Origin of the sequence: Streptomyces yangpuensis (genome assembly GCF_001005295.1) — a bacterium.
Classification (GTDB): Bacteria; Actinomycetota; Actinomycetes; order Streptomycetales; family Streptomycetaceae; genus Streptomyces; species Streptomyces yangpuensis.
On record NZ_LBMK01000005.1, the window covers coordinates 499,663 to 541,274 of the forward strand.

Annotated in this window: 44 protein-coding genes; 24 read left to right on the forward strand and 20 right to left on the reverse strand. The window is 71.9% G+C overall.

What is annotated here, in order from left to right:
- The first annotated feature begins 85 nt into the window (after positions 1-85).
- The 7 genes from AAT21_RS26160 (at position 86) to AAT21_RS26190 (ending at position 7,884) form a co-directional block, all read left to right on the forward strand.
- On the forward strand, positions 86-811 hold the full coding sequence (locus tag AAT21_RS26160; RefSeq protein ID WP_046779355.1) for a CIS tube protein: 726 nt from the start codon (positions 86-88) through the stop codon (positions 809-811).
- Complete coding sequence (locus tag AAT21_RS26165) at positions 808-2,625, forward strand: VgrG-related protein (RefSeq protein ID WP_046779356.1); 1,818 nt, start codon at positions 808-810, stop codon at positions 2,623-2,625. Before AAT21_RS26160 ends, AAT21_RS26165 begins: the two co-directional genes overlap by 4 nt.
- Before the next feature lie 73 nt (positions 2,626-2,698).
- Entirely contained in the window at positions 2,699-3,016 is a 318-nt protein-coding gene (locus AAT21_RS26170; protein WP_046779357.1) for a PAAR domain-containing protein, read from the forward strand.
- Entirely contained in the window at positions 3,016-3,438 is a 423-nt protein-coding gene (locus AAT21_RS26175) for a GPW/gp25 family protein (protein WP_030664125.1), read from the forward strand. The genes AAT21_RS26170 and AAT21_RS26175 overlap by 1 nt, the downstream gene beginning before the upstream one ends.
- Complete coding sequence (locus AAT21_RS26180) at positions 3,438-5,411, forward strand: putative baseplate assembly protein (RefSeq protein ID WP_046779358.1); 1,974 nt, start codon at positions 3,438-3,440, stop codon at positions 5,409-5,411. The genes AAT21_RS26175 and AAT21_RS26180 overlap by 1 nt, the downstream gene beginning before the upstream one ends.
- Positions 5,408-5,983, forward strand: coding sequence for a phage tail protein (locus AAT21_RS26185; RefSeq protein ID WP_046779359.1), 576 nt, complete (start codon positions 5,408-5,410; stop codon positions 5,981-5,983). The genes AAT21_RS26180 and AAT21_RS26185 overlap by 4 nt, the downstream gene beginning before the upstream one ends.
- 1,148 nt (positions 5,984-7,131) lie before the next feature.
- Positions 7,132-7,884 carry a zinc ribbon domain-containing protein gene (locus tag AAT21_RS26190; protein WP_235439226.1) on the forward strand — a complete coding sequence of 251 codons (753 nt, stop codon included), beginning with the start codon at positions 7,132-7,134 and terminating at the stop codon, positions 7,882-7,884.
- Between the two features lie 50 nt (positions 7,885-7,934).
- Here the strand turns inward: AAT21_RS26190 and AAT21_RS26195 are convergent, their stop codons facing one another.
- The 6 genes from AAT21_RS26195 to AAT21_RS26220 form a co-directional block, all read right to left on the reverse strand.
- Positions 7,935-9,215, reverse strand: coding sequence for an ABC transporter permease (locus AAT21_RS26195; RefSeq protein ID WP_157879790.1), 1,281 nt, complete (start codon positions 9,213-9,215; stop codon positions 7,935-7,937).
- The gene (locus tag AAT21_RS26200; protein ID WP_107081386.1) at positions 9,205-9,951 is read right to left on the reverse strand and encodes an ABC transporter ATP-binding protein; all 747 of its coding nucleotides are present in this window, start codon (positions 9,949-9,951) and stop codon (positions 9,205-9,207) included. The genes AAT21_RS26195 and AAT21_RS26200 overlap by 11 nt, the downstream gene beginning before the upstream one ends.
- The gene (locus tag AAT21_RS37080; RefSeq protein ID WP_052757991.1) at positions 9,944-11,464 is read right to left on the reverse strand and encodes a peptidoglycan-binding domain-containing protein; all 1,521 of its coding nucleotides are present in this window, start codon (positions 11,462-11,464) and stop codon (positions 9,944-9,946) included. Before AAT21_RS37080 ends, AAT21_RS26200 begins: the two co-directional genes overlap by 8 nt.
- Positions 11,465-11,471: 7 nt before the next feature.
- On the reverse strand, positions 11,472-12,416 hold the full coding sequence (locus AAT21_RS26210; RefSeq protein WP_046779361.1) for a hypothetical protein: 945 nt from the start codon (positions 12,414-12,416) through the stop codon (positions 11,472-11,474).
- Positions 12,417-12,489: 73 nt separating this feature from the next.
- Positions 12,490-12,873 (reverse strand): peptidase inhibitor family I36 protein, encoded by a 384-nt coding sequence (locus AAT21_RS26215; protein WP_143568903.1) that lies wholly within the window; start codon positions 12,871-12,873, stop codon positions 12,490-12,492.
- 513 nt (positions 12,874-13,386) lie between these two features.
- Entirely contained in the window at positions 13,387-14,283 is an 897-nt protein-coding gene (locus AAT21_RS26220) for an NADP-dependent oxidoreductase (protein ID WP_046779467.1), read from the reverse strand.
- A 149-nt stretch (positions 14,284-14,432) separates the two neighbouring features.
- On the opposite strand from AAT21_RS26220, the gene AAT21_RS26225 reads away from it, so the two are divergent.
- The 5 genes from AAT21_RS26225 (at position 14,433) to AAT21_RS26250 (ending at position 18,408) form a co-directional block, all read left to right on the forward strand.
- Positions 14,433-14,849 carry a winged helix-turn-helix transcriptional regulator gene (locus AAT21_RS26225; protein ID WP_046779363.1) on the forward strand — a complete coding sequence of 139 codons (417 nt, stop codon included), beginning with the start codon at positions 14,433-14,435 and terminating at the stop codon, positions 14,847-14,849.
- Between the two features lie 42 nt (positions 14,850-14,891).
- Positions 14,892-15,620, forward strand: a complete 729-nt coding sequence (locus tag AAT21_RS26230) for a Mut7-C RNAse domain-containing protein (RefSeq protein ID WP_046779364.1) — start codon at positions 14,892-14,894, stop codon at positions 15,618-15,620.
- 843 nt (positions 15,621-16,463) lie between these two features.
- Positions 16,464-16,799 carry a YnfA family protein gene (locus AAT21_RS26240; protein WP_046779366.1) on the forward strand — a complete coding sequence of 112 codons (336 nt, stop codon included), beginning with the start codon at positions 16,464-16,466 and terminating at the stop codon, positions 16,797-16,799.
- A 62-nt stretch (positions 16,800-16,861) separates the two neighbouring features.
- Positions 16,862-17,626 (forward strand): SDR family NAD(P)-dependent oxidoreductase, encoded by a 765-nt coding sequence (locus AAT21_RS26245; protein ID WP_046779367.1) that lies wholly within the window; start codon positions 16,862-16,864, stop codon positions 17,624-17,626.
- A 197-nt stretch (positions 17,627-17,823) separates the two neighbouring features.
- Positions 17,824-18,408 (forward strand): Uma2 family endonuclease, encoded by a 585-nt coding sequence (locus tag AAT21_RS26250; RefSeq protein ID WP_046779368.1) that lies wholly within the window; start codon positions 17,824-17,826, stop codon positions 18,406-18,408.
- Positions 18,409-18,519: 111 nt separating this feature from the next.
- Here AAT21_RS26250 and AAT21_RS26255 read toward each other — a convergent pair whose 3' ends face one another.
- On the reverse strand, positions 18,520-19,713 hold the full coding sequence (locus AAT21_RS26255; RefSeq protein ID WP_046779369.1) for an RtcB family protein: 1,194 nt from the start codon (positions 19,711-19,713) through the stop codon (positions 18,520-18,522).
- A 190-nt stretch (positions 19,714-19,903) separates the two neighbouring features.
- Between AAT21_RS26255 and AAT21_RS26260 the strand changes: the two genes are divergently transcribed.
- The 3 genes from AAT21_RS26260 (at position 19,904) to AAT21_RS26270 (ending at position 23,244) form a co-directional block, all read left to right on the forward strand.
- Positions 19,904-20,830: a hypothetical protein gene (locus AAT21_RS26260; protein WP_046779468.1), complete on the forward strand. Its 927-nt coding sequence runs from the start codon at positions 19,904-19,906 to the stop codon at positions 20,828-20,830.
- 113 nt (positions 20,831-20,943) lie between these two features.
- Complete coding sequence (locus tag AAT21_RS26265) at positions 20,944-21,705, forward strand: DUF3558 domain-containing protein (protein ID WP_046779370.1); 762 nt, start codon at positions 20,944-20,946, stop codon at positions 21,703-21,705.
- 162 nt (positions 21,706-21,867) lie between these two features.
- A complete protein-coding gene (locus tag AAT21_RS26270) occupies positions 21,868-23,244 on the forward strand; it encodes a DUF2637 domain-containing protein (RefSeq protein ID WP_046779371.1) in 1,377 nt (458 codons plus the stop codon).
- 99 nt (positions 23,245-23,343) lie between these two features.
- Here AAT21_RS26270 and lysS read toward each other — a convergent pair whose 3' ends face one another.
- The gene (lysS, locus tag AAT21_RS26275) at positions 23,344-25,083 is read right to left on the reverse strand and encodes a lysine--tRNA ligase (RefSeq protein WP_046779372.1); all 1,740 of its coding nucleotides are present in this window, start codon (positions 25,081-25,083) and stop codon (positions 23,344-23,346) included.
- A gap of 179 nt (positions 25,084-25,262) precedes the next feature.
- On the opposite strand from lysS, the gene argS reads away from it, so the two are divergent.
- Positions 25,263-27,032, forward strand: coding sequence for an arginine--tRNA ligase (argS, locus tag AAT21_RS26280; protein WP_046779373.1), 1,770 nt, complete (start codon positions 25,263-25,265; stop codon positions 27,030-27,032).
- 61 nt (positions 27,033-27,093) lie between these two features.
- Here the strand turns inward: argS and AAT21_RS26285 are convergent, their stop codons facing one another.
- Both AAT21_RS26285 and AAT21_RS26290 read right to left on the reverse strand, forming a co-directional pair.
- On the reverse strand, positions 27,094-27,498 hold the full coding sequence (locus AAT21_RS26285; RefSeq protein WP_046779374.1) for a PIN domain nuclease: 405 nt from the start codon (positions 27,496-27,498) through the stop codon (positions 27,094-27,096).
- The gene (locus AAT21_RS26290) at positions 27,495-27,743 is read right to left on the reverse strand and encodes a type II toxin-antitoxin system VapB family antitoxin (protein ID WP_046779375.1); all 249 of its coding nucleotides are present in this window, start codon (positions 27,741-27,743) and stop codon (positions 27,495-27,497) included. Before AAT21_RS26290 ends, AAT21_RS26285 begins: the two co-directional genes overlap by 4 nt.
- 176 nt (positions 27,744-27,919) lie before the next feature.
- Between AAT21_RS26290 and AAT21_RS26295 the strand changes: the two genes are divergently transcribed.
- Entirely contained in the window at positions 27,920-28,717 is a 798-nt protein-coding gene (locus AAT21_RS26295) for a VOC family protein (RefSeq protein ID WP_046779376.1), read from the forward strand.
- 139 nt (positions 28,718-28,856) lie between these two features.
- Here the strand turns inward: AAT21_RS26295 and AAT21_RS26300 are convergent, their stop codons facing one another.
- Positions 28,857-29,051: a hypothetical protein gene (locus tag AAT21_RS26300; RefSeq protein ID WP_046779377.1), complete on the reverse strand. Its 195-nt coding sequence runs from the start codon at positions 29,049-29,051 to the stop codon at positions 28,857-28,859.
- 235 nt (positions 29,052-29,286) lie between these two features.
- Positions 29,287-29,685: an ATP-binding protein gene (locus tag AAT21_RS26305; RefSeq protein ID WP_046779378.1), complete on the reverse strand. Its 399-nt coding sequence runs from the start codon at positions 29,683-29,685 to the stop codon at positions 29,287-29,289.
- A 113-nt stretch (positions 29,686-29,798) separates the two neighbouring features.
- Between AAT21_RS26305 and AAT21_RS26310 the strand changes: the two genes are divergently transcribed.
- Positions 29,799-30,623, forward strand: a complete 825-nt coding sequence (locus AAT21_RS26310) for a helix-turn-helix domain-containing protein (RefSeq protein ID WP_046779379.1) — start codon at positions 29,799-29,801, stop codon at positions 30,621-30,623.
- Positions 30,620-30,865, forward strand: a complete 246-nt coding sequence (locus AAT21_RS26315) for a DUF397 domain-containing protein (RefSeq protein WP_046779380.1) — start codon at positions 30,620-30,622, stop codon at positions 30,863-30,865. The genes AAT21_RS26310 and AAT21_RS26315 overlap by 4 nt, the downstream gene beginning before the upstream one ends.
- Positions 30,866-30,900: 35 nt before the next feature.
- Here the strand turns inward: AAT21_RS26315 and AAT21_RS26320 are convergent, their stop codons facing one another.
- Positions 30,901-31,527 carry a hypothetical protein gene (locus AAT21_RS26320; protein ID WP_157879791.1) on the reverse strand — a complete coding sequence of 209 codons (627 nt, stop codon included), beginning with the start codon at positions 31,525-31,527 and terminating at the stop codon, positions 30,901-30,903.
- Positions 31,521-33,035: a hypothetical protein gene (locus AAT21_RS34720; protein ID WP_052757993.1), complete on the reverse strand. Its 1,515-nt coding sequence runs from the start codon at positions 33,033-33,035 to the stop codon at positions 31,521-31,523. The genes AAT21_RS26320 and AAT21_RS34720 overlap by 7 nt, the downstream gene beginning before the upstream one ends.
- 251 nt (positions 33,036-33,286) lie before the next feature.
- On the opposite strand from AAT21_RS34720, the gene AAT21_RS26330 reads away from it, so the two are divergent.
- Positions 33,287-34,471 carry a hypothetical protein gene (locus AAT21_RS26330; RefSeq protein ID WP_046779382.1) on the forward strand — a complete coding sequence of 395 codons (1,185 nt, stop codon included), beginning with the start codon at positions 33,287-33,289 and terminating at the stop codon, positions 34,469-34,471.
- Positions 34,455-35,201 carry a hypothetical protein gene (locus tag AAT21_RS26335; protein WP_046779383.1) on the forward strand — a complete coding sequence of 249 codons (747 nt, stop codon included), beginning with the start codon at positions 34,455-34,457 and terminating at the stop codon, positions 35,199-35,201. The genes AAT21_RS26330 and AAT21_RS26335 overlap by 17 nt, the downstream gene beginning before the upstream one ends.
- Before the next feature lie 32 nt (positions 35,202-35,233).
- On the opposite strand, the gene AAT21_RS26340 is transcribed toward AAT21_RS26335, so the two are convergent.
- Entirely contained in the window at positions 35,234-36,034 is an 801-nt protein-coding gene (locus AAT21_RS26340; protein WP_046779384.1) for a TetR/AcrR family transcriptional regulator, read from the reverse strand.
- 104 nt (positions 36,035-36,138) lie between these two features.
- Here AAT21_RS26340 and AAT21_RS26345 point away from each other — a divergent pair, with 104 nt between their 5' ends.
- Together AAT21_RS26345 and AAT21_RS26350 are read left to right on the forward strand one after the other, a co-directional pair.
- A complete protein-coding gene (locus AAT21_RS26345) occupies positions 36,139-37,074 on the forward strand; it encodes an ABC transporter ATP-binding protein (RefSeq protein ID WP_046779385.1) in 936 nt (311 codons plus the stop codon).
- Between the two features lie 5 nt (positions 37,075-37,079).
- Complete coding sequence (locus AAT21_RS26350; protein WP_107081395.1) at positions 37,080-37,826, forward strand: ABC transporter permease; 747 nt, start codon at positions 37,080-37,082, stop codon at positions 37,824-37,826.
- Between the two features lie 47 nt (positions 37,827-37,873).
- Here the strand turns inward: AAT21_RS26350 and AAT21_RS26355 are convergent, their stop codons facing one another.
- The 4 genes from AAT21_RS26355 to AAT21_RS26370 form a co-directional block, all read right to left on the reverse strand.
- On the reverse strand, positions 37,874-38,146 hold the full coding sequence (locus tag AAT21_RS26355) for a DUF1876 domain-containing protein (protein ID WP_030851867.1): 273 nt from the start codon (positions 38,144-38,146) through the stop codon (positions 37,874-37,876).
- A 200-nt stretch (positions 38,147-38,346) separates the two neighbouring features.
- Positions 38,347-39,003 carry a contact-dependent growth inhibition system immunity protein gene (locus AAT21_RS26360; RefSeq protein WP_046779387.1) on the reverse strand — a complete coding sequence of 219 codons (657 nt, stop codon included), beginning with the start codon at positions 39,001-39,003 and terminating at the stop codon, positions 38,347-38,349.
- Between the two features lie 12 nt (positions 39,004-39,015).
- Complete coding sequence (locus AAT21_RS26365; RefSeq protein WP_030851862.1) at positions 39,016-39,315, reverse strand: RNase A-like domain-containing protein; 300 nt, start codon at positions 39,313-39,315, stop codon at positions 39,016-39,018.
- A gap of 70 nt (positions 39,316-39,385) precedes the next feature.
- Positions 39,386-39,991, reverse strand: a complete 606-nt coding sequence (locus AAT21_RS26370) for a hypothetical protein (RefSeq protein WP_046779388.1) — start codon at positions 39,989-39,991, stop codon at positions 39,386-39,388.
- Between the two features lie 124 nt (positions 39,992-40,115).
- Here AAT21_RS26370 and AAT21_RS26375 point away from each other — a divergent pair, with 124 nt between their 5' ends.
- The gene (locus tag AAT21_RS26375; protein WP_046779389.1) at positions 40,116-40,502 is read left to right on the forward strand and encodes a hypothetical protein; all 387 of its coding nucleotides are present in this window, start codon (positions 40,116-40,118) and stop codon (positions 40,500-40,502) included.
- 13 nt (positions 40,503-40,515) lie between these two features.
- Here the strand turns inward: AAT21_RS26375 and hemB are convergent, their stop codons facing one another.
- Positions 40,516-41,517 (reverse strand): porphobilinogen synthase, encoded by a 1,002-nt coding sequence (hemB, locus tag AAT21_RS38225; protein ID WP_046779390.1) that lies wholly within the window; start codon positions 41,515-41,517, stop codon positions 40,516-40,518.
- Positions 41,518-41,612: the final 95 nt, after the last annotated feature.

Consider the following 41,612-nt stretch of genomic DNA (forward strand, 5'->3'; position numbering starts at 1 on the left):
CCCTCCTGACCGGCCGTTCCCCTTCGTCCCTGACCCCGCCCCACCCCCGCCCCGCCCCGTCCCGCCCCGGAAGGAAGTCCACGGCATGGCCTCTTCGGCACGCGCCAGCCGCGCCCGGGCCCAGCTCACCCTCAAGGAGCCCCCGGCCTCGGTCGGGGCCAAGCCCGGCGGGACGATCGCCCGCCTCGACCTGCAGTTCAACCCCTCGACCCTGCAGCTGGGCAAGACCACCGAGTGGCGGCGGTCCCCGTCCCGGATGGCGGGCCAGTCGGCGCTGCCCGAGTTCGTGGGCAGCGGCCCGCGCACCCTCAGCCTGGAGGTGTTCCTGGACGCCACCGCCAAGCACGACAACTCCGTCGAGCAGGCGGTGGAGAAGCTGATGAAGGCGTGCGTGCCGACCCCGGCCAGCCTGGGCCGCAAGAAGCCCGCGAGCCCCTGGGTGCGCTTCGAGTGGGGCAGCGCGCGGACGACCTCCTTCGACGGGGTGCTGTCCAACCTGTCGGTGTCGTACACGCTCTTCGACGTGGACGGGAAGCCGCTGCGGGCCACCTGCTCCCTCTCCATCGAGGAGGCGAGCGTCGACCCGCCCGGCCAGAACCCGACCTCCGGCTCCCGCACCGCCCGCAGCACGCACACCCTGGTGGCGGGCGACAGCCTGGCCATGCTGGCCTGGCGCGAATACGGCGACGCGACGGCCTGGCGGGTCATCGCGGAGGCCAACGGCATAGACGACCCCATGGCACTCGTCCCCGGCACCGAGATCGTGGTGCCGGGCACGCGTGACCAGCACGGCGAGGAGGAACAGCGGTGAGCGGGTCCGAGCCCGGAGGCCGGTCGTTCGCGGCCGACCCCATCGTGGAAGCCCCCGGCGAACTGCCGCAGATCTGGGCGGCGCAGCTCGTCTCCTGCGTCGTCGACGAGAACGTGGGCCTGCCCGACACCGCGGTCCTCACCTACCGCGACCCCGACCACGAGTTCCTGCGCGCCACCGGCATCACCATCGGCACCCCGCTGCGGGTGTCGGTGGCGACCGTGAAGGGACAGGCCCGGGAACGGCTGTTCAACGGCGAGGTCACCGCCCTGGAGATCGACCGGGACCGCACCGGCTCGTTCACCGTCGTACGCGCCTACTCCAAGGCGCACCGGCTCCAGCGCGGCCGCAAGGTCGTCGCGTACCGGAACATGACGGCCGCCGCCATCGTCCGCAAGGTGGCCGCCGGAGCGGGGCTCGCCGTCGGGAAGGTGGAGGCCGCGCCGGTCACGTACAAGCAGCTGTCCCAGGCGAACGTCTCCGACTGGGACTTCCTGCAGTACCTCGCCGGCGAGAGCGGCGCACAGGTACGCGTCGACGACCAGGGCCTGCTGCAGTTCACCCGGCCCGTGAAGGCGTCCGGGGCGCCCGCCCCGTCGACGTCTGCGGTCCGCGACCCGATGGTCCTGGAGTACGGGCGCAACCTCCTCGCCCTGCGGGCCGCCCTGTCGGCCGCCGACGGCGCCTCCAAGGTGCAGGTCCGCGGCTGGGACGTGACCACGAAGCGGCCGCTGGTCGCCGAGCACCCGTCCGTCGTCAGCGACACCGTGGTGCCGGGCCTCGGCCCGCAGACCGCCGCACGCTTCGGGACGGCCGCCGTGTCCGTCACCGACACCCCTTACCGCACCCAGGCCGAGACCACGGCGGTCGCGAAGGCCACGGCCGCCCAGATCAGCTCCGGCTTCGGTGAACTGGAGGCCGTGGCCGAGGGCAACCCGCTGCTGCGGGCCGGCAAACCGGTCGCGCTCGGCAACGTCGGGCAGGCCTTCTCCGGCCGGTACACGGCGACAGCGGTGCAGCACGTCCTGGAACCGCACGGCGGCTTCCGCACGACCGTGTGGGTCAGCGCCAGCCCCGACCGCTCCCTGACCGGCCTGGTGACCGGCGCCAACGCACCCGGCCGGGGCCCCCGCATCCCCGGTCTGGCGATCGGCGTGGTGACGGACGTACGCGAACCGAACGGCTCCCAGCGCGGTGCGGTCCGGCTGAAGTTCCCCTGGCTGGACGACACCTACGTCACCGACTGGGTGCGCAGCGTCCAGTGGGGCGGCAAGGGCGGCGGCGGGGTGGTCAGCCCCGAGGTCAACGACGAGGTGCTGGTCGGGTTCGAGCAGGGCCTGCTCGACAGCCCGTACGTCATCGGCGGCCTCTACAACGGCGTCGACCAGCCCTCACCGCACGACGTTCCACTGATCGACAAGACCAGCGGCAAGGTCAACCGCCGCTCGATCGTGTCGCGTTCGGGCCACCGCGTGGAACTGCTCGACGCGGCGGCGCCCGGCCCCTCCGGGCTGCGGCTGGTGACCGGGGACGAGCGGCTCGAAGTACGCATGGACGACCGCCGGGACCGCATCGAGCTCACCGTGTACGCGGGCCGGGGCCGGCCGCTGACCTCCGTCTCCATGGACAAGAACGGCATCACGCTCGACGCCCGGCAGGGCACCGTGAAGGTGTCCGGCCGGCAGGTCGACATCGACGGCACCGCCGGGGTCAGCATCGGCGGCCGGTCGGTGAAGGTGAACGGCACCACGGACGTCACCGTCGACGGCGGCCTGCTCGCCGTCCTCAAGGCCCGCCTCATCCGCATCAACTGACCTTCCCCGCCGACCCCTTGCAGCACGACCGCCCACCCCTTGCAGCACGACCACCGTCCCCGAGGAGCATCCGATGCCAGCCGCGGCCCGTACCGGCGACCCCACCAACCACGGTGGCCGGCTCGCCACGCCACCGCCCGGCGCCGCCGCGCGGGTGGCCACGGTGCTGATCGGCGGCCGGCCCGCCGCCGTCGTGGGCAGCCTGCACGTCTGCGTGGTCCCGCCGCACGCCGCCCTCGGCCCCGCCAACGTGATCGTGCCGAACCCGGCCGCACTCACCGCGGGAACGGTCCTCATCGGCGGCCTCCCCGCCGCCCGCGCCCGCGACCAGACCGCCTGCGGCGCACAGATCCTCACCGGCGCCATGAACGTCCTGATCGGAGGCGTGTGATGAGCGAACGCTTCATCGGCCGCGGCTGGGCGTTCCCCCTGCGGGTCGGCCCGACCGGCGGGATCGCCATGGTCGAACGCGAACGCGAACTGGAGGAGGCCATCCGCCTCGTCCTGGGCACCGCCCCCGGCGAACGGCCCATGCGGCCCGAGTTCGGCTGCGGCATCCACGAGTACGTCTTCGCCCCCGGCGACGGCGACACCGCCGGCCGGGTCGCCCAGCAGGTACGCGAAGCCCTGGAACGGTGGGAGCCCCGGATCACCGTCGACGACGTCGTCGTCGCCTTCGACGCCGTCGAGGCGGGCACCCTCTACATCGATGTGCACTACACGGTGCGCACCACCAACGACCGGCGCAACCTGGTCTTCCCCTTCTACACGATCCCCTCCGAGGAGGGGGCCGAGGAAATGGTCGCGGACTGATGGCCCTGCCCTCCCCCAACCTGGACGACCGACGGTTCCAGCAGCTCGTCGACGAGGCGAAGCGGTACGTGCAGCAGCGCGCCCCCGAGTGGACCGACCACAACGTCTCCGACCCCGGCGTCACCCTCATCGAGACGTTCGCCTACCTCGTCGACCAGCTCCTGTACCGGCTCAACCGGGTCCCGGACAAGAACTACCTGGCGTTCCTGGACCTGCTGGGCATCCAGCTGTACCCGCCCTCGGCCGCCACCGCCGACGTCGACTTCTGGCTGTCGGCCCCCCAGCCCGACACCGTCACCCTGCCCGCCGGCACCGAGGTGACGACCGAGGTGACCACCGCAGCCGGCGACACCGAGGAAGCCGTGGTCTTCGCCACCACCGACGACCTGCGGATCCTGCCCAGCGAACTGACCGGACTGGTCACCGCGCCCCGCACCGGCGAGCCCGCCGACCGGACCGGCGCGCTCACCGAGGGACGCGACATCCCCTGCTTCCAGGCGACGCCCGAACCCGGCGACGCCCTGCTCTTCGGCCTGCCGACAGCGGTGCCGCGCTGCATCGTCGCCGTGCGCCTCGACAGCCGCGTCGAAGGCGTCGGCGTCGACCCGCGCCAGCCCCCGCTGGTCTGGGAGGCGTGGGACGGCGGCCGCTGGCAGCGCTGCGCCACCGACTCCGACAGCACCGGCGGCCTCAACCGGCCCGGCGAGATCATCGTGTACGTCCCCGCCGGACACACCGCGTCCGTCATCGGCGGGACCCGCGCCGGCTGGCTGCGCTGCCGGGTCACCGAACCCGAGCCCGGCCAGCCCTTCTACTCCGAGTCCCCGACCGTCCGCGAGGCCGCCGTCTTCACCGTCGGCGGCACCATGACCGTCGAGCACGCCGAACGCGTGAGCGACGTCCCCCTCGGCACCTCGGAGGGCGTCGCCGGGCAGAGCTTCCGCCTCGGCCGGCCGCCCGTACTCCTCGACGGGGAACCTCCGGTCGTGGAGGTGTCCTCCCCCGACGGCTGGCAGCGCTGGGAGATCGTCGAGCACTTCGGCCGCTCCGGACCCGACGACCGGCACGTCCGCGTGGACGCCACCACCGGCGAGTTCTCCTTCCCGCCCGTGCTGCGCGAGGCCGACGGCAGCCTGCGCCCCTGCGGCGCCGTACCCCCCAAGGGCGCGCAGATCCGGGTGGCCCGCCACCGCACCGGCGGCGGCCCCGCGGGCAACGTCTCGCGCGGCGCGATCTCCGTCCTGCGCAGCTCCGTCCCGTACGTCGCCCGGGTCACCAACCGGGAGGCGGCGCGCGGCGGTGTCGCCGGGGAGACCATCGACAACGCCAAGCTGCGCGCCCCCGAAGCCCTGCGCATGCAGGAACGCGCGGTGACGGCCGAGGACTTCGAGATCATCGCCCGCCGGGCGGCGCCCTCGGTCCGCCGGGTCCGCTGCCTGCCCGCCACCGACGGCGGGCGCGGCGCGGGCTCGGTACGGGTCCTGGTGGTGCCGGACGCGGTCGCCGACGAGGGCGACCGGCTCCGCTTCGAGCAGCTGATCCCCTCCGACCAGGTCCTCGCCGCGATCACCACGGCCCTCGACGAACGGCGCCTGATCGGCACCAGCCTCGTCGTGGAACCGCCCGTCTACCAGGGCGTCACCGTCGTCGCCCGGCTCTCGGCGCCCGCCGCCGACGCCGACCGGGTGCGCGACGCGGCGCTCGCCGCGCTGTTCCGGCACCTCAACCCGCTGCACGGCGGGCCCGACGGCACGGGCTGGCCGTTCGGCCGGCCCGTGCAGTACGGGGAGGTGTTCGGGGTACTGCAACGCGCCGTCGGGGACGTCCTGGTGGAGGAGATCCGGCTGTTCGCCGCCGACCCGATCACCGGGCGGCGCGGGGCCCCCGTCGACCGCATCGACGTCGGCGCGGGCACGCTCGTCTTCTCCTACCAGCACCAGGTCGTCGTCACCGAGCAGGAGGTGCACGGATGAGCCGGGCCGCCGTACCCGGCCTGCCCAGCCGGCACCCGATCGGCGGGCAACTGCCCGCGCTGTACGCCGACGACGACTTCGCCCAGCGGTTCACGGCGGGCCTGGACACCGTCCTGGCCCCGGTGTTCACGACCCTCGACAACCTGCCCTCGTACTTCGACCCCCGGCTGGCCCCGGCCGACTTCCTCGCCTGGCTGGCCTCCTGGGTCGGCGGTGCGGACGACCCGGACTGGCCGGCCGCGCTGCGGCGCGAGGCGGTGGCCCGCGCGGTGGAACTGCACCGGTGGCGCGGCACCCGGCGCGGGCTCGTCGAGGCCCTGCGGCTGGTCCTCGGCGTGTCCGCCGACGTCAGCGGTGACGGCGCGGCCGTCTGGTCCCGCACAAACGGCACCGAGCCGACCCCGGCGGCGGCCGGGGAGGTCCTCGTACGGGTGTGGCCGCGCGGCGGCCCGGGCGCCGCGCCCGAGGTGGACGCGGACCGGGTCCGCGCGCTGGTCCGCACCCTGTGCCCCGTCCACACGCTCTGCCGGGTGGAGATCCTGCCCGGCCCGCCCGCGACCGAAGGGAGCTGACCCCGATGCGCACATGCCCTGCCTGCGGATCGCCGACCGCCCCGACGGAAGACTTCTGCCCCAACTGCGGCGCCTACCTCAACTGGTCGCCCCCCACCCCCCGCAACGGTGCGGGCACGCCCGGGCAGAACGAACCCCGGAACGACCCACCCCGGAACGACACGACCGGAGCCGGCACCCCCCAGGAGCCCACCCCTCAGGCGGGCACGCCCCAGAAGGACACCCACCAGGGGGCCACCCCTGCGGCCGACGCACCCCGGCAGAGCACGGACCGGACCGGGACAGCCGGAAACGGCACCCACCAGGGGGCCACCCCTCGGGCCGACGCGCCGCAGACCGGCACCCCAAGGCAGGACACGGCCCAGGCAGACACTTCCCAGGAGGCCACCGCCCATAGGGCCACGCCCCCGGGCGGAACGCCCCGCCAGGACACACCCGGCGAGGCCACCGCGCCCGGCGGAACAGCCCAGGACGGCACGCCCGAGGAGGCCACCCCCCAGGGCACGGCACCCGGAGCCCAGGGCCACCTGCCCCGGCACGGCCGGACGGCCCAGGGCGGAACGCCCCGACAGAGCACCGCCCCGGAAGCGACGCCTCCGGGCGGCACGCCCCGACAGGGCATGCCCGGCGCCGCCGCCCCCGGCGGAACGCACCCGGGGGGCGCGACCGAGGCGGCCGCCCCCCAAGGCCGGACGGCCCAGGAGGGTGTTCCTCACGGCGGCGCAGCCCAAGACGATGCCCAGGGCGGCACCGTCCCGGAGCGGGACGGCTCTCCCGCCTCCCCTCCGACCACCGGGGTGGAACCCGGCGCGCCCGCGCCCGCCGCAGCGAACCGGTGGCTGTCCTGGCTGCGCAGGCGGCCCAACCCGCCCGCACCCGCGGCGGACCGGGCCCGTAGCCCGGAACACGCGGCCGACCCCGACCCAGTGGCGGACGCCCGCACGGCGGGCCCGGCCGCCGGCGCCGGGCCGGTGGCACCCGCGCCGACGGCGGACGGGGGCCGCGGCCCGGAGCACACGGCCGGCCCCCAGCCCGTGGCACCCGCACCCGCGGCGGATTCGGGCCGCGGCGCGGAACGGGCCAGCGGGGCCGGGCCGGTGGCACCTGTACACCCAGCGGCAGCGTCACCCGCTCCCGTGCTGCCCGGCGTGCCCGTCGCGCCGCGGCCCGTCGTACGGCCGCTCGCCGTGAGCGACAACATCTCCGGCGTGCCGTGCCCGGCCTGCGGGACGCCCAACCCGCCGGACCGCCGTTTCTGCCGCCGCTGCGCGGCTCCGCTGACGCCCTCCACCATCGCGGCCCCGCTGCCCTGGTGGCGCACGGTCTGGCCGCTGCGCCGCCGGACCCGGGCCGGCTCCGGCCGCCTGGTCCGCTTCCTGGTGGTCCTGACCGTCGTACTGGCCCTGTGCGCGGCCGGGTTCCTGCTGCTGCCCGCCGGGCAGCACCTCGTACAGGACACCCTGGACAAGCTCGGCAAGGCCAAGGCCGTCACCCCGACCCGCGCCCAGGCGAGCGCCGAACTCCCCGGGCACCCCGTGGGCCTGAGCACGGACGGCCTCAGCAACCGCTACTGGGCCGCGCCCGGCCCCGGCACCTCGGCGACGTACACCTTCGGCAAGCCGTTCCGTCTGGTCGCCGTGATCATCACCAACGGCGCCTCGCCCGCCCCCGAGGAGTACGCGAAGCAGGGCCGGGCACTGCGGATCGACATGGAGGTGACGGACCGGGACGGCGCCACGGTCCACAAGCAGCTCGTCCTCAGCGACAAGCCGGGCCCGCAGACGTTCCCCACCGGCATCAGCGATGTCGCGACGGTCCGGCTGACCCTCCAGGAGCCCGCCGGTTCGGCTCCGGAGCGCCCTCTCGCCCTGGCGGAGGTGGAGTTCTTCCAGCGCAGCTGAGGCAGCTGAAACACCGCCGACGCGGCACCGCCGACGCGACACCGCCCCGCCTACACGCCCGCCCGGAGCGTCTCGGCGGGCAGGATACGGGCGGCCGCCAGGGCCGGGTACAGCCCGGCGGCCAGCCCCACCACGAGGCCCACCAGCGGCCCCGCCGTCGTCAGGACGGGGTCGAGGACCACCAGCCAGTTCTTGGCCAGGCAGGTCACGGCGGTGATCTGGATGCCCAGGACCGTGCCGACGACACCGCCGGCGAGCCCGACCAGACCGCTCTCGATGCAGAACTGCCCGGCGACCGCCCGCCGGGAGGCACCCAGGGCACGGCGCAGGCCGATCTCCGAGCGCCGCTCCAGGACGGACACGTAGGCGGTGTTGCTGACACCCAGCGCACCCACGCCCAGGGAGACGGCGGCCAGGCCCAGGAACAGGGCCCGGGTCTGCGACTCGACGCCCTGGCGCAGCGACCGGGGGTCCGGCGGCACCAGCGCGACGAGCTTGTCCGGTGCACCCGGGGCCAGGGCGAAGGGGGCCTCGGCGCCGATCTGGTCGGCGGCACCCAGATCCGTACGGATGATCATTTCGGCGGGGGCGAAGCCCAGACCGGCCGGGTCCTGGAGGGCCGCCCAGTAGGGGACGACGACGGAGCCGGTGAGGTCGGTGTCGCCGGTGGGGGCGCGGAAGACGCCGAGCACGCTGAACGCGACACCGTTGACGTGGATCACGGAGTTGCCGGCCCCGCCGTCGACGGTCAGCCGGGACGCGGCGGCCGTGTCGATCAGCGCCACCCGCTCCCGCCGCGCGTCGTGCCCGGTGTCGAACCACCGGCCCTGGGTGAGTTCGGCCGACATGGCCGGCAGGGCGTCGGGCTGGGCAGCCAGGACCGTCCCCTCGGGCAGGTCGTTCGACCCGCCCGACGCCAGCCGGGAGACCACCGGCTGCTCACCGGCCTTGCTGACGAGACCCGCGGTGCGGACGCCGTTGAGGCCGCGTACCCGCTGGGCGTCGCCGCCGTCGGGCCGCGGCCGGACCCCGGCGACCGGTTCCGACGGGTACTTGACCGTCACCCGGGTCGCCTTGAGGGCGTCGAACTGGTCGGAGACGGCGCCGGCCGCACTGGCGGTGATGCCCAGCGTGGCGAGTGCCGCGGCCAGCCCCACGGAGATGCCCACCATCGTCAGCAGGGTGCGGAACCTGCGGCCGAACAGCGCGAGGAACGCCTGGACGAGCAGGTCCGCGGCGGACGTCCGGGGGGCCGCGGGCGCCGTCCCCTCCGCGTCCGGTCCGGCCTCCACGTCCGCGGACCGCTCACGTGTCCTGCGGCTACGAAACACGGCCGTCCACCACCTTGAAGACGCGGTCGGCGCGGGCCGCGACCTCGGGTTCGTGCGTGACGACGACGACGGCCCGGTCCTGCGCCACCAGTCCGGTCAGCAGGTCCATGACGCGGGCGGAGTTGGCGGTGTCCAGGTTGCCGGTCGGCTCGTCGCACAGCACCACGGCGGGCCGGTGGACGATCGCCCGCGCGACCGCGACCCGCTGCCGCTCCCCGCCGGACAGGGTGGTGGGACGGACGTCGAGGCGGTGTCCGAGGCCCACGGATTCCAGGGCCGCGACGGCCTGCGGCCGCCGCCGGGCGCGGGGCACGCCGAGGTGCACGAGCGGCAGGGCCACGTTCTGTACGCAGGTGAGGTGCGGGACCAGGTGGAAGGCCTGGAAGACGAAGCCGAGCGTCGAGGCGCGCAGCGCGGTGCGGGCCCGTTCGGACAGGTCGGTGGTGTCCCTGCCCTGCAGCAGGTAGCGGCCGCGGGTGGGGACGTCGAGCAGTCCGAGCACGCTCAGCAGCGTGGACTTCCCCGAGCCGGAGGGGCCGACGATCGCGGCGAGCCGGCCGGGCCGGATGTCGAGCGTGACGTCGGTGAGCGCGTGCACGGGCGGCGGCCCCGGGTACGTCTTGGCGATGCCGGCCATCTCGATGACGGGGGCCGGGTCGAGAGCCGGGCCGCCGGCCGGACCGGCCGCCGGGTCGACAGCCCGGCCGGCCGCCGGGCCGCCGGCCGGGTCAGTCATCGGTGCCCCCTTCGGCGCCGTCCGCCGCCTTTCCGCGGCGCACGAGGACCACCGTCTCGCCGGCGCCGAGGTTCGCGTCGAGCGCGGTGACCGCGGTGAGCCCCTCATGGGTGAACAGCACCTCGACAGGGACGTCGCGCTCCTTGCCGCCGTCGCTGACGGTGACCGTGGACCCGCCGCCGAGGTCGGTCCACACGGCCGACACCGGAACGGTCAGCGCGCCCTTGGGGCTGCGCCGCAGCTCCACGCTGATCTGCTGGACCGCGCCCTCCTTGGCCTCGGCCCCGCTGGGGACGAACAGCGCCTCGTGCTGACCTGCGCCGGCGCCACCACCCCCACCCGCGCCGTTGCCGCCTCCCGCGCCCGCCGTACCCGCCGTACCCGCGGCGCCTGACGTGCCTGCGCCGTCCTGTCCGCCGGTCTTCGCGTTCCCCTGCTGGTCGCCGCTCTTGGCGTCGGCGGGGCCGGCGAGGGAGCCCAGGCTGCCTTCCCGGCCCTCGTAGGGGCCGGTGCCGAAGCGGATCACCGCGTCGTCCGGCAGATCGCGCAGCCGGGTGCGCTGGTCCGCGGTGAGGGTCGCCCGCACCTGGCGGCCGCCGCTTCCGAGGACGACGAGCGGCTTGTCGGCCGCGTCCCCGACCGCCGCGGTGACCTGCACCACCGCGGCGGGCAGGGTGCTGACGTACGCGACCTCCGCGGCCGGCAGCAGTTCCCCGGCCTTGGCGGGTCCGGAGGCCGGCGGCGCGTCGGAGCCGCGGGCGGGCGGCGCGCTCGCGCCTGCCTTGGTACCGGGGGCCGCGCCCGTGCCGCCGTCGGTCTCCGCGCCGCCGCGGGGCGCGCTGCCGCCGCCGGACGCGCCGGACGGGGCACCGCCCCCGCCCGTACCGCCCCCGCCGGCACCGCCGCCGCCCTGGCTCTGGCCCTGCCCGGAGGGCGCCTCGTACCCGGCCGCCGCGTACAGCTTGCGTACCGCCTCGACGGTGGCCGGTCCGTACGTGCCGTTCACGGCGGTCCCGTACAACGGCTGCAGCGCGCGCTGCAGTTGCTGGACGTCTGGGCCCTTGTCACCTGCCTTCAGGTCCCGGTACGCGGGGAAGCGCCCCGGGAGCAGCAGGACCGGCCGGCCGGACACCTCGGCGACGACCGCGCCGGCCTTGAGGGTCTTGCCCATGGCCGCGGGCAGACCCGTCACGACCGCGCGGCTGGTGCCCTGCGGCTGGACGCCGGCGATGGTGGTCCGTGAGGCCGTCTCGACCTTCCCGGTCAGTTCCATCCTCTCGACGAGCTGCTGGCCGGAGACCTTCCCCGTGATCCGGGAGGGCGGCGGCGCCGCCGCGTTCGAGGCACGCTGCTCGGGTGTTCTGGCCTGGGACGCGATCCACCAGACCGATCCGGAACTTCCGAACAGCACGACGACGGCGGCGGCGATGACGAGGGCCCTCCTGGACCGGTGCCGGGCCCGCCCGCCGGACGGCTCGGCCGCCTGGGGCTCCTCGGGGTGTTCGAGGCTCATCACGGTATTACGACGTCTCTCGCAGTAGTTCCTGTGCCTTGGCCTTGGCTTTCGTGATGAGTTCCAGCCAGGCGGTGATCTCCGCTTCGTGCTTCACCAGCGAATCGGCGGACGCCTTGCTCTTCGCCTCCCGCGCCTTCGCGTTGAGCCCGACCTTCGTACCGCAATCGGCATCGGTGGTGGCCTGCTTGATCTCGGCGCGCTGCGCATTGTCGAGCGCCGCGGTATCACCGTCCGGGACGTTCGCATAATGCGAAAGTGCCGCCTCCCTGGCCTTCTCGGGAGTCGGAATCTCCGGATAGCCGCCGGCCTTCATGCAGGAGGCCCATTCCGACAACGCCTTCTGATATGCGTCGTCGTCTCCGAGAATGCGCGCGCTGTCCTGTTTCACGGTGTTGTACACCGTCCAGTTGAGCCGCAGGTATTCCTTCACGTCTCCGTACACGGCCTTGAGGGTCTCGCCGCGGCAGCCCTTCGACGGCACCATGACCTTGCCGCCGCCGAAGTCGAACTCGACCCCGCCCTCGGGCTTGTCGACGTAGCCGTCCATGGCCATGCTGTGGGCCCGCTTGACGTCCTCGGGCAGCGCGTCGAAGTCGTCGCCGGCCTCCTGGGTCTTCTGGTTCTCCGACCGGCGCGGGTCCGCGCCGTAGCCCACGGTGCGCGCGGCCTCGGACGTCGGGGTGAGGTCCTCACTGCGCTTCCGGCCCTTGTTGCTGTTGGTGCCGTCGGACGGGAAGACCTTGAAGCCCTGGTCGTTCATGCACTTGCGGATCAGCTTGGTCTCGGCCTCACGCTCCTGATCCAGCGCCTCGTCGGCACTGTCGAGCGCGGCCTGGGCCCGGCGGGCCGTCTCCATGTCCTTGGGGGACTCCTCCGAGCAGGCGGAGGCGGAGCCCGTCAACACCGCCACCACCGCGATCGCCGTCACAACCCGGGTGCGCTTGTTCAATGTCCGTGTCCTCCGGAGGGTGCGGCCGGGCCGCCCCCGCAGCTGCGGGGGCGGCCCGGCCTTCGAGCGATGGTCAGCAGCGCGAGCCGTCGTTCAGCGTGTTGCTCGCACCATCGTCGTTGGCGTCCCAGTAGTAGTTCACGGAACCACCGGGAATGAGACAGATTTCGACGCCCAGCGACATCCAGCGACCGCCGTAGGTCTTGGAGGACTGGCCGCGCCGGTTCCACCAGGAGCTGTCGGCCTCGTAGACGGCCGGCATGTCGATGTCCCAGCGCGCGGACTCGTACTTCGTCCGGTACATCGAGTTGTTCTTGGAGAAGTCCCGGTCCTTGTAGATGCAGAAATTGCCGTCGTAGCAGGTACGGTCCACGGCCGATGCGGACGGTGCCGCGGCGACGACGCCGGCGACGGCCGCCATCGCGATGAATCCGGCCGAAATCCTCTTACTGAGCACTCGTTACTCCCCCTCGTCGGGTGGTGACTGATGCAGTGAGAGGGCAGGGCAGCCGAAGCCCTTCCCCCCGGTCGGCTGATAGCCAGGCTAGGCCACGCCGATCGGAAGTCAAAGGTCAATTCCCTTTGCAACAGGGACCGTTGACGTTTGGAATTGATCATTCAGTGTTCGATATCCGCCCCGGCCGCCCTCCATTTCGGTGTGCCGCCCGCGCTTCGGCCAGGGCCCCGGCGCAGGTCAGCCACGCCCGGGGCGCGGCGGGGCGGCACAGGCGGACACTGTCCGGATGCGCGCCACCCGGACGGGCCACGAACACGCGCAAGAAAATCCCGGCGTCCGCCGCCCCCCGCCGCCCTCCGACGCCCCTTCGTCACACCGTGGAGGCGCCCCTTGACGTGCAGTCATGAACCGCCGCCCGGCGTGCCCCACCCGAGCCTCGACCGGCGCCACCGGGTGGGGCCGAAGGCCCCGGCCCCGGTCACTGCCCCGGCCCCGGCCTCGGCCCCGCCCCGGTCACGCCGTCAGGATGATCCGCCCGCGCACCCCCGGCGTCGCCAGCCGCTCGTGCGCCTTCGCCGCCTCGGCGAGCGGGAAGACCTCCGCGACCCGCAGCGTCAGCGCACCCTCCTCGACGAGGGCCACCAGACGTGCCAGCAGCTCCCCGTCCGCGGCGACCTCCTGCTCCTCGACCCGGATGCCGCGCTCCGCCGCCGGGGCGTGGTTCGGGATCAGGCCGACGTAGACCCCGCCGTCACGGACGAGGGCCAGCGCGTCCCCGCCCACGACGGCCGCGTCCAGCACCCCGTCCACCGGCCCGGCCGGAGCCCCGCCGCGCGGGACGAAGGCGGCCGCGCCCAGCGACCGTACGAGCTCCTCGTCGTCCGGCCCCGCCAGAGCCGTCACCACCAGACCGGCCCGCGCGGCGAGCTGCACCGCCAGTCCGCCGACCACCCCTGCGGCGCCGGTGACCAGCACCGACGAGCCGGGGGCGAGCCCCAGCTGGTCCACCGCGCGGGCCGCGGTCAGACCGGCCAGCGGCAGCGCCGCCGCGGCCGGCACCTCCACCCCGGTCGGCGCGGCGGCCACCGCGCCCGCGTCGAGCACCACGTACTCGGCGTGCGTGCCCAGCGGCTTCACCGCGCCGTAGTGCAGGCCCACCACCCGGTCCCCGCGGCTCCAGCCGGTCACCCCCGGGCCGGTCTCGTCGATCTCCCCCGCGACGTCCCAGCCGAGACCGAGCCGCTCTCCCGCGCCGCCGAAGATCCCGGAGCGGACCCCGGCGTCCACCGGATTGAGCCCGGCGGCCGCCACCCGGACCCTGACCTGTCCCGCCGCCGGGCGCGGCACCGGCACCTCGGCCAGTTCGACCCGCTCCGGGCCGCCGAACCCGTTCACCACGGCCGCGGCCATCGTCCGTACCGTCTGCTGCTCGCTCATCGTTCTCCCCGTTCCGTTCCGTTGTCTTCGCTCGTTCCGATGACCACTAACCTAGGGAGAGGTACTCTCCTTTCGTAAGTACGTACTCGAAGGTGCGTACCCGACCCGGAAGTGGGTGCCCCATGGCCACCAGCACCGCCGCCGCCCGCCGCGAGGAAGCCCGGGCCGCCTACGACGCCTTCCTCAAGGAGTGCCCGACCGGCCAGCTCCTCGCCCGCATCAGCGACAAGTGGGTCGGCCTCGTCGTCAGCGCCCTCGGCGAGGCCGACGACCGCTCCATGCGCTACAGCGACCTCGGCCGCAGGATCCCCGGCGTCAGCCAGAAGATGCTCACCCAGACCCTGCGCTCCCTCGAACGCGACGGCCTCGTCACCCGCCACGTCACCCCCACCGTCCCCGTCCGCGTCGACTACCGGCTCACCGACCTCGGCAGCAGCCTCGGCTGTCTCCTCTCCTCCGTGAAGGACTGGGCCGAGAACCACTTCGACGAGGTCAGCGCCCACCGGGACACCTACGACCGGGCCGCCGCGGCCTCCTGAAATCAGGGGCGACCGGCCACCCCGCAATGGCATGCTGACAGGGTGAACGGACCCGGTATTCAGCTCACCCTCGCCCCCGAACTGCGCCTCTTCGCCCCGCCCAGCCGGCGCGCGGACCGCGTACCGACCGCGACCGACGGCGCCTCCAGCCTCGGCCACGTCGTCGAATCCGCCGGAGTCCCGCTCACCGAGGTCGGCCGCCTCCTCGTCGACGGCCACGAGGTCCCCGTCTCCTACGTGCCCCGGGACGGCCAGAGCGTCGAGGTCCTCGGCGTCGAGCGCCCCCAGCACGTCCACGGCGCCCCGCTCCGCTTCCTCCTCGACGTCCACCTCGGCACTCTCGCCCGCCGCCTGCGCCTGCTCGGCGTCGACGCCGCCTACGAGAACGAGGACATCGGCGACCCCGCCCTGGCCACCCGCTCCGCCGCCGAACAGCGCGTCCTGCTCTCCCGCGACCGCGGCCTGCTCCGCCGCCGCGAGATCTTCGCCGGCGCGTACGTCTACAGCGACAACCCCGACGAGCAACTGCGCGACGTACTGGGCCGCTTCGCCCCCGCCCTCGCCCCCTGGACCCGCTGCACCGCCTGCAACGGTCCCCTCCACGAAGCCGACAAGGAGAGCGTCGGCGACCGCCTGGAACACGGCACGCACCGCTCCTACGACGTCTTCGCCCAATGCGCCGCCTGCGAACGCGTCTACTGGCGCGGCGCCCACCACGCCCGGCTGGAACGCATCGTCGACGAAGCCCTGATCGAGTTCGGCCCGGCCTGACGCCCCCCGCGCGGGCGGGCAGCCGCCGGGCCACGGCTGCACGGCCGCGGGCCGGGCATGTGGCCGAGGCCGGGCTACGGGTGTGCGGCCGGGGGCCCGGAACCGGAGCCGACGGAAGCGACACCGCCCAGTCCAGCCCGGCCCGGGCCCTACCGCAGCCTCGACCGCGGCCCGGGCCCCGCCCCGGTTCAGCCGCGGCCCCGACCGCGGTCAGACCAGGACCCGGCGGCTAGTGCTGTAACCGGAAAGGTTCACCGGGTCACAGCACTAGAAGGAGTAGGCGTCGCCGGTGTCCAGGGCTAGCACCACGTGGTCGTCGTTCGCGTGGTTCCGGTCCGTCGCACCGCCGTTCCACCATGTGTCCACCCGCACCACCACCTCCGGCACCCGCTCCCGCAGCTCCAGCGCCAGCCCCACGTGCCGGCCCCGCCCGCGCAGCGGCATCGGCCCCGTCTCGCACACGACCTCCCGCAGACCGGCCCGCGCACAGCCCTCCGCCAGCTGCTGCCGGTCCGCCAGGTCCGCCGACAGCCGCACCCGCAGCGTCGCGTTCGGCAGCGCGGCCGGACCGTCGTTCTCCGGGACCAGCCACACCCTCAGCTGCGACCCCGACAGGGCCACCCGGCCGTGGTACGAGACGTCCGCCTCCGGCCCGGCCCACCCCGAACCCCACGCCTGCGCCGGCCCGGGCACACCCGCCCCGANCCTCCTCCTCGCGTCTCGCGTCTCGCGTCTCGCGTCTCGCGTCTCGCGCGGAGGCTAGCCCCGACCGGCCCCGATAAGTCGGACCATCACACGAACGAGGGCGCGCCCACCCCCATCTGCCCTGCGTACCTTTGAGCCATGCTGATCGCCCGCTCCGCCGCCCTCTTCTCCCTCGCCGCCCTCCTGGAGATCGGCGGCGCCTGGCTCGTCTGGCAGGGCGTCCGCGAACACAAGGGCTGGGCCTGGATCGGCGCCGGCGTGATCGCCCTCGGCCTCTACGGCTTCGTCGCCACCCTCCAGCCCCAGGGCGACTTCGCCCGGGTCCTCGCCGCCTACGGCGGGGTCTTCGTCGCGGGCTCCCTCGCCTGGGGCGCCGTCGCCGACGGCTACCGCCCCGACCGCTGGGACATCGTCGGCGCCCTCGTCTGCCTCGCCGGAATGGCCGTGATCATGTACGCCCCGCGCAACCGCTGAGCCGCCCCGCCGCGCCTATGCTGGCGGGTAATCGCCCGTACGAACGACCGAGGAGCCCGCACATGAGCACGGCCGCCACCCGAACCGCCGTAGTCACCGGTGCGAGCAGCGGCATCGGCGCGGCCACCGCCCGGCAGCTCGCCTCGGCCGGCTACCACGTCGTCCTCACCGCCCGCCGCAAGGACCGCATCGAAGCCCTGGCCGCGGAACTCACCGAGGCCGGCCACTCCGCGACCGCCCACGCCCTCGACGTCACCGACCGCGCCGCCGTCCACGCCCTCGCCGCCTCCCTCGACCGCTGCGACGTCCTCGTCAACAACGCCGGCGGCGCCATCGGCGCCGAGCCCGTCGCCACCGGCGACCCGGCCGACTGGCGCACCATGTACGAGGTCAACGTCATCGGCACGCTCAACGTCACCCAGGCCCTGCTCCCCGCCCTCACCGCTTCCGGCGACGGCACGGTCGTGGTCCTCTCCTCCACCGCCGGCCACGCCACGTACGAGGGCGGCGCCGGCTACGTCGCCGCCAAGAACGGCGCCCGCGTCCTCGCCGAGACCCTCCGCCTGGAGATCGTCGGCCAGCCCGTACGCGTCATCGAGATCGCCCCCGGCATGGTCCGGACGGAGGAGTTCGCGAAGACCCGCTTCCGCGGCGACGCGGAGAAGGCGGCCAAGGTCTACGCGGGCGTCGCCGAGCCCCTGACCGCCGACGACGTGGCCGACACCATCACCTGGGCCGTCACCCGCCCCAGCCACGTCAACATCGACCTCCTGGTGGTCCGCCCCCGCGCCCAGGCCTCGAACACCAAGGTCCACCGCGACCTCTAGGCCCTCTCCGGCACCCCTTCAGATGCGCCATCAGGCCCGCCGGAGCCCCAGCCCGGCGGCCCCCGCCCGGTCAACCCTCTTACACCGGAAGGGAGTTGCGATCCGGGCTCCGCCGAGGCCCATACGGGTGAATGCGCGCGGTATGCCGGCGGGCGCGGCTACGATCCGAAAGCGTGAGCCCCCAGAGGGAGGAAGCTATGGCCGTGATGCAGCACGAGACCACGATCGCCGAAGCCGCCGATCGACTCTCCAAGGAGCTTCCCGGACACCGAGTGGAAATCCTCCAGGGGAGGCTCACCGTGACACCACCCGCCGACGGAGCGCACTCGGAGACGCTCACGTGGCTCATCGAGGAGTTCGCGGCAGCCGGGGCCAGAAAGGCCGGACTGAAGTACCTCCAGACCATCGGCATCGCACTGCCGACCGGGCCGGACGACTTCGCCATCCCCGACTTCGCCCTGGTCGAGGCGGATTACAAGCGCACCCGGGCGGCCTACAACTGCTACTCCCCCGAAGCCTTCCGCCTGATCGTCGAGGTCACCTCCTCGAACTGGTCGGACGACATCGGCATCAAGGTCGAGAGCTACGCCAGGGCCGGCGTTCCCGTCTACGTCATCGCCGACCGCCACCACGACGAGGTCGTCCTCCACACGGACCCCCGCAACGGCGCCTACCGCCTCCGCAAGGCCTTCAAGCGGGGCACATCCGTCCCGCTCCCCGAGTCCCTCGGGGTCTCCGTGGAACTCTCGGTGGATCTCCTCCTCGACGGCGACGAGGACTGAAGCACGCGGAGGGGCCCGGACCGGTCTGCACCGGTCCGGGCCCCTCCACTCCCCCGAAAGCCCGAGAGCCGCGCCGGCCGCGCCCGGGCCTCAGACATCAGCCCTCAGGCCTCAGCCCTTGACGCAGATGACCTGCTTGAGCTTCGCCACGACCTGGACGAGGTCGGTCTGCTGGTCGATGACCTGCTCGATCGACTTGTAGGCACCCGGGATCTCGTCCACGACGCCCGCGTCCTTACGGCACTCGACACCCTTCGTCTGCTCCGCCAGGTCGCGCGCCGAGAACTTCTTCTTCGCCGCCGTCCGGCTCATCTTCCGGCCCGCGCCGTGCGAGGCCGAGTTGAAGGACTTCTCGTTTCCGAGCCCCTTCACGATGTACGAGCCCGTGCCCATCGAGCCGGGGATGATCCCGTAGTCACCGCTCCCGGCGCGGATCGCGCCCTTACGGGTGACCAGCAGGTCCATGCCGTCGTACCGCTCCTCCGCCACGTAGTTGTGGTGGCAGCTGATCTCGCGGTCGAAGGAGACCTTCGCCTTGCGGAACTCCTTGCGGACGACCTCCTTGAACAGGCTCATCATCGCCGCACGGTTGAACTTCGCGTACTCCTGCGCCCAGAAGAGGTCATTGCGGTACGCCTCCATCTCGGGCGTCGCCGCGAGGAAGACCGCCAGGTCCCGGTCGACCAGGTTCTGGTTGTGCGCAAGGCCCCGGGCCACGCCGATGTGGTGCGCCGCGAGCTCGTTGCCGATGTTCCGGGAACCGGAGTGCAGCATCAACCAGACCGAACCTGACTCATCGAGACAGAACTCGATGAAGTGGTTGCCGCTTCCGAGCGTTCCGATCTGCTTCGTAGCACGTTCCTGACGGAATTTGACCGCATCGGTGAGGTGGTCGAACCGCTTCCACAGGTCCTCGTACCCCTCCACCGAGAAGCCGTACAGCCGCGACGGGTCCACCGCCTCCTTGTGAAGGCCCATCCCCACCGGGATCGCCTGCTCGATCTTCGAGCGGAGCCTGGAGAGGTCGCCCGGGAGGTCGTTCGCCGTCAGGGAGGTCTTCACCGCGGACATGCCGCAGCCGATGTCCACACCCACCGCCGCCGGGCAGACCGCGTCCTTCATGGCGATCACCGAGCCGACCGTGGCCCCCTTGCCGTAGTGGACGTCCGGCATGACGGCCAGGCCCTTGATCCACGGAAGGGTGGCGACGTTGTGGAGCTGCTGCATCGCGCCGGCCTCGACCGACGCCGGGTCGGTCCACATCCTGATCGGGACCTGGGCCCCCGGTACCTCTACGAACGACATAAGGAATCAATCCCCCGAAACCAACAGAAAGGTGAGAATGCGCAAAAGCCTCGCTCTTGATCCCAAATACGACAGGGGACCGGCGCCAGCACCAGCGTGTGCGATAGACATTGTGTCCAGCCGCACTCAAGTCGCGGCAACGCATTTTCCTGACCGGCGGGGGTCCGCGGGTCGAAGGGAGCCAGTGGACGTGCAGCGCAAAGCGGTACGGCGAGTCCTGCCCGGCATCGCGATGCTCACCGCGCTCGTGGCCGGTTCGGCCGGCCTGACCGGGTGCACCGGCGGGAGCACCGGGGGCAGCACCAGCGACTCGAAGGCCGGCGGCAGCTCCGCCGCGCCCGCCCAGCCGGGCAAGTACCGCAGCCTGCCCGCACCCTGCAGGGCGGCCGCCGACAGCAAGAAGCTGAAGGCCATGCTGCCCGCGCCGGACAGCCTCACCGCCGAACAGCGCGACCAGTTGTACGCGGGCGTCGCCGACAGCTCGTACGACGGCGACCGGCACGTCGGCTGCCGCTGGACCGCGCAGACCCCGGAGGAGACCCGGCTGCTGTCGGTCGGCTTCGAGCGCGTCGTCTCCTACGACCGCGGCGCCAGCGACGACGACAAGGCGAAGCAGGTCTACGTACGCCTGCTCACCGACGCACACCTCCCCTTCCCCGGCCCGGCCACGCCGCCCAGCCCGGGCGCCGCCAACCCGGCCAACCCCGCGACCCCCGCCCCCGGCAACCCCGTCGCCTCCGCACCCCCGCCCGCCGCACCGCCCGCGAGCGGCGCGCCGTCGGCCGGTGCGCCCGCGGCCGGTGCGCCCGCGCCCGGAGCATCGGCGGCCTCCGGGACGCCCGCCCCCGGCGCGAGCCCGTCCCCCCAGCCCGAACTCGGCTCCCGCGTCCTCGAAGGACTCGGCACCGAGGCGTTCCTGGACGACAAGCTGAGCCCGGCCGGGGCGACGGCCGCGCAGTCCCGCACCGTGCGGATTGTGTTCCGTACCTCGAATGTCATCGTCAAGGTCGAGTACAGCGTGCAGCCGACCCTGCCCGGCGCGGTCCCGCCGAGCGGCGAAACCCAGGAAAAAGCAAGGCAGTTGGCGCAGGCTCTCGCCGAACGGCTCAACGAGTGAGCCGTGCGCGCCACGCCCGGGCGTGACGGCGCGCACAGCAGTCGACCACCCGATCGGGCTACCGTTGCCCGGGTCCCGCGTCCGAAGAAGACCCCCGAAGCACTGAAGGAACCATGCACCGATCAGCCTCGCGCCTCACCCGCGTTCTCGCCTGCGCAGCCGTCCCGGTGATCCTCACCGTGGCCGGGTGTTCCTCCGACTCGGGCAAGGAGTCGGCCGCCAAGGACGACAAGAAGTCCGGTTCGTCCGCTTCCGCGAAGCCCGGCGAGAAGAAGCCCAAGCCGGAGCTGGAGAAGGCGGCCTTCGCCACCCTCCCGGACCCCTGCAAGGCGATCCAGGGCGGCACGATAGACAACCTCGTCCCGGAGGCGAAGGACAAGAACGGAACGGCGACCAAGTCGAACGACCTGGCCAGCCGCGCCAGCTGCTCCTGGAACGGCCTGGACGAGGACGGCCTGAAGGGCTCGCAGTACCGCTGGCTCTCCCTCTCCTTCTTCCGCACCGACTCGCACGCCTCGCTCGGCGGCGCGAACAAGCGGGCCGAGGAGCAGTACGGCAAGCAGGTCGAGGGCGCGAAGGCCACCGAGGGCGCGCAGAACGTGAAGGCCGAGCCCGCCGAGGGCCTGGGCGACCAGGGCACCTCGGTCGCCTACTCGGTGAAGAAGGACGTCGACTTCTTCAACACGACGATCGTGGCGCGCACCCAGAACGTCGTGATCACGCTCGACTACAACGGTGCCGCCTACGAGGGCGCCGGCGCCCCGGACCACGGGAAGCTGCTGCAGGACGCGCTCGCCGCGGCGAAGGAGGCCGTGGGCTCGGTGGCGGGTGCCAACAAGCCCGCGGAGCAGCCGCAGGCCCCCCAGCCCCAGTAGGAGCGGCACCAGGTCGGGGCCTCCTGGAGCGCTGAGTTCCAGTCACCCGTACGCTGTGCCTGCCGCAGCACTGTAAAGGCTCGGTAAGCGCTCGGCGCGCAGCGCGCTCGGCACTCGTCGCTCAGCGCTCGGTTTGTGCTCGACAAGGGGAGGGGATCGCGGGTGGCCGCGATGCAGCTGACTCGTACGCACCGAATACTCATCGGTGTCGTGGTCGCCGGAGCCGTCGTCATCGCGGGCATCGGCTTCGCGGGCTCGTACGCCGCGGTGCGCGAGCTGGCGGAGAAGAAGGGCTTCGGCAGCTTCTCCCTGGTGTTCCCGATAGGCATCGACGCCGGTATCTGCGTCCTTCTGGCGCTGGACCTGCTGCTGACCTGGATGCGGATCCCCTTCCCCCTGCTGCGCCAGACGGCGTGGCTGCTGACGGCGGCGACGATCGCGTTCAACGGCGCGGCGTCGTGGCCGGATCCGCTCGGTGTGGGCATGCACGCCGTGATCCCGATCCTGTTCGTGGTGACGGTGGAGGCCGCCCGGCACGCGGTGGGCCGGATCGCGGACATCACGGCGGACCGGCACATGGAGGGCGTGCGCATCACCCGGTGGCTGCTGTCGCCGCTTCCCACGTTCAAGCTGTGGCGCCGGATGAAGCTGTGGGAGCTGCGCTCCTACGAGCAGGCGATCGGCATGGAGCAGGACCGGCTGATCTACCAGGCGCGGCTGCAGGCCCGGTACGGGCGTTTCTGGCGGCAGAAGGCGCCGGTGGAGGCGCTGATGCCGCTGAAGCTGGCCCGGATCGGTGTCCCGCTGTCGCAGACGGCGCCGGACGCGCTGGCGGCGACCGGGATCGACCCGGCGGTGCTGCCGCCGCTGGAGCAGCAGCTCGCGGGCGCGGGTGCGGCTCCGGCCCTGGAGGCCTCGGCGGCGGGCGCGGTGGCGGGCCCGGTGGCGGGCGCCCCGGAGTGGGACGCTCCGGCCCAGCAGCCCCAACAGCCCCAGCAGACACACCAGGCCCAGCCGCAGCAGCTCTCGGCCCAGGTCCAGCAGGTGGCGCCCGCGGCGGCCACCCCCCACGCCGCGCCGCCGTTCGCGGTGGACCCGACGGCGATGCCCGCGGCGCACAACAGCGCCTGGTTCGCCGCACCGAAGGCCCCGCAGGCGGCGTACGAGGGCGGCTACAACCCGCAGTACGTCGAGGGGCTGGAGCCGACTCCGGTCCTGCCGCCGATGGGCCCGGACGACCAGCAGGCGCAGCAGCTCCCGGTTCCGGAGCCGCGTCACGAGGCGGCTCCGGACGGGTACCTCCCGGAGCAGGTGCCGGAGGCGGAGTCCCCGGACGAGGTCGAGTTCGCGCAGATCGCGTACAAGGTGTTCTGTGCGCTGGCCGAGGAGACGCAGGACTATCCGACCGCCGAGGCCCTCGACATAGTGCTGGCGGACCGTTATGGCGTGACGCACCCGCGCAGTGGTTCGCTCCTGCGGCGGATGATCGCGTCGTTCCGGCAGCAGCACCACAAGGACCGGGAGGCCGAGCCGGCGTAGCGGCAGGCAGACAGGTGTCTCCATGCGGAAGGCCCGCACCCGAGCTCGGGTGCGGGCCTTCCGCATACGGCGTGCCCGGGCGCGGCCCGTGGCGGGGTCTCAGACGGCGAGCAGCTTGCGCACGCGGTCCGCACCCACCGCCAGCAGCAGCGTGGGCAGGCGCGGCCCGGTCTCCCGGGTCACGAGGAGCCGGTAGAGCAGGGCGAAGAAGGTGCGCTGCGCGACCTTGAGTTCGGGGGTGGGCTTGGCGTCGGGCTCCAGTCCTGCCATGACCTTCGGGACGCCGTAGACGAGCGTGGTGAGCCCGTCGAGCGACCAGTGCGAGTCGAGGCCGTCCAGGAGCAGGCGCAGCGATTCGCGGCCCTCGTCGTCCAGGGAGGAGAGCAGCTCGGTGTCGGCGTCCTCGCGTACGAGGGTGCGCTGGTCGGCCGGGACCTGGGTGGTGATCCAGTTCTCGGCGCGGTCCAGGCGCGGCCGTACCTCGTCGAGGGAGGTGAGCGGCTTGTCCGGCTCCAGGTCGGAGAGGATGCGCAGGGTCTGCTCGTCGTGCCCGGCGGTGATGTCGACGACCGACGCGAGGGTGCGGTAGGGCATCGGGCGCGGGGTGCGCGGCAGCTCGTGGGAGGCGACGCGTACGGCGCGGGCGTGGGCGGCGGCGTCGGCGGGCAGCACGCTGCCGTCCGCGACCTTGCCCTCCAGCTTGTCCCACTCGTCGTACAGGCGCTGGATCTCCTGGTCGAAGGCGATCTTGAAGGACTGGTTGGGCCGGCGGCGGGCGTAGAGCCAGCGCAGGAGCTGCGGCTCCATGATCTGCAGGGCGTCGCCGGGGGTGAAGACCCCGCCCTTGCTGGAGGACATCTTGGCCATGCCGCTGATGCCGACGAAGGCGTACATCGGGCCGATGGGCTGCTCGCCGCCGAAGATGTGGACGATCTGGCCGCCGACCTGGAAGGAGGAGCCGGGCGAGGAGTGGTCGACGCCGGAGGGCTCGAAGATCACGCCCTCGAAGGCCCAGCGCATCGGCCAGTCGACCTTCCAGACGAGCTTGCCGCGGTTGAACTCGCTGAGCTTGACCGTCTCGGTGAACTCGTCCTCGGTGCAGACGTAGGTCATCTCGGTCGTCTCGTCGTCGTACGAGGTGACCTTGGTGAAGTCCTTGCCGCACTGGCCGCAGTACGGCTTGTACGGGAAGTAGCCGCCCTCGCCGGCGCTGCCGTCGTCCTCGGCTGCGGCGCCGGAGCCCTCGGCGGCCTCCAGCTCGGCCTCGTCGACCTGCTTCTGCTGGGGCTTCTTGCCGCCGGGCTTGACCTTGGTGCGGTACTGGGCGAGGACGGCGTCGATGTCGCCGCGGTGCTTCATCGCGTGCAGGATCTGCTCGCGGTAGACACCGGTGGTGTACTGCTCGGTCTGGCTGATCGGGTCGTACTCGACGCCGAGCTCGGCCAGGGACTCGGCCATGGCGGCCTTGAAGTGCTCGGCCCAGTTCGGGTACGCGGAGCCCTCGGGGGCGGGGACGGCGGTCAGCGGGCGCCCGATGTGCTGGGCGTGCGACTCCTCGGTGACGCCGGGGATGCCCTTGGGGACCTTGCGGAAGCGGTCGTAGTCGTCCCAGGAGATGAGGTGGCGGACCTCGTGGCCACGGCGGCGGATCTCGTCGGCGACCAGGTGCGGGGTCATGACCTCGCGGAGGTTGCCCAGGTGGACCGGGCCGGAGGGGGAGAGTCCGGACGCGACGACGACTGCTTTGCCCGGGGCTCGGCGCTCCGCCTCGGCGATGACCTCGTCCGCGAAACGGGAGACCCAGTCGGTCTCGGTGCTGCTCTGCGCGCTCTGAGCCACGACACGTCCTTCTATCTCGAATGCTGGCTACGGCCATTCTCCCAGACGGAACGGGCCACTCCGGGGTTGCTTCCACCCAGTGATATCCCGAGAAACGGATGGCGGCCGCGTGGGATACTCGGCACTTGTCGGAAGACCCAAGTCCGACCCCGGTACCAGACTCACAGGAACGGCAGCTCATGGCCTCGGTCCCTTCGCTCGCTTCGTCCGTCAACCAGCGCGTCGCCGACGCCCTCGCCTCCGCGCTGCCGGAGGCCGGTGGCGCCGACCCGCTGCTGCGACGAAGCGACCGGGCCGACTTCCAGGCCAACGGCATCCTGGCGCTCGCGAAGAAGGCCAAGGCCAACCCGCGCGAGCTGGCCACGACCGTGGTCGAGGGCATCCCGACCGGTGACCTGATCAAGGAGATCGAGGTCTCGGGCCCCGGCTTCCTGAACATCACCGTCGCGGACGCGGCGATCATCTCGACGCTGGCGGCGCGTGCCGCGGACGACCGGCTCGGCGTGCCGCTGAACGCGTCCGCCGGCACGACGGTGATCGACTACGCGCAGCCGAACGTCGCCAAGGAGATGCACGTCGGGCACCTGCGGTCCGCCGTGATCGGCGCGGCGATGGTGGAGATCCTGGAGTTCACGGGCGAGAAGGTGGTCCGGCGTCACCACATCGGCGACTGGGGCACCCAGTTCGGCATGCTCATCCAGTACCTGCTGGAGCACCCGCACGAGCTGGACCACAGGTCCGGCGACGGCGACGAGCAGGCTTCCGGCGAGGAGGCCATGTCCAACCTGAACCGCCTCTACAAGGCCTCGCGCGCCCTCTTCGACTCCGACGAGGAGTTCAAGACGCGGGCCCGGGCGCGGGTGGTGGACCTGCAGGCGGGCGAGCCGGAGACGCTGGCCCTGTGGCAGCGGTTCGTGGACGAGTCGAAGATCTACTTCTACTCCGTCTTCCACAAGCTGGACATGGACATCCAGGACCCGGACGTCGTCGGCGAGTCCGGCTACAACGACATGCTGGTCGAGACGTGCAAGCTGCTGGAGGAGTCGGGCGTCGCGGTCCGCTCCAACGGCGCGCTGTGCGTGTTCTTCGAGGACGTCAAGGGCCCGGACGGCAACCCGACCCCGCTGATCGTGCAGAAGTCGGACGGCGGCTTCGGCTACGCGGCCACCGACCTGTCGGCGATCCGTGACCGCGTGACCAACCTCGGCGCCACCGAGCTGATCTACGTGGTCGACGCGCGGCAGTCGCTGCACTTCAAGATGGTCTTCGAGACGGCGCGCCGGGCGGGCTGGCTGAACGACGACGTCAAGGCCGTACAGCTGGCTTTCGGCACCGTCCTCGGCAAGGACGGCAAGCCGTTCAAGACCCGTGAGGGCGAGACGGTCCGGCTGGTGGACCTGCTGGACGAGGCGATCGAACGCGCCTCGGCGGTGGTCCGCGAGAAGGCCCAGGACCTGACGGAGGCCGAGATCGCCGAGCGGGGTGCCCAGGTCGGCATCGGCGCGGTGAAGTACGCCGACCTCTCGACGTCCGCCGCCCGGGACTACAAGTTCGACCTGGACCAGATGGTCTCGCTGAACGGCGACACGTCCGTGTACCTCCAGTACGCGTACGCCCGTATCCAGTCGATCCTGCGCAAGGCGGGCGACGCCAAGCCGGCCGCCCACCCGGAGGTGGCGCTCGCTCCGACCGAGCGTGCGCTGGGCCTGCACCTGGACGGCTTCGGCGAGCTGATCGCGGAGGCGGCCTCGGAGCACGCCCCGCACAAGCTGGCGGCGTACCTCTACCAGCTGGCGTCGCTGTACACGTCGTTCTACTCGGAGTGCCCGGTCCTCAAGGCGGACACGCCGGAGCAGGTCGAGAACCGCCTGTTCCTGTGCGAGCTGACGGCCCGCACCCTCTCGAAGGGCATGTCCCTCCTGGGCATCCGCACCCCCGAGAAGCTCTGACCTCATCCCCTGATCCACGCGACGGCCCCCGGCGGATACGCCGGGGGCCGTCGCGTTCCCGTCAGCCGAGGATGCGCCGTACCGGCTGCCCCGTGACCTTGGCAATCGTCTCGAAGTCGGCGTCCTGGTGGAGGACCGTCAGCCCGTGCTGCTGCGCGATGACGGCCACGAGCAGGTCCACGGGGCTCGCGCACTGGTGCGCACCGGCGTCCGCCAACTCCCGCTGGAGGGCTTCCGTCCCGGTCCACACCGCATCGCGTGCGGTCCAGTAGGGGAACACCGCCCGCAGGAGGCCGTCGGCCTCGTAGTAGGCGGGCCGGCCGCCGACCGCTCGCAGGAACTCCTGCCGTACCGGCTCGCACAGCCCCACGCGGCCCGACTCGACCAGTTGGTCCCACTCGGATCCGGCCTGCCGCCGGTAGAACCGCACGAGCGCGCTCGTGTCGATGAGGAAGCTTTCGCTCACGCGGCCGACTGCCCCTTGCCGTCGGCCGGACCGTCGGCGTCGCCGTCGCCGTGCCCGATCGTCCTGAAGTCGATCTCGCCCTCGTCGACCATCTGCCGCATCCGCTCGATGGCCGCCGCCCGTCGCCTGCGGTCCGCGATCTCCCGCAGCGCCGCGTTGACGGTGTCCTTCTTCGTCGTGGTGCCCAGGAGCTGCGCGGCTTCGGCGAGCGCGTCGTCGTCCAGGTCGATCACCGTTCTGGACATGGCCGCCTCCAGGTCGCAACGCCGCCGTATATACGATCCGAGAACAAGATATCAGCGGCTGGTGAGCCACCCCAAGGGTTCGACGGTCACCCGAATGGGGCGATTCGGGCCCTACGGGCCGGGTAGGGGACGGCGCGTCCTTCCCCCATCCACCAGCGGAGGCATCCGTGCCCGACATGAACGGCCCCTACAAGCCCGGCACCCCGTGCTGGATCGACCTGATGGTCCCCGACCAGCAGGCGGCCCTCGACTTCTACTGCGACCTCTTCGGCTGGCAGGGCGAGGTCGGTCCGGCCGAGCAGGGCGGCTACTCCGTCTGCCTCCTCAAGGGCAAGCCCGTCGCCGGCATCATGAAGGCGATGAACCCGGACGGGACCGTGCCCGACCCGATGCCGCCGACCGCGTGGACCACGTACCTGGCCACCGACTCCATCGACTCCACCCTCAAGTCGGTCACCGACGCGGGCGGTTCGGTCATGCTGGGCGCGACGGACGTCATGGACCTCGGCCGGATGGCCGTGATCACCGACCCGACCGGCGCCGCCGTCGGCCTGTGGCAGGCTGGCACCTTCGACGGCGCGGGCATCGTCAACGAGCACGGCGCCCTGATCTGGAACGAGCTGAGCACCGGGGACGTCCCCGCCGCGGCCGCCTTCTACACCTCGATCCTCCCCGTCACCACGGCGAAGTCCCAGATGCCCGGCGCCGGCGAGTACACCGAGTTCAAGGTCGGCGACCGCGCCGTCGGCGGAATGATGGACCTCGCCCAGCTGCCGGACGGCGTGCCGCCGCACTGGATGCCGTACTTCCACGTCGACGACGTCGACGAGATCCAGGCCGCCGCGGTGCGTGCCGGAGGCAGTGTCATGAACCCGGCCTTCGACATGGTGGCGGGCCGCATGGCCGTCCTCGCCGACCCGCAGGGCGGCGTCTTCTCGGTGATCAAGGCCACGGCCCCGGAACAGCCCGCCTGATCGGCCGACCCGACCGCCGACCGCCGACCGACCACCGGTCACCGGTCGCCTCAAGCGCGAATACCCCCGACTGATTTCGGCAGTCGGGGGTATTCGCTCCATCACAGTCCGCGCATCATTGTGCGCTCACGCGATCGGATCAGATGGACTCGCCGGGATTGGCCGGGAGGTAGAAGTTCCAGCTCTGCTGGCCGTGGTGCTGGCCGTCCGGGGAGCTGCCCGAGGGGCAGGCGCCGTTGTCGGGGCGGCCGTTCCACCACAGGGTGTAACAGTGGTTGCAGAAACGCCAGTTGTCCTGGAACGCCGTCACGTCGTCGGGAAGGGGGATAGCCATGGCAGCCTTCTTTCTGGAGTGAAGATGGCGCGAACCCGTGCACGGTCGACCCACCACGGGGTTCGCGATCCAAGCAAGGGAATACTCGCACCGAATACTCGGAATTCGGTCGCGCCGCATTGCCGTGTCGGCATTTCCAGGGTCACTTGGGCTATCATTTACGGAGAAACGAATCTCTTGGGCCTGGAATTCATTTCCGCATACGAATTCCATGAAAGCCTATTCAGGGAAATCGTCATCGGCATCCGATCCGGAACTCGCACCAGACGATTTTCCCGGGCGCCCGGCCCACCACCCCCCAGTCGTCTGCGAGCGCCTCGACGAGGGTGAGCCCCCGACCGTGCGGCCGTCCGGCGATCCGCGACAGCCCGGGCCCGCTGTCGTGCACCTCGGCCCTGACGGTCGCGTCCTCGAAGCCGAAGAGCCGCAGCAGGTAACCGCGGCCGGGCGGGACGCCGTACCTCAGCGCGTTGGTCGCCAGTTCGCTCACACAGAGCAACAGGTCGTCGCGGCGTTCCTCCACGCACCACGCCTGCAGGGTGTCACGTGTGAACTGGCGCGCAGCTGCGACGGTTCGGGGCGAGCGCAGGTAGAGACGCTCGCGCACGAGCGCTGCCTGAATAGTTGGATTCACGGGACGATCGTCGCGCTGCGTGACTAGCGTGTGGCCGAGCGCCGACCCGTACTCCTTGATGAGTACGGGTCCGCACGGGGTAGCCCACGTGTCCAGGCGGGGAGTTCGCAGTCATGCCACCGAGGAAACGAGTACGGCCGAACGCGACGACCATGAAGATGGTCGGCTCGCAGGTGGCCGCCGGCCGCGTCGCCAAGAACCTGACCCAGCGACAACTGGGCGAACTGGTCCGCCTGGACGCGGAGACGATCGCGTCGATCGAGCAGGGGCGGCGCGCCCTGATGCCGAACGTCGCGGAGCTGATGGATCTGCACCTGGGGTTGCCGGGGTTGTTGGCGCTGGCGGCCAACGGCATGCCGGCGATCGACGCGACCCCGCCGTGGGCGGAGGAGTACATGGATCTCGAACACCGCGCGATCGCGCTCTCCTGGTTCGACAACCAGGTGGTACCGGGCCTCCTCCAGACGGAGAACTACGCTAGGGCCGTATTCAGCTGCCGCGTCCCCGCCCACCCGGAGGCGGAGATCGAGGCCCTCACCACCCGCCGCCTCGCCCGCCGGCAGATCCTGCACCGTGACACTCCGCCGACCCTGAGCTTCGTGGTCTGGGAGGCCGTACTCCGCGACCGGCTCGGCGGGGACGAGGTGTACGCGGAGCAGCTCCGCCACCTCCGCGCCTGCGCCGCCCTGCCGGACGTGAGCCTCCAGGTGCTGCCACTGGGCCGGACGTCCCACGCGGCTCTCGACGGCCCGTTCACCATTGTCGAAACCCACGACCACCGGCACCTCGGCTACACCGAGACCCAACGCGGCAGCCAGCTCATCTCCCACCCCGATGAGGTCAGCATCCTGGCGCGCAGGTATGCGATGCTGCGGACTCAGGCCCTCAACACCGAGCAGACATGGGGCCTGTTGGACCGTCTGGCAGGAGAGACATGAGTGCCACGACCGCACTGAAGTGGTTCAAGTCCAGCTACAGCGGCAGCGAAGGCGGCGCCTGCCTGGAGGTCGCCGTGGGCTGGCGCAAGTCCTCGTACAGCGGCAGCGACGGCGGCCAGTGCGTCGAGGTGGCCACCGGCCCGGACACGGTGCACGTCAGGGACTCGAAGGTCCAGGACGGCCCGGTCCTGGACCTCGCCCCGGCGAGCTGGGCGGCACTGACGGGCTGGCTCGCTCGATAGCCCGCGCAAGGGGGCGGGAGCCGGTCGGCAGGCGCCTACGCACCGCGGAACAGCGGCTTGCCGTCCCGCAGCCGGCGGCAGACCCGCTGGTAGCTGGGGCGGCTCAGCTTCGGTGGCAGGCCCTTCCTGGCCCGCTTCGCGCCACCGTCGTACACCTGCGGTACGAAGATGTCGCGGGCGGCGCGCAGTTGCTCCTTGGGCGGGTGGTAGGACTCCACCTCCACCCCCAGCTCGCCCGTGCTGTAGGAGGCGGACTTGTCGTACAGCACCAGTGCCCGGGCGTGTACCTGACCCGCCACCTCGAAGGTGAAGTCGTTGTAGTAGCCGTAGACGATGCCCTCCGCCCGCAGGTCGCCGCCCACGTACACCGAGCCCCAGGAGACCAGGTCGCGCACCACCAGGTCGCCGAGCACCACCAGCATGCCGATGTCCCGGACGTAGTCGTCCAGGAAGCCGTGCACGATCAGGTCGCCGTCGACGACCAGCGCGATGTCGAGAGCGAGGTCCTCCGGGACCACCAGGTCGCCCGGGTGGTACTGCCATGCGATGCCGGTGTCCTGGAGGTAGTCGGCCATGTTCGTCTGGGAGCCCAGCCGCTCGACCACCGCGGAGGTGTCGGCGAGCCGGTCGAACCGGGCCCGCCACGAGGACATGGTCAGCAAGGGGTCTCCGTTCCGGCCCGGAGCGCCCGGACCTCCAGCATGCACCGGGCCTGCCCTGCGTACGAGGTGTCCGTGCTCGCCGCGATGGCGGCGAGCACGGGCTCGGGCAGAGAAGGGTTCTTGAGCATCTCGTAGTGGTACTCGCCGGCCTCGGCCCAGGCCAGCAGGATCTCGACCGGGGTCGCCGGGTTCTTGGCGATGTCGTCGAGTTGGCTGGTGTCGTCGGCGTGCGCGCCATCGCGGACGAAAGCGGCCAGGGCCTGCGGCGGGGTGTGCCGGTTGGCGACCGCGCGGCGCAGGTAGTAGACCGGGCTGTGGACCATGGCGGCGAGCACGTCCTCCGGCGGTTCGGTGTGCCGGGCCTCGTCGATCGCCGCGAAGCTCGCCTGTTCCGCTTTGCCCGACACCGTGCTCGCGCTGTACGTCAGGCCGAATTCGATCAGCAGGTCCGGCGGCCAGTTCGGCTGGTCCATGGCGTTCCCGGGGTGGAAGTACGGCCACAGGTTCGCTGCGTGCAGTGCGCGCAGCGACTCGGGAGGGGTGGCGGGGTGTTCCAGTGCCGCATACGCCAGGCGCTGGACGTCCTCCTCCCGGTCGAAGGCCGTGCGTTCACCGTCATCGGACAGGCGTGAAACCGTGTCGACCAGTCGGGCGAGTGTCTCGGGCGGGGCCGTCATGTTCTCGCTGACGGCGGCGAGCACGGTCAGGTCCGGGTCGGCGGCCAGTTCGGTGAGCTGCCGAACGGGGGTGAAGGGGTTGGCGGCCGCGGCGGCCCGGACGCAGGGCTCGGCGTCGGACGCGAGGCGGGCGAGTACGGCCGGGGTGTGGTTGCGGTACTGCTGGGCGACCAGCTCCCGAACGCGGGTGTCCGGGTCCTGCGCCAGGGCGTCCAGCAGCGCGATCAGTTCCGGGGCCGAGCGCTTGTGCACGGCGGTGCGGCGCACCCCGGGGTCAGGGTCGGTGAGGTCCGCATCGCCGGCGTGGCCGAGTGCGGCGACCACGCGGCGGACTCGGGCGTCCGGGTCGGCGGCCAGGGCCCGCAGATGCTCCGGACGGGCGTCGACCCGCCGGACCAGAGCCAGCCGGACCTCCCCCGAAGCATCGGTGACCAGCGACCCGGCCACCTTGCGGGGGAGCTTCTCGCGGCCGGCCAGCGCCCGGCGCACCGCCGTCGATCCGTCCCGGGCCAGTGTTCTGATCGCCGCCTTCGGGGTCGCGCGGTGCACCGCGACCACCCGGCGCACCGACTCCTCCGGGTGAGCGGCCAGCTCGGCCAGCCGCTCGGCCGGGGTGGCCGGCTGGGCGGCGAGCGCGCACAGGACCCCGAACCAGTCCGGGCCGCCTGCCAGTGCCCGTACGGCCACCTCCTGCGCCAGCCCGGCCGGCAGGCCTATGCGGGAGGCCACGATCCGGGCCGGCCCGGGCCCCCGCGCTGCCAACTCCCGCAGCCGTGACAGAGGTGTGGTCGGGCGCCACGCCTCCGCGACGTCGTCCACGTCCATGTTCATCCGCATCCCTTCTTGACGCGCCGCCCGCGTGCGTGGCGTGGGTCGGAGACCGGGCAGCCCCGGAGGCGGCCGTGGACCGTACCTGCCACGGCACCTGCGTCACCGGCCTGGGACGATCCTGGCATGGGGCTCTGACAACGCCTCAGCCGGTCTGATCGGGCGTTAGAGGCCGGTCAACGCTTGATCCGGCACCACCCTCGGGACGATGCTTCGAGTAGCGACCCATTTCTGCGAATGACAGGTGCCGTTCGATGTACCGGACCGAAGCCTGCATCGACGAGGCGGGCAACATACTGGTTGCGCCTTCGATGCTGCGAGACCACGACCTGATCAGGGACTTCTTCGGGGCCACGATCACGCCTGAGGAGCTGGCCCCGGCCGACCTCGCGGGCAGGACCGTCTACCTGTGCGGCGACGTGTCCGGGATCGACGGCCGCCACCTGGAGTCGGCGGCGCGGGTATTCGTCGTCCGTGAGCTGTCCCGGGGGGACGGGCCGTGGACCGTTGTCGGGGCCGGGCGAGTTCCCGTGCGGGTGCACGGCGCCGGCGTGTACTACCGCCGGTTCTTCGACCTCGACGCGGATCACTTCGGACGGATCCGGGCGGAGCACGCCTTCCAGTCACTGACGGAGTCCACGAAGCCCGGGACGGCCCATCGGAGCGGTATCTATCTGACGCCCGTCACGCAGGACGGTGACGCACTGCATTTCCGGCTGCTCCGGTGCTCGACGAATCTCTCGGGGCCGACCGAGGGGTTTCGGGCCACGGACACGGAGATCGTCGATGCGCTGAACCGCGAGGCGGCCTCCGTCTTCCGGGGCCATGCACCGCTCAACCACGTTCTCGCGCAGATCTACCACAACACGCTGGCCACGGCGGAGCGCAAGCAGTCCAAGGCGAAGATATCGGCCCATGCCGACAAGACGAAGGACATGCCCGGCAACGGCATCATGGCCTTCTGCACGTTCTACGACGGGCTCGACAGACTGCAACCGATGGCGGACGACCCCTTCGACCACGGCCTGAAGCGCGCGAGCGGGCTGACCCGACTCCACTTCCGCCTCAAGGAGGAGGCGGACGGGCTGCCCCCGCAGTTCTCTCTGACCCTCTATCCGGGCTCTGTCTTCTTCATGCCGCTGTCCACCAACCGCCTGTACACGCACGAGATCCGACCCTCGACGCTGAACGCCGAGGCGCTCCCGACCCGGCTGGGATACGTGGTGCGCTGTTCCAGCGCCGAAGCCGTCCACCGGAACGGACAGACCTTCCTCAGAACGGCCGGTGATCTGGTGGAGCTGGGGCCGCCCACACAGGAAGGCATGGACGAACTGCGCAGGCTGTACGCCGAGGAGAACAGGACCTCGTCCTTCATCGACTACGGCGACCGGTTCCTCTTCAGCATGAACTCGGGAGACTACGTTGCCCCCCGAGCCTAGGATCTCGTCGTACGTTCTGCCGATCGAGCAGAACCTCTTCGCGGAGCTGTCCGCGTCGGTCCACTGGGAAGACGTAGGAAAAGGCCGCCGGGGCGCCACGCTCACCCGGATCGACGAGCACGGTACGCCCCTCGTACGCACCACCACGCGATACGTCAACCCGACCCAGCGCTTCCGCGCGGTGCACGAACGGCTGGCGCGACAGATCCAGGAACACGCTGCCCTCCCGGTCGGCTTCAACAACGCTCTCGTCGAGAGCTACACGAACGCCTACCGCACCATGGGCAGCCATTGCGACCAGGCCCTGGACCTGGCCGACGATTCCTTCATCGCCGTCTTCTCCTGCTACCAGCACCCCGAAGCGGGCCCCCCGAGGAAGCTGGTCTTCGAGTCGAAGGAGTCCGACGCCGCGTTCGAGTTCCCCCTCGCCCACCACAGCGTGGTCATGTTCTCCGTGGACTCGAATCGGCGGCTCAGGCACAGAATCGTGCTGGACGCCCCGGCCGCCGAGAACCAGTGGCTGGGCGTGACCTTCCGGACGTCGAAGACCTTCCTTCGGTTTCGCGACGGACACGCCTACCTCCCGCAAGGCGCCCGTCTGACCTCGGCCGACGACGAACAGAGCCGCGAGTTCTACCGTCTACGGCGCCGCGAGAACCAGGAAACGGACTTCCGCTACCCCCCGCTGACCTACACCGTCAGCGAAAGCGACCTGCTGCCGCCCGCCTGAGGGCGGTCTCTCCCCTCACCGCCGCCGCGCCGTCAGGCCTCGGCCCCGTCCTGGACGGCCTGTCGGCCCTCGACCAGCGCCGCCAGGCCGTCCAGGATGCGGCCGAGGCCGAAGCCGAACTGGAAGTCCGGTTCGTCCGATCCCGTGAAGGCGTCCGACTCCAGCAGCCGCGTCACCGCCGGGTGGGTGTCCGGGCCGGTCATCAGCCGCAGCGTGCGCACGTACTGGCCCATGACCTGGTCCGGTGAAACGCCCGACTTCACGATGGCGTCCATCATGTCGGCCGCCATCGTCGCCTCGTTACGGACCAGACCGCCGATCAGGATGATCGTCGAGATCTTCTCGCCCTCGGTCAGGCCCGTGCCGGCCAGCGCCGCGAGCCCGCGTTCCATCCAGGCCAGCTGGTTCGGGCTGACCGGGGCCCCGGTGATCGGGATGCGCAGGATCCAGGAGTTGGCCATCAGCACGGCCCGCTGCGCGTACGCCCACTGGGTCACCAGCTCGCGCCAGCCCCACCCCTCCGCCTCCGGCGGCAGTGCCGGCGGGGCACCGACGCCCGCGTCCGACATCAGGATGTAGAGCTCCTCCTTCGCCGTGACGTACCGGTAGAGGGACATCGTGGAGACGCCCAGCTCCTTGGCCACCCGGCCCATGGAAACGGCGTCCATGCCCTCACCGGCGGCCAGCGTCACGGCCGTCTCCACGATGCGCGGCAGCGTGAGCGTGGGGCGCGGCCCCTTGCCGGGGCGTTCGCGAAGCCCCCAGGCCATCTCCAGGCTCGCCGGGAGCCCGGTAACGCTGCCCTCGCCGCCCGCGTCGTCCTCGTCCGCCATGACCGCCCACTCCTCGATTGACCCCCATCCTAGTTCTGTGTATTACTTACACAGAAGAGCGTAAGGCATACGCAGAAGCCCCCGCGAAGGGAGCACCTCCCCTCATGACCACGCACGCCTCCGCCGCCCTCGGCATCCACGCCACCGGACTGACCAAGTCCTACGGCGACGTCCGCGTCCTCGACGGCATCGACCTCGCCGTCCCCCGCGGCAGCGTCCTCGCCCTCCTCGGCCCCAACGGCGCCGGGAAGACCACCACCGTCCGGATCCTCACCACCCTCACCGCGCCCGACGCCGGCACCGCCCGCGTCGTCGGCCACGACACCGCCACCGCCCCGGCGCGCGTCCGCGAACGCATCAGCCTCACCGGACAGTTCGCGGCCGTCGACGAACTCCAGACCGGTGCCGAAACGCTCCGCATGATGGGCCGGCTCTGTGGCCTCTCCCCGCGCGCCGCCCGCGCCCGCGCCGACGAGCTCCTCACCCGCTTCGGGCTCACCGACGCCGCCGCCCGCACCGCCAAGACGTACTCGGGCGGCATGCGACGCCGCCTCGACCTCGCCGCGAGCCTCGTCTCCCGACCCGAGGTGATCTTCCTCGACGAGCCGACCACCGGGCTCGACCCGCGCAGCCGCCAGGACCTGTGGGAACTCGTACGGGAACTGCGCGCCGACGGCACGACCGTGCTGCTCACCACGCAGTACCTGGAGGAGGCCGACCGGCTCGCCGACCGCGTCGTCGTCCTTGCCGACGGACGGATCGCCGCCGAGGGCACGCCCGGCGAGCTCAAGGCCCGCGTCGCGGGCCACCGGCTCGACCTCACCCTCACCACGCAGGCCGCCTACGAGGCCCTGGCCCCGCGCGCCGTCCACCTCGCCCCGGACGACCTCACCCTCGGTGTCACCACCGACGGGAGCGCCGCCCACGTACGCGCCCTGCTCGACGAACTCGACCCGGACCGCACCGCCGTGGACCGCTTCGCCGTCCGCACCGCCACCCTCGACGACGTGTTCCTCACCCTGACGGGAGCCGACCGATGACCGCCATGCCCGTGAGCGCCCTCACCCTGGCCGGCCGCAGCCTGCGCATCAGCAGCCGGCAGCCCGACGCGCTGATCACCGCGCTGATGCTGCCCGTGATGCTGATGCTGATCTTCGTCTACTTCTTCGGCGGGGCCATCGACACCGGGACGGAGTACGTGACGTACGTGGTCCCCGGCGCCATGCTGCTCTGCGCCGGCTTCGGCGCGGCCTCCACCGCCGTCAGCGTCGCCGACGACATGCGCAGCGGCGTCATCGACCGCTTCCGCACGCTCGACATCGGCGGCATCCCCATCCTGGCGGGACACGTCACCGCCTCCGTCCTGCGCAACCTGCTCTCCACCACCCTGGTCCTCGCCGTCGCCATCGCCATCGGCTTCCGGCCCCAGGCCGGACCGGCCGCCTTCCTCGCCGCGGTCGGCCTGCTCCTCGCGTACATCACGGCGATCTCGTGGCTGGCCGCCGCACTCGGGCTGCTCGCGCAGACGCCGGAGGCGGCGGGCGGCTTCACCTTCCTGATGATGTTCCTGCCGTACCCGTCCAGCGCCTTCGTCCCCATCGAGACCATGCCCGGCTGGCTGCACGCCTTCGCCGAGCACCAGCCGCTCACCCCGGTGATCGAATCCCTGCGCGCGCTGCTCCTCGCGCAGCCCGCCGGAAGCGCCCCCTGGACGGCCCTGGCCTGGTGCGCGGGCATCACGGCCGCGGCCGTGGCCCTGGCGGCCGTCCTGTTCCGCAGCAGGACCCGCTGAGCGGCTCCGGCAGGAGCCCCTCAGCGGGCCGGTGGTCCGCCCGCCGCTCAGCGGTTGAGCGGGTAGGAATGACGGCCCGTCGCCTCGTCGATCTCCGAGTGGGCCTTCTGCAACAGCTGCTGCGAGAGATCCATGAGCGCACGCGCGCCCGCGATCTCCTCCCCGACCCTCATCTGCTCCGGGTCGGAGGGATGACGCAAGGCATAGCCTCGCGCCCTGATCTCGGAGCCGTCCCCGAGCCGTACCAGGGCCGCCGCACTGGTGCGGTGGCCCTCCTCGGTGAATTCGAGCTCCACATGCCACCCGACGAGCGTGGCCATGGTGCATCACCTCCAGGGGTCACCCTTCCCTCCAGAGTGCGCCCACGCCCCGACGAACGCGACCGGAACCACACCGGGCCGACGGGCAGGGGCGGGGGCGGGGGCGGGCCGGGGCCGGGCGAAATCGGCGGGGCGGCGGCACGGGGGCGGCGGTACGGCCGGGCAGCATCAGAGCCGCGTACGGCGGTTCTTCGGGCGGGTCAGCCGCCGGCCAGGCTGGTCGCCACCGACTGGAACCACGCCCCGTACGAGAACGGCTCGGGCGGGTTGACCTCCATGCCGAGTTCCGCCGCGGCCAGGGCGTAGTCCCCCTCGTCCAGCGGGAGGGCGATCAGCTCGTGGAGCTCACCGACAAGACGGGCGACGAGCTGCGGGTCGGTGGTGGCGGCGTAGTCCGCGACCGCAGCCTCGTGGTCGGGGAACTCTTCGACGATGTCCTGCGAGAACCAGCCGCCCAGCAGCTGGGCGGCCTCCGGGAACCGCGCGTGCCACTCCCAGTGCGTCTGCGGGATCGCCGGCGGGGGCACCTCGCCGTCCTCGACGCTCTGCTTGAGGTGGTCGGCGAGCACGAGCAGCCAGTCGCCGATCGCGGCCTGCGGAATCCCTACGTCGGGGACGGCGTAGAACTCGCCGAGGTCGATCCGCAGACGCCCCGGAGGATTCCGGCTGTACTCGCGCAGCTGGCGCTCCGCCTCCGCGATCGCCCAGGGGCGGGTGTGCCAGGTGTGGCGCAGATAGGCGTCCAGCGCAGGGCTGCGACGCTCGGCCGTGTCCTCCCCCTGCTGGCCGAGGTAGGCGCGCATCACCTGATCGAGCTCGCCGTAGCGCCGGTCGTGTTCGAGGGGCTTCATGGGCACGGTCGGTTGCCTCTACAGGTAGAACGGGACGGTGGTCTGGACGACGAATCCGTATGGGCTGTCCGCCTCACGACGCAGGACGACGCGGGCGGCGCGGACGTCGACGGGCCCCTGTCCGGCAAGGAGCATGGCCTCCAACTGCACCCGGCCGACGGGCTCCTCACGGGACGGCCAGGCGGCCTCGATGGTGAGTCGGGCCCGCGTTCCCTGGGCGAGCCAGCGGTGGATGACCTGCTCATTGGCGGTCACCACCTGCTGGGTGGCCCACTGTGCGGTCTCCCGGTCGGGGTAGGTGGCGGATCGGGTCAGCATCGGATCATTGTCTCAATTCGCGTTGAACGGCCAGAAGGCACTGAGGTAGGCACGAGGGGGCCTCGCGGGCTCAGATGTCGCCGAATGCCCAGAACAGCCCGACCTCAGTGCCGGAGACGACGACCAGGCCGCAGTCCTCCCCGTAGAAGGTCATCGGCGTCCAGCCGATGGATTTCCCCCCGAAGTCCAGCTTGCCTGTGCGCCTGGCTTGGCTGAGGTTGCTGTGACAGGTGAATGTGTCCCCGTAGCGGCCGAGAATGGTGCGAGCCATTTCCTGCAGCTCGTCGAAGCTCTCACTAAATCTTTCGAGGTTCCGCAGGGTGCAGCCGTCGTCTGTGAGTGCGAGCAGGAGATTCTCGGCGCTCGCACGGTCAATCTCGTACAGCCGTTCCCCGACGTCGGCCGGGGTGAGCGGGCGCAACGGATCGTCCCTAAAGGCCGGGCGGCAGAACGGGACGGCGGGGTGCTCCGCAGTGCGTTCGTGCGCGATCGGGTCGATCCCCGCCCATCCGCGCGGATCGGGGACGGCGCGTTCCATGACGGCGAGCACGTCGGCCCGCCAGTCCTCGTGCTGGCGCGGACCGGTGGCGATGAACGCGAACCCGTCCTCGTACAGGTGCCGGATCGCCCCTTCCCAGGACGCCTGGTCGGCAACGGACAGGTGTTCATCCTGCATACAGAACCTCTCGGTACGACGTGCCAAGTGCGCACGTATGCCTATGAGGTTCACAGACCTCCGCGCCGCGCACCTGAGTACGCGCACTCATGTTCGCCGTTCTGTCGCGGAGTTCACTGGAGGCATGAACCCGACCACGGCCCCGGACCCGGCCACGGCCCCGACCCCGGACAGCGGCACCGACCGGCATCCGCGCGCGTTCGTCGCGCCGCTCGTCTCGACCCTGCTGACGCTGCCGATGGCGGCCGTCGCGTTCTTCTTCGTCGGGCTGGCTCCGATGGCCTGCGACTCCTGCGGGGGTGCGGTGAGCGACCGGTTCGACGACTCCTACAAGCTCGCCTTCCCCGTCTTCGGGTTCGGCCTGGTGGTGGTCCTGGTCGTGCTGCTCTCCGCGTGGGCGCTGCCCTGGCGGCGGGGCAATGCCGCCGCCAGGGTGTGGCCGGCCGTGATCGCCCCGGCCGCCGTCGTCTTCGACTTCATCGTCTTCCACGGCCTCGTCGACTGGCCGTAGGGCGAAAGGAGCGTCAGCGGGCCTCGCGCAGCCAGCCCGCGACCTCGGTCGCCCAGTAGGTGAGGATCGTGTCCGCGCCCGCGCGCTTGATGCCGAGCAGGGTCTCCAGGATGGCCCGGTCGCGCTCGATCCAGCCCTTCTCCGCGGCCGCCTCGATCATCGCGAACTCGCCGCTGATCTGGTACGCCGCCACCGGTACGTCCACGGCCTCCGCGACCCGGTACAGGATGTCGAGGTAGGGGCCGGCCGGCTTGACCATCACCATGTCGGCGCCCTCCTCCAGGTCGAGGGCCAGCTCCCGCAGGGACTCGCGGGCGTTCGCCGGGTCCTGCTGGTACGTCTTGCGGTCGCCCTGGAGGGAGGAGGCGACGGCCTCGCGGAAGGGGCCGTAGAAGGCGGAGGTGTACTTCGCCGTGTAGGCGAGGATCGAGACGTCCTCGTGCCCGGTCTCGTCGAGGGCGTCGCGGATGACGCCGACCTGGCCGTCCATCATTCCGCTGGGGCCGACCACGTGGACGCCAGCGTCCGCCTGGACCTGCGCCATCTCGGCGTAGCGCTCCAGCGTCGCGTCGTTGTCGACGCGGCCGTGCTCGTCGAGGACGCCACAGTGGCCGTGGTCGGTGTACTCGTCGAGGCACAGGTCCGACATGATCACCAGGTCGTCTCCGACCTCGGCCTTCACGTCGCGGATCGCGACCTGGAGGATGCCGTCCGGCTCGGTGCCCGCCGTACCGCGCCCGTCCTTGTTCTCGTCGGCCGGGACGCCGAAGAGCATGATGCCCGCGACGCCCGCCTCGACCGCTTCCACGGCCGCCTTCCGCAGCGTGTCCCGGGTGTGCTGGACCACGCCCGGCATGGCCGAGATGGCGAGGGGCTCGCTGATGCCCTCGCGCACGAAGGCCGGGAGGATCAGGTCCGAGGGGTGCAGCCGGTTCTCCGCGACCATCCGCCGCATCGCCGGGGTGGTGCGCAGCCGGCGGGGCCGCGAACCGGGGAAGGATCCGTACGCGCTCATGTTCCAGTCGCCTCTTCGAGCATCGACAGCAGTCGCAACCAGCCTAGAGCCCGTCCGGCGGCCCGCCCGCCCGGACCGCCCCGACCGCGCCGCCC

Excerpts from the sequence above, each read along its gene's own strand:
- AAT21_RS26160 (WP_046779355.1), top strand. The coding sequence starts at position 86 with ATGGCCTCTTCGGCACGCGCCAGCCGCGCCCGGGCCCAGCTCACCCTC.
- AAT21_RS26170 (WP_046779357.1), top strand. The coding sequence starts at position 2,699 with ATGCCAGCCGCGGCCCGTACCGGCGACCCCACCAACCACGGTGGCCGG.
- AAT21_RS26175 (WP_030664125.1), top strand. The coding sequence starts at position 3,016 with ATGAGCGAACGCTTCATCGGCCGCGGCTGGGCGTTCCCCCTGCGGGTC.
- AAT21_RS26180 (WP_046779358.1), top strand. The coding sequence starts at position 3,438 with ATGGCCCTGCCCTCCCCCAACCTGGACGACCGACGGTTCCAGCAGCTC.
- AAT21_RS26185 (WP_046779359.1), top strand. The coding sequence starts at position 5,408 with ATGAGCCGGGCCGCCGTACCCGGCCTGCCCAGCCGGCACCCGATCGGC.
- AAT21_RS26200 (WP_107081386.1), bottom strand. The coding sequence starts at position 9,951 with ATGACTGACCCGGCCGGCGGCCCGGCGGCCGGCCGGGCTGTCGACCCG.
- AAT21_RS37080 (WP_052757991.1), bottom strand. The coding sequence starts at position 11,464 with ATGAGCCTCGAACACCCCGAGGAGCCCCAGGCGGCCGAGCCGTCCGGC.
- AAT21_RS26220 (WP_046779467.1), bottom strand. The coding sequence starts at position 14,283 with ATGGCCGCGGCCGTGGTGAACGGGTTCGGCGGCCCGGAGCGGGTCGAA.
- AAT21_RS26225 (WP_046779363.1), top strand. The coding sequence starts at position 14,433 with ATGGCCACCAGCACCGCCGCCGCCCGCCGCGAGGAAGCCCGGGCCGCC.
- AAT21_RS26240 (WP_046779366.1), top strand. The coding sequence starts at position 16,464 with ATGCTGATCGCCCGCTCCGCCGCCCTCTTCTCCCTCGCCGCCCTCCTG.
- AAT21_RS26245 (WP_046779367.1), top strand. The coding sequence starts at position 16,862 with ATGAGCACGGCCGCCACCCGAACCGCCGTAGTCACCGGTGCGAGCAGC.
- AAT21_RS26250 (WP_046779368.1), top strand. The coding sequence starts at position 17,824 with ATGGCCGTGATGCAGCACGAGACCACGATCGCCGAAGCCGCCGATCGA.
- AAT21_RS26255 (WP_046779369.1), bottom strand. The coding sequence starts at position 19,713 with ATGTCGTTCGTAGAGGTACCGGGGGCCCAGGTCCCGATCAGGATGTGG.
- AAT21_RS26265 (WP_046779370.1), top strand. The coding sequence starts at position 20,944 with ATGCACCGATCAGCCTCGCGCCTCACCCGCGTTCTCGCCTGCGCAGCC.
- argS (WP_046779373.1), top strand. The coding sequence starts at position 25,263 with ATGGCCTCGGTCCCTTCGCTCGCTTCGTCCGTCAACCAGCGCGTCGCC.
- AAT21_RS26290 (WP_046779375.1), bottom strand. The coding sequence starts at position 27,743 with ATGTCCAGAACGGTGATCGACCTGGACGACGACGCGCTCGCCGAAGCC.
- AAT21_RS26295 (WP_046779376.1), top strand. The coding sequence starts at position 27,920 with ATGAACGGCCCCTACAAGCCCGGCACCCCGTGCTGGATCGACCTGATG.
- AAT21_RS26300 (WP_046779377.1), bottom strand. The coding sequence starts at position 29,051 with ATGGCTATCCCCCTTCCCGACGACGTGACGGCGTTCCAGGACAACTGG.
- AAT21_RS26310 (WP_046779379.1), top strand. The coding sequence starts at position 29,799 with ATGCCACCGAGGAAACGAGTACGGCCGAACGCGACGACCATGAAGATG.
- AAT21_RS26315 (WP_046779380.1), top strand. The coding sequence starts at position 30,620 with ATGAGTGCCACGACCGCACTGAAGTGGTTCAAGTCCAGCTACAGCGGC.
- AAT21_RS34720 (WP_052757993.1), bottom strand. The coding sequence starts at position 33,035 with ATGAACATGGACGTGGACGACGTCGCGGAGGCGTGGCGCCCGACCACA.
- AAT21_RS26330 (WP_046779382.1), top strand. The coding sequence starts at position 33,287 with ATGTACCGGACCGAAGCCTGCATCGACGAGGCGGGCAACATACTGGTT.
- AAT21_RS26340 (WP_046779384.1), bottom strand. The coding sequence starts at position 36,034 with ATGGCGGACGAGGACGACGCGGGCGGCGAGGGCAGCGTTACCGGGCTC.
- AAT21_RS26345 (WP_046779385.1), top strand. The coding sequence starts at position 36,139 with ATGACCACGCACGCCTCCGCCGCCCTCGGCATCCACGCCACCGGACTG.
- AAT21_RS26350 (WP_107081395.1), top strand. The coding sequence starts at position 37,080 with ATGCCCGTGAGCGCCCTCACCCTGGCCGGCCGCAGCCTGCGCATCAGC.
- AAT21_RS26355 (WP_030851867.1), bottom strand. The coding sequence starts at position 38,146 with ATGGCCACGCTCGTCGGGTGGCATGTGGAGCTCGAATTCACCGAGGAG.
- AAT21_RS26365 (WP_030851862.1), bottom strand. The coding sequence starts at position 39,315 with ATGCTGACCCGATCCGCCACCTACCCCGACCGGGAGACCGCACAGTGG.
- AAT21_RS26370 (WP_046779388.1), bottom strand. The coding sequence starts at position 39,991 with ATGCAGGATGAACACCTGTCCGTTGCCGACCAGGCGTCCTGGGAAGGG.
- AAT21_RS26375 (WP_046779389.1), top strand. The coding sequence starts at position 40,116 with ATGAACCCGACCACGGCCCCGGACCCGGCCACGGCCCCGACCCCGGAC.
- hemB (WP_046779390.1), bottom strand. The coding sequence starts at position 41,517 with ATGAGCGCGTACGGATCCTTCCCCGGTTCGCGGCCCCGCCGGCTGCGC.